Origin of the sequence: Kibdelosporangium banguiense (assembly GCF_017876405.1) — a bacterium.
Classification (GTDB): Bacteria; Actinomycetota; Actinomycetes; order Mycobacteriales; family Pseudonocardiaceae; genus Kibdelosporangium; species Kibdelosporangium banguiense.
Genome location: NZ_JAGINW010000001.1, coordinates 12,056,602 through 12,113,904, shown reverse-complemented (window position 1 = coordinate 12,113,904; position 57,303 = coordinate 12,056,602). Strand labels below are relative to the sequence as shown.

Below are 57,303 nucleotides of genomic sequence, written 5' to 3'. Positions count from 1 at the left end.
ACGCCTCGTCGACTTGCCGGGTGGTCGGGCGTTCCGGGACAGGGTCCAGGTGGTTGTTGCCGGACAGGATGAACCCTGTGCCCGGGTCGTAGCCGGGCTGCTGTAGCAGCGTGCCGTCCGGGCGCAGGACGGGCGTGGAGATGATCCGGAGCAGGGTGGGCAGGTTGGGCCAGGACTGCCGAGCCAGCACTGCGGCCAGGACGCTGCCAGACGGCAGAAACTCCTCATCGCGTGTCTCGCCTTTCTCGTCCACCCGGGTGCGGACCACTTCGGCGTGTTCGGCCAGTAGGCTGGCCAGCAGCGGCGGGCGCAGTGTCGAGATCTTCAGTGGCAACGGCGCGTCCTTGTCCCCTGCTGTCACGTCCCCTGTTCCGGATACGGCTTCCACCACGACCGGCGCACCGTCGTTGACGTAGGTCTCCGGGATGATCCGGCTGTCCACTGCGCGGGTCAGCGCCCGGATCGTCTCGGGACTGCCGCCACCGCGCACCACCGGTCGTCCACTATTTCCGATCGGCCACAGGTGGCCGCTGTCCTGCCGGTGGTGCGCTGTGGTCATGGCTCGCTACCTGCCTTTCGGCGTGTTGTCAGCGGACAGTGAGGCCTGGCGGCAACGTGACCTATTCGTCGTCCCATGCGGCCAAGTCCCTCTCAAGGCGCGCTTTGCCGTCCCAGGCCCTGCCGTCGATCGGCAGACTCTCGGGGCTGTGGAGCAACATGCGGACGGCAATCACGAGGCATTCCGGCGAAGGAATGAACTCACGAACCAGCTCTGCGGGCTGTTCGTTGAAACCGTTGCTCCTCAACGCCGCGTACTGCCACCCGTCAACCTGTGACCAGCAGGCGATGACGCCATACGGCCACTCACTCGTGTTCAGCGACGGCTGGTCATGGGGCTTCCAGGACATCACGGCGTCCAGGCGGACCCCGTCCGAATTCTCGGTGAAGCCGTCGGAAGCGCCCAGTCCGCTCGCGGTCAGGGCAGTGTCCACAGCGTCGAAGTACTCATCGTGGGGCAAGGTGTACGACATGGAGTGGCCTCCGTGTTGTGGTCAGTGAAAGGGGGTGATCGGAATCCTCCGGTCATGCTGCGTTCGAGTCGGTCGGCTGGCAGACCGTCACGTCCCCGGTGAGTTGTGGCAGCAGCCATTGCAGTGCCGCGACGCCCTGCCGGGGTACGACTCCGTTGCCGAGTAGCCGGAGCATGTCGTTACGCGACAAGCCCGGGATGTCGGTGACGTGCCCGGGTGCCAGGCCCATCATCCATTCGACGAATCGGGGGTTGAGCTGTCGTCCGCCGCGTCGTCCGGCCACAGTGGGTGTTGGCGCGGCCCGTCCGAGGATGGTCTCCCATCGCCGGACGGCTGGCTCGTACCGGTTCCAGTCGACGGCGTGGGTGCCACCGTCGCCATCACTGCCGACGGCAGCGCCAGGTCGCCCTTGCTGCCCCGCATGTTCGGCCCGCCTTTGGTCCCATCGCTGGCTTTCCGGGTCGGCAGCAGGTGCACGGTCACTTCGTCCAACTCGCCGGTCCGTTTCGGGTTCAGGGCTTTCCGCCGGCGCGGGTCTGCTGTCCCTCTGGTGTCGCTCAGCCTGGCGGTCGGTGTGGGCAGCAGATTCTGCACCGTTGTGCGCAGGTCCCGTCCTCCGTCGCCGTGTGGTCCCGGCCCGAACCGGTCCGATGTGGTCGGGGTCGGCAGCAGGGCGCCGTGCAGGCAGGTGTCGTCCGCGCGTTGGTTCGGTCCTTTGTGGTCGCGGGCTGTGGGTGTCGGCAGCAGCGATGAAGATTCGGAATCGGGCGTGCGGGGCTCCCACGTCGGAAGCACGTAGGCCACACCATGCCGCGTCATACCCGAGGTCGGCCAGGTCCGCGAGAACGGTTCCCAGTGCCCGCACACAGTCCTCTGCGCGGTTTCCCACACACCACGGGCAGGGTTCCACGTTGCCATCGGCGTTGGCGGAGAGAAGGTTTCGGACATTTTCGATCACCACAATCGGGGGTTGGAGAGCGGAGATGGCGCGGGCCATGTGGAACCACAGGCCTGATCGGGTGTCGTGCCGGAGTCCGGCTTGACGGCCGGCCGATGAGATGTCGGTGCAGGGGAATCCGCCGGTGAGGATGCTCACGGGCGGCACCCGGGTCCAGTCGACCGTGGTAATGTCCCCGAGGTTGGGCACGTCCGGGTGGTGGTGTGCCAGCACGGCCGTCGCGGCGGGGTCGTTTTCGCAGTGCCAGGCCACCGATCTTCCAGTGACCTCGGTGACCGCGTGATCCAGGCCGCCGTGTCCGGAGAACAGCGACCCGATGGGAATGGGTTCAGTCGGCATGTCACGTCCCTCACGTGCTGTCCAAAGGGGCCGGACTGCGTCACGTCCGACGTGGCCGGACGGACTGTCACGTCCCCTTCGCTGGCAGGGGTATTGGTGCGGCACGGTGTGCGCGGCGCGGTGCCGCACCAACAGGTTTGTTGCGTGGTGGCGGTGTGGTCAGACGTGCCATTGGTGTCCGCAGTCCAGGCACGTCGCGATGCCGGCCAGGACGTAGAAAAACGAGTGGGCGCAAGCCATGGCCCCAACCTCCTTGGGGATCAGGCGGCGTTCGTCCCGGGTTGGTCCGGCGGGCGCAGGGGCATGACCAGTTGCACGTGCCTGTGGGCGGCGGCCTGCCCGGTGGTTGGTGCGGTGGGGGTGTCGTGTCGTTCGCGCACGACCATTGCCTTGTGCGGCTCAGTGAGTTCGATGTGGGCGATGGGTGTGGAGATGGCGGTGAGCGCTCCGAGGGCGCGGTGGGCCATGAGGGTGATGGCCAGTGGGGTGCCGGTGAGTTTGATCGGCACGGATTCCCGGCCGCCGCCGTGGGCGGTGTCGCCGGTGCGGATGTCGAGGTGCCCGGTGTCGGTGAACTCGAACTGGACGGCGTCGCGTTCCCGGTCGGCGAGCACGGACACGCGCTTGACCGCCTCGATCAGCGGCGTGACCGCGACGTCCACGGTCCCGTTCGCGGTGTCGGGGATCAGCTTGCGACAGTCGGGGAACTGGCCGTCGATCAGGCGGGTAGTGGCCTGCCGGATCCCGGTGTTCAGGCCGAACACGGTGCCGTCCGCAGTGGCGCCAATTCGGATGGTGTCGCTGCCGGTCATGCCCTTGACCAGTTCCTGCAGGGCCCGGCCAGGTACCAGCAGCCGCACCGCATCCCCGCCGGTCGCCGTGGTGATGGCCGGTTGCCAGGGCAGTTCGCGCATCGCCAGGCGGTAGCGGTCGCTGGCAATCAGCCGTAGCGGGCCGTCGGTGATCTCGACACAGATACCGGTGAACACCGGCAGTGCGTCGTCGGTGCCCGCCGCACCGGCGACGTGTGACAGCCCGGTGACGAGTTCGTGGGTGGGCAGTTCGCCGATTAGTTCGGGCATGTCGGGCAGTGCGGGGAAGATGTCGGCGTCCATCAGGGGCAGGCTGGATTGGCTGCTGCCACACCGGATGTGCAGCATGCTGCCGTCGGTGGTGAGCTCGACCGGCTTGTCGGGCAGCATTTTCGCGACCGCTGCCAGTAGTGTGCCGGAGACCATCGCCCGGCCGGATTGGTTGAGGGTGGCGGGGATGTCGGCGCGGGTGCTGGTGTCGGGGGTGAATCCGGACGCGCGCAACACGTCCTGTTCCCCGGTGTGGGTGGCGTCCAGGCAGATGGCGCCCGCGACCGGGTGGGTCGGCCGGGTTTCCAGGTTGCGTGCGATCCATCCTGACGCGTCGGCGAATTCGTCACGGGACACGGTGATGTGCATGCGGTTTCCTCTTTCTGACAAGGGATCGAGTTGGTGCCGCTGAGGTCGCGGCGTGCATGAAGGCCGATGGCGGGGGCCACCTGGCAGGGTCAGGTCAGTTTCGGCAGCAGCGTGGGCTGGGCGAGTTTGGCGTGCGCGGCCACGAAGACGCTCGTGATGCCCACCAGAATGGTTTCCAGGATCGACACCACCCACAGCGCGGGCGGACATACCGTCGTCGCCCACACGGTGACCAACGCGGCAAGGGGTGCGACGCAGAACACCAAGAGATCCGCGGTGATCTGCATGGCCTTGCGGGCGCGTCGGCGGGTGTATCGGCCGTGCTGGATTTCCCAGACGAACACTGGCTGGTGGACGATCGCGGCCAGACGGGGCGCCAGGTTGGTCTTGATGTAGTTCCCGATCGCGGTGATCTTGTCGTCGTTGGCGGCGTACTTCCATCCCAGGACGATGGTCACCGGGGGCAGTAGCAGGCAGAGCTGGTTGTTGCGGGCCTGCAACACCGCGGCGACCACGGCGGCCATCGCGGCGAGTGTGGTGTAAGTGAGGCTGTCGCGGTACCGGATACGTTGCCGCTGCTCACTTTTGAGGTAGTCGCTCTCGGCCAGCAGGGCCTGGCCTGATGTGATCTGTTCAGCCATGGGCATATTCCTTTCCGGCGGGTGTCCAAATAAGAGCGATGATGGCCGGGGGTTCCCCGGCGCGCGGTGCCTCCAGTGCGGCAATGTCACGTCCCCTTGCTATGCGGGCGTTGCCGCTTTCGGGATGCGGGGACGCTGCATGCCGGCGCGCAGGCCGTTGGTGATGGTGCGGCGGATTTCGTAGTCGGTGCAGGTGCAGTCGGCGGTGAGCATGTGCAGGGCGGCGTGATACAGCTTGGTTTCAGCGTCGGTGTAGGGCAGTGCACCGCCGCCGACGTGCTGACCGAGGTTGCCCGCCGCGCTGTACAGGGTTTTGCTGTGGCTGCCGGACGGTGCGGTTTCGACCCGGCCGCATTCACCGCGCACGGCGGCGGCCGTGTACGCCCCGAGACGGGTGGAGGAGTGTGGCGGGGGTGCTGTGGTGTGCACGACAGGTTTGGGCGTCAGCCGCGTCGTCAACCACCCGCGAAGCGGTGTCTCCGGCAGGTCGTCGACAACCCGGTAGATCCCGTCGGGGGTGATCGAGCCAGGGGCAACGATGTAGCCACCCCACGCGCGGGTGTCGATTTTCCAGCCCAGCCCGTTGCCTTTGTCGCCTTCGGTACTGGGCAGCCGGACATTGTCCGGGGCACGGAAATACAGATGCCAGCCGCCCCGTGCGGTGCGCGCGGTGAGCGTGTCGCCGGGGAACGGCTGGCCGTATTCGGCGCAGATCAGAGCGAAGTGGTCCAGCCCGTCACGGACCCCTTGTGCACGCAGGTGATCCGGCGGGCCGTCGTCGTCGGATTTGGGGATGTCGAGGTCCACCAACACGACCCGGCTAGGACCGGCCGCGATGCCGATGTTGCAGCTGCGGTACCGGTCGCTGGTCCAGTACCAGCGGACTTGGTCCGGGTCGTTCATCGCGCGTTGTTCCCACCCTTGGTGGCCGTGGCGGCAGATCCCGGTTGCGGGACAATGCGTCCGGCCGTGCAGTGCGGGTGGTTTCTTGAGACCGGGCCGGATCGGGAAGACGTGCCAACCGCGTGTGACGGCAGCCAGCGCGGCATCCAGCAATTGCTGATCGGTGTTGTTGGTATCCATGGGCGGCGGTTCTCCTCATGGCGCGGGGTATGAGGTCAGAGCCGCTTGCCCGCTTTGCGTGCCGCTTGACACTGGGGGCAGGAAGCCCGCGACGCCAGCCACAACCGGGTGGCGCTGTCTGCCGGAATCGTCAGCCCGCAGAGCGTGTCCCACGTACCGCTCCAGAAGCGACGCGTGGCCTCGTGAGTGATCTCACTCATCAAAATGTCCTTTCTGGATTCGTGTCATCGCTGGCGGGTCGGGGTTGTCCTCGTCGCCCGTGTGGGGACGTGACCTGTTGTGGCATTCACGCGCAGGCCTCAGTGCCGAATAGGTCGGGTGTGGACATCTGGTGGTCCAGGGCCTGGAGGTTGGCGACCGCGGTCTGCCAGTAGGACTCTTTGAGTTCGCATCCGATTGCTCGGCGGCCGTGCTTGACCGCGACGAACAGTTCGGAGCCGATGCCGGCGAACGGTGTCAGGACGGTTTCGCCGGGGTTGGACCACAGCCGGACACAGCGTTCGATCAGGTCGAGCTGCAGCGGGCAGATGTGCCGTTCGTCGGCGTCTTTCTTGGCTACCTTGGTGTTGAGGGTGTTGGTCTCGCGGATGCTGTACCAGGCCACGGTGGGATACAGCAGCCCGAGGTCGACGGCCGCGGCGGCGGCCTCGTCGTCGGGCAGCCCAGGCCAGATCGGGCGGGCCCACGCGATCCACTCGTCGTTGGTCACATCGGTCTTGACCGGTACGGCGTTCTCGCCGGGCGCGCGAAATACCAGGAGATAGTCCGCGAGCGCGGGCCGCAACTGTGACGAGTCGCGATCTTTGGTGACGAACAGCAGGCTTTGTGATTTCGTGCGGATGGCTTGGGCCTGCGGGTCTTTATCGACGGTGACCTCGCCGTGGAAGATCCACCCGGCGGCCTGGTGAGCGGCGATGACTTCACCGCGGAAGTCCGACAGGCCAATGACGCCGTGCAGCACTTTCTGCATTGTGATCTGCTGGACATGCACCACCGACAACCGGCCGGGACGGGTGAGCCGAAGTTGCTCGCGGATGATGAAGGCGTAGTGCTCGAAGAACTCGGTGCGGCTGCGGGAGTTGGACAGGTCCCGGACACTGGGCGAGTAGTTGTACAGCTGGGCGAACGGTGGTGAGCACACCGACAGGTCGATGCTCGCGGCCGCTAGCTCGGCGAGCCGTTCGCACGAATCGCCCAGCATGAGCCGCCAGGCTGGTCCGGTGGCGTCGTCGGTGCGGTAGTCGGTGCTCACGCGGCGGCTCCGATCGGGTTGTGGGTGCGCATCGCGGTGACGAGCGCGGCCGTGGTGGCGGCTGCGTCGTGTTGCTTGCGCCGGAGGTTGGTGGCGATCTGGCTTTCCAGCGCGGACAGCACGATGTGCGCGTGCACGACGCGGGTTTGTCCGTAGCGGTAGCAACGCCGGATCGCCTGGTAGTACTGCTCATAGGAGTCCGACAGGCCGACGAAGGCCATGCGGGCGCAGTGCTGCCAGTTCAGGCCCCACGCGCCGATGCCGGGTTTGGTGACCAGGCGCGGGATGTCTCCGTCGGCGAACGCGAGCAGCAGTTCGGCCTTCCGTTCGGGCGCCATGCTGCCGTGCACGTTGACCGCGCCGGTGAGTTTCGCGAGCTGCTCGGCCTCGTCGTTGAGGCCGGCCCACAGCAGCCACGGCTCGTCGGGTTCCGCCTCAACCAGTTCAGCGGCGCGATGGCATCGGGCGGTCAGGGTTTCCCGGCGCACCTTTGCGCGACCACCGACACCGCCCAGGTCGGTCGCGAACAGTTGACCGTCGACCTGGATGTCGACGTCGACCAGCTCGGGAATGATCTGCAAGCCGGGCAGGGCGTAGCCGTCGTCCGGGTAGCCGAGATCCGAGGGGCGGCGCAGGGCAAGCGCCCAGCCGGCCATCCACTCGAACAGGGGAGTCCGCGCGTGGCCTTTCACGCGCCACCCGGCCGCGTCGTGCACGAAGTAGGTGGCCAGCATCTCGCGGCGGCTTGCCACGCCAAGGAATTCGGCGTGGTTGGCCAGCTCGGTGACATCGTTGGGTGCCGGTGTGGCGGTGCACGCCAGACGGCGGGAGACGCCCGCGAACAGGATGATCATTCGATCGCGGGTCTTGGTGGTGACGTCCTTGATGACGCTGGACTCGTCCAGCACGACCGCGCCAAACGCGTCGGGGTTGAATCGGTCGGCCATTTCGTAGTTGGTGATCCATACGCCCGGACCGGTCACCTCCTTCTGACTGCGGACGTACTTCGCCTCGATGCCGAGCTTTCCGGCCTCTCTGACCGTCTGCCGGCACACGGCCAGCGGCGCGCATACCAGGGACTGGTCAGCCGATAGCCGCGCCCACTCCAACTGCTGCACGGTTTTCCCGAGGCCTGTGTCCTCCCATAGCGCGCACCGTCCTACTTTGACCGCCCAGCGGACGATCTCGGCCTGCCACGGGTGCAGCATCGGGTGCACGTCCGATGGAGACACTTCGTGACCAACGGCAGGTGTCATGACGAGTTTGGAAGCAAGGAACTCCTGATAGTTCCTGCGTCCCTGCGGGCGGGTCGGTGTGGTCATGGGGTGTCACGTCCCCTTTCGCTCGGGGTTTGAGTGCGGGCAGGTTGCCGTCCACGCGGTCCAGGTCACTAGCGGTTGCGGCCACGTCGACGGGAGCGCCGCCAGGTCTCGTAGGCGCGGCGGCCGGCGCGGAGTTCGCGGCCGTCGCCGTCGCATCGGCCGCACAGGCGGATGGCGCGCAGGAAACTGGAGACGTGGTGTCCCCGGCCGCGGCAGGTGCGGCAGGCGCGGTAGGGGTAGAGCACGCAGGATCCGGCGTAGGCAAGGGCAAGGCCCAGCGCGGCGAGAACGACTGTGGTCACAATGGTGTGCCTCCACAACAAGGGGGACGTGGCAGATAGGTGCGGTGTGGGTTCCGGTGTGGCACGGGCGCGCAGGTCTCCGTGCCACACCGGGGTGCTTGTGGTGTGGGATGGAGCGGGGGGTTAGCAGTGGCACAGGTCGGGGTTCGGGTTCGCGGTGTGTTCGGTGCTGCAGGTGGGGCATGTCCAGTGCTGCAGGCTGTGGCGGGTCCAGTTGACCGAGCGGGCGTAGCGGGCGGCCTCGCCGCGGTCGGGTTCGCGGATCTCGAACGACTCGCCGTCGTCGTTCTCGAAGCTGAGGACGGCGGGCTGCCCGGTTGTGTCGGCGTGGTGGTGACACAACGGCGCGGCGCACACCAGCCGCCAGGTCGCGAACGGATGTCGGCAGATGGCGCCGACTCGGTACCGGGGGTCGTTGTGGTGGGTGTCGAGCCAGGCGACCAACTCGGGCCAGCTGTCGAGCCGGTAGTCCGGGGCGGTCCATTCCGCCGATCGCACGATCCACGCCGGCCGGGTGTGCTGCCAGCTGTGGCGGGCGAACCAGGTCGGCTGCCCGTCCTCCCAGGCCTGGTGTACGCGGGCGCGGATCTCCCAGACCGCAGAGGCAAGGCCCCGGCCGGGGCGGCGTAGTTGTGTGGCGGTTTCGGTCCAGTCCGCGTCCAGCTGGGACAGAAGCTCGGCAGCTTCCCGGGCGTAGGGCAACGGGACCGATGCGATACCGAGGTGCCAGCCGGATTCGGTGTGCAGGATGGACCATCCGCCGGTGTACCTGCAGTCAGCAGCGTTGACCGCAGGGATGATCACCAGCCCGGCAGCGGGCGTGGTTTCGCCGGGGAAGGTCAGCCGCATGTGATCGCGGATCGCGGTGGCCGGCTGCCATGCGCGGTCGGCCGGGGTGAGGGCGGGAGTGGTCATCAGAACCAACTTCCTGACAAGGGGGGTGGTCAAGGGCAGGGTGAACACTCACGCGGGGGTATACGGCCGCGTGAGCGGGTCGCTTGGGGAAGGAGGGCGGCGGCGCCGCACCGTTGCTCTCAGATGGACGGTCGCCGCCAGCCCTGCGCGCGAGAGCCCCGTGTGACCTGTGATGCCACACCTGGGGGTTCGCTGTCTGGTGAGTACGTGGTCAGTCGACAGGGCGGCCGTTGATGTGGACAGACCCGAAGTGTTGGCCGACTTGGATCTGCACGTTCCCGATGGTGATGTTGCGCGTGGCCCCGGCCTGTGTGCCACCAGTGTCGTGGTCGGCGTGGGTGGCGGCTTGTTCCGCGCGTTCGCTGGCGCGTCGTGCGCGCTCAGCGGCTCGTTGCGCGCGTTGCTGGGCCCGGTCGGGGTTTATGGGCTGGATGGTGATGCCCGCAGGGGTGATGGCGACGGTGGCGTTGAGGACGTCGTGCTGGGAGCCGACGCGGGCGTTGCCGGTCACGACGTTGGTGTTGTTGCCGACGGCGAAGCCGAGGTTTGGTTGCGGCTGCCGGGCCTGCTGGTCTGCTTGGTCTGCTATGCGTGCCCATTCATCGGCGTGTGCCTGTGCGACACGGCGTTCGTGTTCGGTCGTCGCGTTTCGGGCCGTTTCCGCCCAGACCCCAGCGCGCTGTGTGTACGGCGCCGATGCTGGCTTCTCGGGTGAGGCAGTTCGATCGGTGTCCGGTGTTGCGGAGTTCTGCGGGGCGACCGCGTTCTCGGCTTGGCGCCGGGCGCGGTCTCGTGTGTCGTTCCGCTGGGCTTGCTGCGTCAACTGTTGCCAGCGTTGCTGGAACTCCGGTACCGCCGGTTGCTGTCCCGGTGTGGGGTTGTCTGGCTCCATGGGTCGTGTCACGTCCCCGGGGTGTGGCGCGCTGTCCGGGCGCAACGGTTCAGGAGTGCTGGAGTTGGTCATCGTGATCACGCGGCGGCCGTTGACGATGCGGTCGGATGTCATGTGGAAGGGTTGGTGCGGGCCGAGTATGAGTTCGTTCTCGTCTCGTTTGGCGGCAACGCCGCTGGCGTTGACGTCCAGTGCTTTCGTGCCGGGCGCTAGCTCGTAGTGGACGGTCACGTCCCCGAATCCCTCCAGCGGGGTCGTGCCTTTGGTGGTGCTTGTGCACCGGGCTTCGGTCACGGTCTGGCCGACCATGGATCCGACCGGGCCGTAGACCTGATCGGCGGTCTCGGCATGGATGGCCCGGGTGGCAGTGGTGGGCGTGTCCACCGTGGACCGATTGATCGCACGCTCTAGGGCCCGCGCGGTCTGGCGCATCTCGCGCGTGTACTCCTTGTCGTCGGCCCCGTAACCGTCGACCTGGTAGCCGTTTTGGATGTAGCGGTTGATCGACGCGGACAGCCCTCCGGTGTATCCGGACACTGCTTGGCGTTCCGCGCGGTAGAGCCCGGCTTGGTTGGGCGTGTCGGGTGTGTCGGCGCCGGCGATGATGCGTTCCGCCGTCACGGTGTCCTGGGCGTCCTCGACTCGTTCGCGGGCGCGGTCGATCGCGGCCTGGTCGTTGCTGGCTTCGGCTCGGGCAAGGGCTTTGCGCGCACGGCACAACTGTTGCCGCGCGGCCTGGGCTTTGCGGCTGGCGCTGTGCCCGCCTGGGCAGCGGCGCCCACCGGGGCGGCACATCAGCGGTCACGTCCCCTCAAAGTCGGTCACATTCGGTGATCGTGGATGGGTGTGATTCACCGCGCGTGATCCCCAGGGAGGGAGACGCGCGGGCATGCGAAAACCGCGTCCAGCGGTCGTCAGGCCGGACCTGGTGAGAGGGCTCCCTGCGTCCCCGGCAGCCAGGTTTGTGCTGTTCGCGCGAGGGAGGCGGGGTGTGGGGAGACGGTTGGGGAGAACTCCCCGCCTCCCCAGGCGGCCGGGCTAGATTTCCGGGCCCTCGCCCGGGTCGGCGAGAGCCGCGAGCTCGTCACGACGCGTGATCGCAGCGTGGACGTCGTCGGCGCGGACGTGCATGTGGCCGCCGGTTTTGTACGGCGTCGCGTCGTGTTCCGCGAGGAACGCGGTCAGCCGTTCGAACGTCCAACCGCGGTAGCCGGCCGGGTCACGTTCGGCCAGTTTCTGCAGCACTTCCTGGGTCCGCATCCGCCGCTGGTCGCCCAGCACGGCGGCCAGGTCGTCCAGCGGGTCGCGTCGGTTTCCGGCGGTGATCTCGCGGGGCGGGGTGTGGATGATCCGGGCGTGCTCGCGCAGCTGCAGCGCGCGCTGGGTGACACGGTGCGCGTCGGCCTGGGGCACATAAAAGCTGCGCAGCAGACCGGGTTTGGCCATGAATCCCCGGCACATGCAGGTACCGACATCCCCGTTGCTCTCATCGGTCTTGGGTTCCAGGCCGACCGCGGAGATCCCGGCCTTGTAGGAGCCGGACCCCAGCACGGAGTCGTTGCCCTGGTGATCACCGATGGCGAAACAGGCCTTGTTGGTCGCCACCGTGATCAGCTTGCGCGGCAAGGCATCCTTCGACGGCTCCGGTGTCAGGAACACCAGGGTGATGGCGTACTTGCGTGCTGTGGACATGACTTTCACGGCCACTTCCAGCGCGGGTTTGCCGTGCTCACCCATGAACAGGTTCTGGCATTCGTCGATCACCATCACCCGTGGCCGCAACCGCTCGTCACGTTCGGCCAGTTCACGGGTGACGGCACGCGCGTCATGCTCGCGCAATGCCTGCCCTCGGACCGTCAGTTCGTCGTAGAGCTCATGCAGCCTGCCCAGGCAGGCCTCCACCGTGTCGTCTCCCGCGCCGGTGACTAGCGACCGCAGCCGCGGTTTCATCGCCTCGTAGTCGGCGTTCTCGGCCATCACGACCACGTCGACATCCACCAACGGGTCCAGGATCGCACCGAGAAGCAGCGTGATGATCAGGGTGGACTTGCCGGACCCCATCATGCCGCCGACGACATAGTTGGCCTCGAACAACCGGCCGCGCACCACGTCGCCCTTGATCGTGACCCCGACCGGGACGCCGGTGAAGTAGTCGCAGCTGGCGTTGTCCAGGTCGGCCAGCAGCGGCCACGGATCGACCGGGCCGGACAGGGCACCGGATTTGGCCACCCACAGATCCAGCACGCCGGCCTGTGGCTCGGTCGGCCACACCTCGGTCGGGAACCGCAGCAAGTTGTGTGCCAGCAACGGTTTCCGCTTGACGATCTCTTCGACCGGGCAGGCCGGCGGGAGGTCGATCTGGGCCCGCCAGCCTTTGCCGTCGATGGTCGGCGGCATCCGGAACCGGATCTGCCAGCCCTCCTTGACCGCCTGGGTGAAGCCTGGAATCCGCAGGTGCTTCAACGCTTTGAGGATGGTGCCCTCATCGGGCAGGGCGTCCATCACGTCCCCCGCCTGATCAGGCATGGCCATCCACTTCGGCTCCCAGGCGGAGTGGGTGCGGCCCAGGTGCCACAGGTAGGCCAGCACACCGCCGGTGGCGCCCAGGATCATCAGCAGCCCGTAGGCGGTGGCGAACCACACCGACCAGCGAATCGCCTGCATCACACCCACAATCGGGTCGATCACGCGCCTGAAGTCGTCGTCGGCGACCGCGAGGATGATGCCCAGGACCAGCAGCAACGCGATCAGCGACACCACCGCGGCACCCATGGCCTTGACCAGCTTCCACGGCGCGGTCACCCAGTCCATCACCCGATCATGGCGGCGTTGTTTCTCGGCCACGTCCTGTTCTTGCCAGTAGCGCAGGCCTTCCTGATCCCCGGCCGCCTCTGCCGCGCGCATCAGCCGCTCGTAGCGGCTGCCGCTGTGGCCGTCACGCCACCGTTTGAGCACGATCCCGGCCCCGGCAACGGGATACCACGCGTTGCGGGCCACGGCTTTGCTCGTGGTCTTGGTGCGGGGATGGGTTACCGCGGTCCGCGCGACCCGCACCGCGAGGGTGATGTCGTTGCGGTAGCCCTGATACCGGGCCAGCGCCTGGGCCTTTTGGCTGGTCAGGCGCTGGTACTCCTCTTCGCTGATCAGTTCACCTTCCAACGGTTCCCCGGCCGACTCGGCCGGGGACACCTCGGGGGTGTGCAGGTAGTGCACGTCGGCCAGGTCATCCGACCGGGGCGTGTTGTCCGTCATGTTTCCGCGTCCTTTCCGGTCGAATCAGGGGCGTTGGTGCTGGTCAGCGACTTTCGGGCGTGCGCGGTGCCGGGGCGTAGGGCGCGGTGTCGGCGGGCAAGCTGGATCTCGTGCCCGGTCCAGCCCGCGCCGGCCGCGAGGGCCAGCACGGCGAACCAGCCGTCCACAGTGACCGCCAACCCGAGCGGAACCCCGACACCGGCCAGTTCCAGCACGTGCCAGCCCAGCCAGGCCACGATCCGTCGGCCCTGCCGGTCGGGCACCACGGCCGCAGGTGTGGGCAGGGCGAGGGGGTGTGGGTCGGGCTGCCACGGCTCCCGCTCAGGCCGTGTCGCGTTGTCGGTCACTGTGGACTCACCTCCAATCGTTGTGCCGCAACGGTTCCCGCTCCGGCCTGGCCGTGTAGCCGCCGGACACCCCGGCGGTCACCAACCGGTCCACCCGGCTCATCCCGAACTCCAGCACCCACGCCAGCCACACCAGCGGCAACCGCACCAGGTGCAGCGCCACGAACACCAACAGTGCCACCACGAACCGCAACAACGCCCACGTGCCATACCGCTGCAGCACCTCAGTCGCCGACATCACGCCACCCGCCGATCCGGCGCGATACCGCTGGCGTCACTCATCGGCGCGGGCGTTGCCGTCCGGTCGGTGCCGGCGGCGTCGTGCGTGGTGGTGTGGCCTGCGCGCAGGGCGTCGCGGACCCGTTGGGCGGTGGGGGTACCGAACCCCTCGAACCGGCGGGTGATGGCCTTCACTGCGGGGTACTGCGGCAACTCCCCGGCAGCGATGGCCGCACGGACCAAGGTCAGCAACTCGGCCGGACGCCCGACCAGTTCGCCCTGTTCACGCCCGGTGTACCCCCCGTACCCAGCGGGGGCAGTACCCTCGCGCAACGCGGCCGGGCCGAACACCATCCCCGCGGCGGTCAGCGCGTCCTGCGCGCCCTGCACGATGCTTTCCGCGTGCGCCACGGCCTCATCCGCCCGCGCGATCGCGGCAGCGCGTTCCGCGTCGACGTAGGCCTGTACCTCGGTGCTGAACCCCCGCTGAACCCGCCCGTCGATGATCGTGATCTCACCCGCACGCGCGGCCTTCCGGTCCCGCGCGGACTCCCGGCGGACGATCACGCGCGCCAGCCGGCGGTCCCGGCGAGTGGAGTCCGGGCCGACACCGAAGCGGTCTTCCCACGCCAGCCGCCACGCGGTGTCCGGCTCGATCTCCCGCGCGGCACGGATACCGGCAGCGGCCAGCGACAGCAACGGGTAGCGCAGCCGACGCCACACCTGCCCCGCCCGGCCGGACACGATCTCTCGATCGAGGCCCTGGCGGATCGAGTGCAGCAACACGCCCAGCAGCGACAGCACACCGAACGCCAGCCCGGCGACCACACCACCGTCACGCAGACCGTGCGCGGCGTTGATCGCGGCGGCGATGCCCGCGAGCATCCACATCCACCGCGGCAGACTGCCCGCACTGCGCCGGCGCTTGATCCGGCGGTGCGCCTCGAACGCACACAACCACGCCCCGGTCTCGATCGCGGCCGGGAACCCGTGGTTCAACGGCGCCGGGAAACCCAAGGTCTCCAGCGCGAACTGGGCCTGCGCCGCCCAGGCCAGCGCGATCGGCAACACGATCATGGTCGCCCACAACGCGGCCATCCCCAGCTCCGGCCACCGTTCCCGCCGGGCAGCCCGGCGGGCAGCGCGTCGCGCGTCGCGTTCGGCCCGGCCGGCGGCGGCGACCTGGGCGGCGGCAGCCCGGTCTCGCCGCGCCTGTTCGGCCCGTGCCGCCGCGTCCTGGCGGCGCTGGTCGGCGGCCAGTGCCCTGTCCTGTCGCGCGAGAGCCGCATGGGCGGCCTCGTCAGCACGGCGGTCCTCACGCCAGTTCATGACAGATCATCTCCCGAGCAGTCAGGGGCGAGAACGGCCAGCAACTGCGCCGGTGGCACGCCGTACTTCTCATGGATCTGTTCGGCCACGGTCGCCGGAAGCAGCGACTTGGCCACCGCGGCCAGCTGTACGAACGCGTTCGCCAGCACGATCCGATTGGCGAACGCCTGCTGCGGCACATAGGTGTGGTCGTCGTTCTCGGCAACGGCTTTCCGAAGCACCATTGCCGCCTCCTCCAAGTAATCCGACATCACAGTCCTTTCCGGACCTTCTCAGGCGACGCGGCCGATGCGGGCGCGCGGTGCCGATGAACAAGGGACGGGACACTGAGCGCGGTAGGTACCGCAATGCACCCGGATCGGGCGGCCGTCACCGAAGATGGCCAAGACGGTCATCACCCCGCAGCCGTACCGGCAGTTGCAGCACGTGCCGTCCGGGTCGGGAATCCTCATGACCGCCGACCGGCCGCACGCAACGCCTGCAAGATCTCCACTTCCGGCCCAGCGGTGACCTTGTGGCCCTGCTCGTTGATCGCCCCGGTGTAGCCGGACTCCCGCAAGTCGAAGAACCTGGTGTCAGACTCGGATTCCGGGCGACCGCCCGGGTTGCGCGAAGCACTCATGATGTGTCCTTTCTGGCCATTTCAGGCCACGAACGCAGCCGTGGAAGGGAATGTGGTGATCGCGCCAGGCAGTGCGACACAGGACGTCTGGTCGGTCAGCGCGGTGAACTCGTCGTCGATCCGGGCGCGTTCGGCCGGCTCGCTGGCGTGCCACCACTGGTCGGTCAACTCCCGCAACCGGTAAGCCGTACCCCACCCCGGGTTCACGGGCGGGGTGCGATCGGGGCGGGGCTGAATGCCGCACAACGGGCACCGGCGCGACGCGCCACCCATGCTCTTGATCTGCCGCTCCCGGGCACGGGTACCTTGCCAGGTACGCGCCAGCGTCCAGCTGATGCCCGCGGCCCGGACCACCTGCAGCAGCCGGGCACCATGCCCGGCGGCGTGCTGAGCCAGCCGCGCGTTGACCCGTCGGGCCCAGCCGACATAGTGGCGGGCATGCCGATACGGCTTGTCGAAGTGCAGCAGATACACCGTGCCCACACACCGCTCCGGCACCCCGGCGGCGGCCGGGCCACCAGCGGGCCGCTCAGCCATCCAACACCGCCGACACCACAGGATTGAGCACCGTGCAGATGGCCGCGACCGCGGCTTTCGCCGTCACTGTCACCGGGATCGTGTCCCGGAACTCCGGCAGCGGCAGGTCCCCCGCCAGGATCGGAACCCGGATGGTGACCAGACACAACGCGGTCAACACCGCGCAATCCTGCGGGTCGTACCAGCCACCGGAGATCCGGTCATGCGCCCAGCCCCGCGCCCGGCGCAGCAGCTGCGCGCCCATCAGGACGTCGTCCCGGGCCACCGCGACCGCGATGGCCAGGCGGTGTTCGTCGTCCCACGTGGCGTCTGCGGACTGGATACGCGGGTGCACCGTCACGTAGCCGGGGCTCATGATCGGCGACTGCGCGATCTCCCAGGCCGCGGCGGAGAACTCCAACGCGTCCTCGGTCGGCTGGTCGTTGTCGAGGTCGCGGAACATGCCGCGCTTCTGCGCCAGATACGCCCCATACCGGGACAGGCCGTCACTGGCCTGGTCGCGGTCGTAATGCTCGTTCGGCCGGAAAGCGATGTGGGTGACCATGACCGTGGTTCCCTTTCTTCATCGGGTTCGGTTGATGACACGGCCGCTCATTGACCGGGCTTCGCTGCTGACGACCACACCGGGATCGGAGCTGATACGCACGTCACCGGACATGGTGTGCGCCTGGACTGCGGTGTCCTGGATCGCATGAACAGTCAGATCACCGGACATCGAACGCAGGCGTGCCGGGCCGGTCAGGGCACCGACGCGGATATCGCCGGACATGCTGTGCGCGATCACATGGTGTCCGACCTGTATCCGGATGTCCCCTGACGCGGTGCGCGCCTCGATCTCCCGCGCGGAATCGACCGTGAGATCACCAGACTCGGTACGAAGCTCCACAGTGTCCAGCGACCCGTGAGTGATCACCGTCGCCGGGGAGTCGCTCGACACCACCAGAGATGACCCCACAGGCAACCGGGCCGTCACCCGGACACCGCCGCCGGAGCCGACCACGGTCGCGCCCCCGGTGATGACCTGACCGTTAACGACAACAAGGCCCCCGCCGGCCACGGTCACACCGGACATCGATCCGACCACGATGCTGCCGCTGGCCCGTGTAAAGCTGACGCCGCCGTGCACAGTGCCGCCAACGATCACCGCACCGCCGGACACCACCGTGCCCACAGGCGCCGGAACAGCCACCTCAAGCTGGCGCGCTGTGTGCCGGACCGTGGCCGAACGGATCAGATCCGCCGCAATGCTGTCAACCGATACCGCCGGCGCCAAGGTGATCTCGGCATACTCCCGGTCTTCGGCGACCACCTCGACAACAGCCACGCCGATCGACAGATCGAGCACAGCCACGCCAGGCTCAGTATGAGTGATGGTGCGCATATCGCTGCCTCCCAACAGGTTCAACGGGGTCAAAGCAAGGCGATGCAGAGCGCGGTCAACGCGGGCAACATCACCGCGAACGTCCACGCAGCGGCGTTCAGGCGGCCTCGCCATCGGTCGTGACCGACGACTCGGTGTGCAACACCCGGACGGCGTTACCCATCGCTCGCCGGGCGACCCGACGATCACGGCGCGCACGGGCGGAACCGTCCAGCAGTGCAGTGGTCGGTTCTGGGCGCGGCTGGCGCAGCGCGGCCAGCTCTGCCGACAGGGTCGGATCGCTGATCAGGTGGTGAAATTCAGGGTCCAGCGAGGTGAGCATCAGATCATCGGTATCGAGGTCCACGGTCAGGTCGGCCTCATCAGTGAGCGCTTCGTCGGCGTACATCAGCGGAAACTCCCTTACGTCGTCAACAGCGAAATCGTTGGGGCCGTTGGTTCCCTAACCCTCGCGGTGGGCACAGTGGAGTTACGGCGCGAGGGAAAGGCACCCAACGGGATGCGATGTGGGACCGGTGTTGTGCACGCGCTTGTCAGCTGCCGGTCTGTCGGCTGACAAGCGCAGCGTCTCGTTCGACTCACGACTACGGCACCTCTCAAACGAGGCGGTTAAGGGCAATGCCGCTGTCCCCTGGCGCATCACGTCAAAACCCGGACATGTCAACGGATCGTGAAGAACAAGGGGGATACGCATCCCAGCGGAGGATGTTTGGCCGTCTTCTCCGTAACCGACTCCCAACTGGTTCACACCGAGGGGAGGATCACGCGCCGTCAGACGACCCTAATGGCGTCAATCCACTGTGGAGTTATCTCACGTGGCGATTGCGCATGCTGCAAGATTTACCCGTCAGCTCCCCGGAACCGGGCTACCTCAAGAACTTGGTGCGCAATGGTCCTAGCACTAAGGACGACCGCCTGACGCCGCGTGAGCGACGCAGTCAACAGGCAAGGGGCGCGCGAGAGGTCAGTCGCGCAATGAACGGAAGAACTCCACTAGGCCGCCAATGACGGTCGTAACGAAACGCGCAGCACCCGCTGGATCGTTGATGATCAGCAACAGGGCTCCAATCGCCGCTAGGAAAGCAACGAACTTCCGTCCACCGCCTCCGCCGTGAGTGAAGCGCGGGATCTGGATTGCTCCGCGAGTCCTGGACATCGCCATCAGCTCCAACCTGTTTGTGGGTTTGCCCTCAAACCCGCAAACTTGAAGCTACACGGGGCGTGTGACCCCCGCAAGAGGTTTGCCCACAAACCCTCAAACGTGCAGTACGGTGTGCCGTATGGAGCCCCAACGGACTGCCGCGCGACAGGCGATCGCCCTTCGCATCGCTGATGACCTGCGCATTCGGATCGAGACAGGCGCCTTGCGGTCTGGCGAGTCGCTACCGACGCTGCATGACATCGCCCGTGACTACGACTGTGGGATCAACTCGGCGCGTACTGCAATCGACTTGCTGAAGCAACAAGGACTGGTGGTTACAGGCAGGGGCAAGCCGCCGACGGTCCGAGCCCGACCTAAGCGTGTCGAGCGCAGCTCGGAACGTCATCAGATGGAGAAGAACCTGGTGATGCAGCCGGAAGACGTTCGCCGAAATCACGGCCTTGCTGAAGACGACATGGCTGCAAGCCTTGATGATTTTGAGTTCGAGGCGAAGTATTCACTGGTTGCTGCCGATCGAGATTTGGCGGACGCGTTCCGAATGCCGGAAGGGGCAGCCTTGTTGCGGCGTGAGTATACGCACCGCGATAAGCGAACAGGCGTGCTTGCAGCCTGGTCCGTGTCATGGCTACCGAATGACTTGGTTCAGTTAAATCCCGAAATAGCCGATCCCGTCAAGGCGGCCTGGCCAGGTGGCACTATGCATCAGCTTTACACAGTTGATGTCGAGGTGGACCGCGTCATTGATCAAGTGACCGCCGCGATGCCTACGACTGTGGAGGCGCAAGCTTGGGACTTGCTCGCCGGTACGCCACTACTATGGGTTCGCCGGATATCAGTTGACACAGCCGATCGGGTCGTGGAAGTAACTGACGCGCAGTTCCCGGCAGACCGCACAATGCTTACATTCCACACATCGCTTACCCGATGGGACACCTCCAAATGACCCGGAAGCTATCCATCATCACCGCCGCGTATTCACCCCTGGCGGACTACTTTTCGGCCACAATTGAAAGCGTTCAAAATCAAGAGTTGCCGTCCGACTGGGAGTTGGAATGGCTTGTTCAAGAGGATGGTGAAACGCCGACGCTCGGCAGCGTCTTGTCGGGTGTGCCCTACGTCGTATACTCGGCCAATAAGGCGCACACTGGGATTGCGGCAACCCGGAACCTTGCGCTAACACGCGCCACGGGTTCCATTGTTCACATCCTGGATCACGATGACGTCATGCTTCCTGGCGCATTGTCACGCCTATTGCCATTGTTTGAAGGCCCTGAGATTCATTGGACTGTTGGACAGGCCGACGATCTACTGCCCGATGGTTCGCGACGGGCCTATGAATCAGCCCTGCCATTCGGGCCAATCCCGGCAGGGACGGTCAACGACTGGGCTATCGCACATGACGGGAACTGGCCTATTCACTGCGCTGGTCTATACCTGCGCACCGAACTAGTTCGCGCGTTCGGAGGCTGGGGAGGAACTCCCGTTGATGACGACATCATTATGTTTAGCGCACTGTCGGAGTGTGTCGGCGGATACAACTCGCCCGAAACTACATGGCTGTATCGTGTGCACGACCGGCAGACACACAGGAGCGCGCAGTGGCGAGAACGTAGCAGTGACGGTCGTCGTATCGCTCTCCAGCGGATAGAAGCGATGCGATCCGTAGGCTTGCAGGTAACAGGAGACCCAGCAAAGTTTGACTCCGCAAAATCGGTGAATGTTGGCCCTGCCGCGAAGGACACCGCCGAAGGACGGCCGTGGTGGAAAGAGAGTCACTGACGACCTCCCCCCTCCGTATTACGTTCATTCTGAACTGTTTCGTCCGCGCTCCGAGTGGCGGCTTTCGAGTTGTCTATGAGTACGCCAGCCGACTGGCCGAAATGGGACACCAGGTCACGGTAGTGCACGAACAATGGCGTGAGGGGGCGCGCAGGCCGTTTAAGCACGTATACGAGGTAGTTCGAGATCAATGGCACCGTGGCCGACCCGGCGGCTTGTCGAAGTCTTTGCGTTGGATGTCGATCAGTCCCAAGGTTCGCATGACGATGGCGCGGCGACTGAGCGTATCGCGATTGCCTGACGGCGACTTGGTCGTAGCTACCTACTGGACAACCGCACGACTCCTCACAGAGCTTGCCCCACGGCATGGTAAGCCGGTACACCTTGTCCAGCTTTACGAAATCTGGGGTGTGGAAGATCCTTCCGAGGTCGACAATGTCCTTCTGCAGGACGTTCCGAAGGTGGCCGTATCAAACCACCTCGCCGGAACGCTACGAAAGCTCGGTGTTCCCGACACTCAAATTGCCGTTGTTCCTAATGGTCTCGATCATCAAGTATTTCACGTAACCGATCGAGTTACACCCCGTGAAGTATTGGTTAGCGTCTTACTTAGTGACAGTGCGCAGAAAGGCTCGAAGACTGCAATTGATGCGCTAATTGCTGCAAGGGAAACAGTCTCAAACCTTACCGTGGTTGGATTCGGGACAATGTCAAGACCACGAGATTGGCCTAGATGGGCACACTATCTGCGCGCGGCCAGCGGGCGTGAACTTGCCGACCTCTATCGGTCGAGTCAGGTGTATCTCTGTAGTTCAGCAAGTGAAGGCTGGGGATTTCCCGTGGCCGAAGCAATGGCTTGTGGCGCGGCTGTGGTGACTACCTCGAATGGTGGCGTAGAGGACTTCTGTAGTAATGAACGAAACGCGCTGATCGTACCAGTAGGTGACGCGACCGCTATGGCTGCCGCAGTAGTCCGTCTTATTCAAGACGAGCAGCTACGCGCAAGACTTGTACAGGCAGGACGTGAAACAGCGTCCGAGATGGACTGGTCACGCTCCACATATATGTTTCTTGCTGCGTTGCGGTCAGCTGCGTCAGTAGGTGGCTGACGCCACGTGGCCCATCGGGCATCCGACACAGCGAAATCTGTAAATCGCACGCTGATCAGCGTCGGTAGGTAAGCATCAGGAAGTCGCCGTCTCGAACTACTGCGGACAGCTGGAAGCGTCGCAGGTCAGGCAGGACCGGTCCGTTCGCGATCCGGCCGCCGTCGCCTGCGGCAGCCTGCGGAGAAACTGTCAGACACAGCTCGTCTACCAAGTCCGCCGCAATGAGGTTGCCAAAAAGCCGTGGGCCACCTTCGCAGTTGATTCGCCTCAGACCGCGCTTGTCCAGTTCGGCTAGTGCGGCAGCAAGGTCTACTTGGTCTTGCCCCACGATCACGACGTCAGCCCCAGCAGCGGTCAGCGCCTCGCGTCTCGATGCCAGCGAATCTGCGCACGTGAGCACGATGGGCGGCACAACAGTGTCAGTCAGCAGCGGTGAGTCCGGCGTGACCGAGCATCTCCCCGACACCACGGCGATCGGTGGCAACGGCGACAACTGAAGCCTGGCACGGCGTTCATCGCGAGCCTCGTTCGGCTTCAGCCCGGGATAGCGCTCTACCCGGGCGGTAGTGGCGCCGACCAGCAGAACATCAGCCAAGTCACGATGAATATTGAGCACCCGCTGATCCCCAGGCCCCGTCAGCGGCGAGGACATCCCACCAACCGTCACAGCCCCATCAAGGCTGCTCACGAAGTTCGCCTGCAGCCATGGCCGGTCAAGCCCGTCCGGATACGCATAGACCTGCTCCAGCGCCAGGTCACTAAGTTCTTCACTGCTCGAATTCGGCCACAGGCTATGCACGAGACCATGAGACCACGTTCTCTTCGACTCACCTGGTTTGGCCTCGACACGGCACTATGACGCGGACGCGCTGTCCGACAACCGATCCCGCCAGCGAGCGAGGTTGCCGCGGGTGACCAGGGTGTCGGGGTGGTCAGCACCCAACCAACCACATTGGCTCATTGTGCGACGGCTGACGGGCCGGCGGTGACCGCGACTGGTGTGTCTGTACCGGCACCTGCGCGGGTCACCGACGGTTTCAGGGTCACGCTTACAGGCTTGAGCGAATGCCGTATCCGTACAGCCCTGTGTATGACCCCACGAACGGCCCAGCCAAGGTCGGTACTCCCCACCATCGATCGATCACTCACGCAGCTGGTAAGCCGCGCGGCCCGATCGGCAGTCAGGACAGATCTTGGTCCGGTCGTTGCGCGGTTGGATGCCCGATGGCCCCGCCAACGCCGCGAAAGTCGGGCGGACTCGCCGACCGTCTGATTAACGCTCAGTGCGTTGTGCAGCCAGCTTGCGAATCAGATCCTGATACGGCCCGTCGTCCAGCTCAGCGCGGTCCGGCAAGGGCGGCGTGGTCCGCAATGCCCAATAGTTGTCCCAGCGCGGCGGCGTACTACCAACGCACGCTGTGCAGACAATCTGCAGGTGAGTGGCGGTCTGATTCGCCTTGTACCCCACAGCATCCAGAGAATGCTCCCCCCGCAGGCATGTCGCGGGGAGGATGCCAACCCGCGCCCCAAGGCGGTCGATGCGGTACACCACATCGCCATGAGGCTGCCACTTCGAACCCACGGGGTCACCAGACAAGACCATGCACGGGATCGTAGCCGGGTTCGAACATAGGTTCGAGGATGGCTACCCCTGTGGGTGTCTGTCGGCAGTCTCAGTCGTAGTCTCGTTCATCTACGTTCAGCGGCGTTCGTCAACGGACCTGCTGCAGCCCTGACCAGGCGATAGTCCAAACGCGACCTTGTATGAACGGGGAGGCGCAGACCTCGAAAGCGTGCGAGGAATCCACGCTCCATACGACAGCTAGGTAAAGCGTGCTCACCAATTGAACACTCCCAACCTACTGACTTAGGCTCGAACCATCCTCTTCAGTCCAGCCCGGTATCAGGGTCGCGATCCGGGTCAATAATCGGCAACAACTCTTTAAAGGTAGCTTCCCATAGTTCGAGCACGCGTCTAGGTTGCCGTGGCGCTAACTTTAATTCATCTACGATAAAACCTCGTAGATTCGATCTCCAAAGATTGGCTTTTCGCTTGCGGTCCAATAGCTCAAGCAGAGACGGCCCTCCACCTTCTTGAATACCCTCAACCATCTCCAACTCGACCACGTCGACAACTTCAAGGGGCATGACATCGTCCCCGATCAGGAGCCCACATTCTTCTACCTTCTCTCGAAGGAGTGTCAAAGATATGGGATTTACAGGGAACCCTTCGGTCAACACGAGTAACGGAAAGAACCTTGTACTAACGGAACAGGGAGTACCTGTTAGCTTTTCTTGCCCTACTCGGAGAGACGTAATCGTTGAATCGATCTGCTCTACTTCGCCAACAAGTTTATCGAGATCCCCCACTACGTCAGCATCCGAGATTCCGGCAACAGACTCCCTACGCAATTGACTTGTAGTCACCTCGATAACGATCCAGGCATCGCCGTAGTCCACCACTGTATCAGCAACACGAACTCCAACAGACGAAAAAGCTCCCCGTAGATCACGGTCGTGAAATACTCTTCGCGCCACAGTTGTGCTTGCTCCAAGACTATCCAACACTTCAGAAGTGTATATTTCCGCTAGACGCCTAAGGCATTGCTCCGCTTGCGCCGCACGCTTCCGATCACGCGCGCCATCAGTAGACGGAAATTTGATGTCATATATTGGAAGCCACCCGAAAACTCTCTTCAAAAGCAATGCCGGATCGATAACAGCCAGATGCCCGTTGTAAAGAGTCACAGCAGGATACCTACCAAATGCACTGAATTCCCAATCGGTACTCTTCAGCTCTTTGAGCACTTCAGCCCTAAACGTAGGTACATCTGCACAAAAAACCGATACGGCTGCCCGGATTCGTTCTGGGGTCCACTTTAAGACGGCAAAGTACTCTTCAAAAGGGCCGGCGCCCTCCTTTGCAGTGGTGGCAGCCCACAAGACCAAGGCAACCGCCATAACGTCGCGCAGGGGAACACCGACTGCGTCTTGGTATACCTTCTCAAGATCAACTATTTCCGACATGCCAACTAGTTCCTGCGGGAGCTGTAGCCAAGTTCGGATGAACCGAGCGAAGAGATTCATCTCAACCGGATCGGCGTTAAACACCTGATTTGAAATCAACTCCCTGCCGAGCGCGCCAGGTACCTTCGTTATAACGTTCTCACTATTCTCAACCTCACGCTCCGGGTTGAGGTAGTCGGTAATAGCCACCATTGCAAGCACAACGTTGCCTATTTCAACGCCAGGAACCAACGAATCGCCGCTGTACAACATTGCATACTTGATCAGGGCCAAGATAGCCTGAGGGACAACTAGACCTCGCGAAGGGTCTCGCAACAGGTTCAACACTCGGGTCTGTGTTGGGCCTATGAACCACTCTTTGGCAAAACGCTCATCCACCTCGCGTCTAGATGCGCTAGGCGCACGAAAGATGCTAAGAACCCTTGCCGCGAAGGAAATAACGGCGTCTAGCGGAATGCGCGACAGCTGACTAATAACAACTGACGACGCAAGTTTAGTTCCAAGTATATCTTTGGCCGTAAGGTATACGACGACTTGATCGATAGGGCTAGGAGGCGTAGCGACATGCTTCGGCAGAATCAAGCCGACACTACTCATCACCCACTCAGACTTAATTGCCTGAACGGCCGTCCCCTGGATGTACGTGTCTCCGTACGACAGCGCCGAAAAGAAAGACGAAGCTACTTGCCCCGGTTCACGACCAGTGAACGATCGGTAGATCTTTTCCAGATTGTCCTCAGGGCTGTCCATCGTTGCCAACCTCGCTCCTAGTCGTACGACTATTAGACTCCCTTCGCCATGACCGCATTGAGGGACACGCCCGGAACAACTTCCTGTCCATGAGCTGGTAGCTATGCACCCTTCCGCTGCGGGGACACCTGGCATGGGCTGGCGTGCCGGCGCCGTCACACGTCCTGCCTCGGACCTACTCCGCCGATGGTGCCTCAGCCGCCGACGCCGGACTGATCATCATTGTGTTTTAGGGTTGCAAAGGGGTGAACCACTTGTCCGCCATGAACGCTGTGTGACCGTAATCGGAGCGATTGACGTGAGCGTTCCGTCTAACGAGTGACCTCGCGTAGTACATACTCCAACTCAGAAGACAAGCTGTATGTGAATATCGTCCGTTAGGCTGGCTCGATGCGGAGCGGATCAGACACCTGTCGAGTATTCCTACCGACGTAACACCATGAGTAACGTGGTGGATTACGACATCACCGGTCGGGGGAGGCTCAGATGAGCGATCTTCTATGGAAGCTGGAGCCTGCGACTGCCGCGAAGCATCAGCTATACAAGCGTTACCTTGACGCATGGTGGCCAATCATGCTTCAGCGGACCCCTGGCGGCCATCTCCGACCGCGAGTTACTTATGTAGACGCTTTCGCTGGACCAGGCCGGTATGAAGACGGTGAGGAAGGATCACCCGTCTTCGTTCTTGATCGTTTGTTGAACCACGCGGCATCAGCCCGAATGCTGCTCGCCCGAGATCGAGTCCGGCTCGTCTTCATCGAGAAGCAACGGAACCGGTTTGAGTATCTACAGCAGCAACTGGCGGAGAGGTTTGGCGATCTTAATCGGTTGCCTGTGCACGTCGAGGTTCGGCACGGCGAAGCCGGTGTCGAAACCGATAGGTCACTAAATGATCTGCGTGCGTGGGGCCACCCCATCCTCGCGGTATTCGACAGCTGGGGAAACGTCAACATTCCGCTGTCACTCATACACAAGCTCGCATGCAACGCGAGCAGTGAGGTGGTCGTAACCTTCGGGCCGAACTGGTTCAGTCGTCGCGAAGAACTCAACGCTGATCAGCTTGACCTGGTGTTCGGCGGACGCGACTACTGGACGTTAGCCGATCGGGAGAGTCGACCGGACGAGCGATGGCGGGCCTGGCTGTCTACGTACCGAGCAGCGCTCGGGCGGGCAGGGTTCGACTATCGACTTCAGTTCGAGGTCGTTCCCAAAACAGGTCAACCCCTCAACCTGGTCTATGGAACAACGCATGTCAAAGGGGTCGAAGTCATGAAGGACGCCATGTGGAAGGTGGACGGTGATGGCGGCATGGCCTTTCGTGACCCCCGTACCCGGGACGCCCAAATACCCGGCCAACTCGACATCTTCGGGACCGGGACGTCTCAAGACCCCGAGTTACTCGAACTCGTCATGCAGCGGCTGGCCGAAGGGCCAGCCACAGTCGATGAGCTGCGGACCTGGTTGCTGTGCGAAACGGCCCGATGGCGTCCCACTCACGCACAGGCCGCGGTGACAGAACTCCGCAACCGGCGACAGGTTGTCGTGGAACCACCGGGCCGGATTGCCAAATCGAGCCGCGTCAGGCTGCCGTAGAGCCGCTACCGGCGGGCATTTCATCCCAGGTTCGTCCGTCCAGCTCACGACCGCCCGCCTTTGGGGTACGGCCGCCCCACTGCTTGAAGAAAAATGGAACCTCGCTGCGAAGGCAGTTGTCCCGGATGTCGAGAATCCATGACGTTTCGACTGGCCGTGCGTGAGCGCCGGACTCGCCTCCGGCGATTACCCAACCAATCCTGGTGAGGTCGAGGTTCGACAGAGGCCCGATTAGCGGCTCACACGACAAGAACCGTACTGCCGCTGGGACTTCCCGGAGATCGTCGACTCGGTCGAGAGCATCACTGTTCTCAACCGAGACCCCCATCCACACGTTGGAGGGCCAATCCAGCTTTGGTGCGAGCCGCCCGAGACGTCGAGCACGCTTGGTCAACACCTGATACGTGTGCTGCGGTGTAGCTGCCATGACGGCGAACACGCGGCGGATGAAGTCGACCGGCACCTTGGCATGAAACAGGTCGGACATGGAATTCACAAACACGATACGCGGTGTCCGCCAGTGGAACGGCTGCCCGAGCGAGACAGCATGGGTGGTCACACCGAATCCTGGTCCGCTCGTGCGCGGATCACCGTCGTTCTGGTACTTGGCTGAGCCCATTGCCTTCAGCCGTTTCGACAGCGTCAACGCGTAACAATGGTCGCAGCCAGCGGAAATCCGATCGCACCCTGTGGTCGGGTTCCAAGTGGTCTCAGTCCATTCAATGCTCGACCGGGCGCTCATCGATACACCCCTTCCTTGATCAGAGCCACACTAGAACATGGGTTCGACCCGTGGTCAAAGTGGAGCCATTCGGCGGCCACGATTCATCCGATCGAATGCGGTTGACCGGGGTTCACGGTGGTTTCGGTTCACTCGATATCAGTCGTGCTGCTCATCGGGAACCGCCGGCTTCGGCTGGGCCCCTTGGATGTGAGGCGCAGTAGGACGTCTGCGTGGCGGCCGGTGTGGCCCGACTCTTAGCCCGCAAGACCGGGTAGCAGCACGGGGAATACACGGGTGCGGCGCTTCAATACGCACCAAGCTCAGGGAGTACCTGCAGGTCAAGGCTGCAGTCGATCACGATAGACGGAACCACTCAAAATTCGTTTGGCGGCGCCGGTTCTACTGGCCACCGCAAGGCTCCTCCGTCATCGTTTGACCCGGGCGCGGACCGCAAGTACGGCTAAAGCGAGGAACAGCGGGCCTAGAAAGCGGCCAGTCATGACTGTCCACGTGCCAGCAGGAGTGAGTTTCTGACCGGCATCGCGGAAGGCCACGGAGCCAAGCGCAAGTTGGAGCGCTTTGCCTGCCCTGGTCCAGGTCCAGCATTGTCCGGGTGGCGGTAGAGTCGCCGGCGCGTCGCGGATCTGCAGTGCAACGGTCTGCTGTGTGGTCGGTGATGACGCTGGAAGCGTGCCGGTGACCAACTGTCCAGGACTGTCTCCCGGAAGCCCCCAACCCACTAGCAGGACAGTGAGAACGATGACGAGCACCGCGAGGCCAACGACGGCACGCAGCGCGCGCTGGCCGTAGCCGGAGACCAGCCAATAGGCGGAGAGCACGACCCGATCACGTAGAGGGCCGGCATGCCTGCGGGCTTCCATCTCCCCGTAGTAGAAGTCACCTGCGCCAGCCTCGTCCTTGCCATCCTCCAACGCCTTGCGCAGCGACCGGTACAGGACTGCCAGCCGCTCTGCCCCAACCTCAACTGCTGCATCTCCACTACCAAGCTGCTGCCAGCCTGCGGCCTTGCTTGTCCGGCCCTGACGACGCCACGCGTGCTCCTCAGCAAGGACTTGGCGACTGGTCCACCGCCACACTGGCAGCCATGTCCACCCGGCGCGCCAGCCAGAAGGTGGCCGGTGAAACGGGCTTCGCCCCTCGATTCGCAGCTTGTCCAGATGATGGGCGCCCGCAAACCTGCACCAACGCAAGTCGACGTCCGTGAGCACCAATTCACTGACGTCCGTGCCTTGCAGCGCCACCAGTCCGGGCACCCACTCGTCGGTCCGGGTGCCGATCCTCTCGCCTTCGATCTGGGCGCGATGTTGGGCAGCTCGGGTTGGCCACCCATGGACCTGGTCTTCAGAAGCCGACACGACAGTCTGGTTATCGGACGTCCGGAAATGCTGTGATCGGCCTTCCAGAGATGACGGGCCGCCAAAGGACACCTGCTGGAGGCTGACGTTCGCGTGCCGTACCCGTAACGTCACCCCCGCCTGAAAGCGCGCACGATCGCATGAAACCCAGCCAGCCTCGAGCTCCACCACCACCAACTGAGAGAAGACCGCGCTAGATAGCCGCACCTTCACTGCTATCAACGGCCCCAGCGTCGCCGCGGAATCAAACCTGGCGAAATCGAACCGCGCCTCGTCACTAAACTTGGCACCCTTAAAACCTGCGGCGGCCTCGAACGTCGTCTCGTCGAACCACGCGGCGGCCTCGAACGTCGTCTCGTCGAACCACGCGGCGGCCTCGAACGTCGTCTTGCCGAATCGCGCGTCGCCCTTGAACGTCGTCTCGTCGAACCACGCGGTGTCCTTGAACGTCGCCCCGGTGAACTGCGTGTCGCCTTTGAACGTCGCCTTGTCGAATCGCGCGTCGCCCTTGAACGTCGCCCCGTCGAACCACGTGTCGCCTTTGAACGTCGCCTTGTCGAATCGCGCGGCGCCCTCGAACGTGGTGCCCTCGTCGAACCACGCGGTGTCCTTGAACGTCGCCCCGGTGAACTGCGCGGCGCCTTTGAACGTCGCCCCGGTGAACTGCGCGGCGCCCTCGAACGTGGTGCCCTCGTCGAACCACGCGGTGTCCTTGAACGTCGCCCCGTCGAACCACGTGTCGCCTTTGAACGTCGCCTTGTCGAATCGCGCGGCGCCCTCGAACGTGGTGCCCTCGTCGAACCACGCGGTGTCCTTGAACGTCGCCCCGGTGAACTGCGCGGCGCCTTTGAACGTCGCCCCGGTGAACTGCGCGGCGCCTTTGAACGTCGCCCCGGTGAACTGCGCGGCGCCCTCGAACGTGGTGCCCTCGTCGAACCACGCGTCGCCCTCGAACTGAGCATGGTCAAATCGGAGAATTCCGAACCGGGCGACCATCCGTTCCCCATCTGCTGCTGAGAGCGCCTTACGGACACTCGACAGCAAGCCAGGGGCGAAGGTGGTGCCACGTGCATCTAAGTCATCACCAGGGTTGATGTCTTGGACAGCCCGCTCCAAGTCCTCTGGATCAAGGTGAGCTAGGCAGCGGGGAAAACCCCTGGCTTGGACGCCGAAACAGCCTGGCTCAATCTCTGCTAGGCAGGTGGGCCAGTCTGGTGTGAAGTCCTTGACGGCTTCGTCAGGTGATGCTGACACTGCGACTTTTCGGAAATCGGGCGCCCGCCGTTACTCGTCAGCATCAGTGAGTGAGTCTGTGGCAACCGCGTGGTCGACTGTTCTCCTTGGCTAGACCAATCCGTCTCTGAGCCGAGCTGCCCCCAACTGATCCGTTCCCGCCGGACCTCGCCACAAACCTGAACAACCTCTCATCCGCCTGGGAGAAATCTGGGAGAAGAGGCCCCGGCAGACTGGCCCGGACGCCTTCTCAAACCAACGCGTACCAACGCCTCTCAGCTGGTCTTTTGCCTATCGGTCGAGGTCAAGGATGGCAGTAGACCTGGTTGTGGTCCAGGAAGTCGCGGGTTCACGTTCGTCACTCGAGCCGGAGTGAGTTGGTGTTGGCGGCCATGCGAATTTACCCGTGGACGGTCATCGGCGCCTGCCCGGTGGCGGCCACAACATTACCGACGGTAGCCGCTTCGGCCGGTAGAGATCGCTGAGGTTCGGACCCCGGGCGCCCGGATCTGCCGGCGGCCGCCGCCGGCCACGACGATCACCTGGGCGATCCGACGGCGCAGCCCGGAACGGTGCACCCGACGTTTCGCTGGTGCACCAACACGTTGCTCTACCACGTCGGTACAGCCCAGGGCAGGCAGCCGCAGCGCTCCGGCCATCATGGACGCGTCAACCACATTGGCTCATTGTGCGACGGCTGGCGGGCCGGCGGTGAGCGCGACTGGCCAGTCTCAGTCGCAGTCTCACTCATAGCCGTCCAGGGCGGTTCACGGCCGGCCGTGCAACCGGGTCTACCTGGCTGAGTGGCCAGGCCGAACTCAGGTGAACACCAATACTCAGACCTCGAAAGCGGGAACAACTTGACTTCTGCCACTAGGTTCGACTTCAAACACGGCCCTTGCTTTATGGCGATGCGAGTCGGTTACTCCGATAGGGCGATGGTGCTCCACCTGTGTACCGCGCTGACCAGGTGTCCCGATACTGGGTGATCGAGTGCGAGAAGGGATTGCCTGATGATCGAGTCGGTGGACTTTGTGATGGCTGCGTTAGCGGCGGGTGCGACTGCCGGGTTGACCGACACGGCATCCCAAGCGGTGAAGGACTCCTATGCGGCGTTGAAGGCGCGGGTGACCGGCGCGCTCGGTGGTGGTGACAGTGCAGTGGTGGACGAGCTGGTGGGCAGGCCGGTGGAGCGTCAGCAGGAGCTCCGGGAAGCACTTGTGGCTGCCGGGGCTGACGCCGATCCCGAGTTGGTCGCTGCAGCGCGCACGGTGTTGGAGACTGCCGATCCTCAAGGGGCTCAGGCGGGAAAGTATGTCGTCGATCTGCGTGACAGCAGGGGTGTGCAGGTCGGTGACCACAACACCATGACGCTGAACTTCAACGAATAGCGTCCCAGATGGGGACTCCAGGCCCGGCGACTGACGGCACGCGAGCAACGTCCGATGTGGACGCGCGGGGCAGCAAGGGCGTACAGATCGGCAACAACAACACGATGTCGCTGTTCCCGCGCCCGGATGTGTCGTGGCCCGTACGTGTCGGGGTGGTGCCTCAGGCGGCCGATTGCTACCAAGATCGCGACGCGCAGCGGCACGTACAGCAGGCGTTAGCTGACGACCGCGCAGCAGTGGTGCCGGCCGCGACGGCGGTGCTGTTCGGGCTGGGAGGGGTGGGAAAGACCCAGATGGCCGCACGTCACGCGCGGGGTGTGTGGACCGACTCGTCTGTGGATGTGGCGGTATGGGTGGCGGCGACCTCGCGTGACGCGGTGATCACCGGTTACGCCCACGCGGCGACTCATCTGCTGGTCGGCGCTGAAGGTGCCACGCCCGAGCAGGCCGCGGCATCGCTGTTGGCGTGGCTTGCGGGGACGGATCGGCGGTGGCTGATTGTGCTCGACGACGTGCAGGCGCCTGCCGACCTTCGCGGCTTGTGGCCGCCATCCGATCGCACCGGGCAGGTGATCGTCACTACCCGGCGGCAGGATACCGCCCTTGCCCGTGCCGACCGGCATCTCATTGAGGTCGGGGTGTTCACGGCCCCCGAATCGAAGGCGTATCTAGCCACGAAACTTCCGGCCGCCGCGAGTACGGCTGATGGGGTCACCCAACTGGAGGGATTAGCCGATGACCTCGGACACCTTCCGCTGGCTCTCGCTCAAGCCGCGGCCTTCATCGCCGACAAACCTTTACTCACGCCAGCCACCTACCGCAGGCGTCTGGCGGACCGCCGCAAAGGCCTGGCCGAGGTGCTGCCTGACGATCAGAGCCTGCCCGACGACCACCAGCAGACCGTCGCCGCTACCTGGTCGCTGTCGATCGAACTCGCCAATCTGCTGACTCCTGTCGGTTTGGCACGCCCATTGCTGGAGATCGCATCTGTTCTGGATCCTGTCGGCATCCCCACCGGCGTGGTCATCAGCCGCGCCGTCTGCGAGTACCTCACCCGTCGCGCTGGACGGGATGTTGACCTAGAGACAGCCGGTGACACGCTGGGCTGCCTGCATCGCCTGAGCCTGATCACATTCGACACCGCCCAGCCAATCCGTGCGGTGCGGGTGCATGCGTTGGTCCAGCGGGCCACCCGTGACGCGGTATCGGCCGATCGGCTGGGCGAGGTGGCAATGGTTGCCGCCGATGCGCTGCTGGAGATCTGGCCGGAGGTCGAGCGGGACGCTGACCTGGTTGCAGTGTTACGTGCCAACACCGCTGCCCTGCACGCCGCCGCCGAATCTCACCTGTGGAACCCCGATCTCGACATCGGCGGCCACCCAGTGCTGTTCCGCGCCGGGAATAGCCTCGGCACGGCCGGACAACTCAGTCAGGCCGTCACTTACTACGAACACCTGCACACCACCGCCACCCAACACCTCGCCGTCGACCATCCCGACACCCTCACCATCCGCCACAACATCGCCCGCCAGCGGGGCGAGGCCGGTGACGCCACCGGGGCCATTGAAGCATTGGAACACGTGCTAACCGAGGAGTTGCGGGTGTTGGGTGCCGATCACCCCAGCACCCTCACCACCCGCGGCAACATCGCCTACTGGCGGGGGGCAAGTGGGGACATCGCCGGGGCCGTCGAAGCATTCGAACTGTTACTGACCGACCGACTGCGAGTGTTAGGACCCGACCACCCCAGCACCCTCACCACCCGCGGCAACATCGCCTACTGGCGGGGCGAGGCCGGCGACGCCACCGGGGCCATTGAAGCATTGGAACACCTGCTGACCGACCGACTGCGAGTGTTAGGACCCGACCACCCCAGCACCCTCACCACCCGCCACAACATCGCCCGCTGGCGGGGCGAGGCCGGCGACATCGCCGGGGCCATTGAAGCATTCGAACACCTGCTGACCGACCGACTGCGAGTGTTAGGACCCGACCACCCCAGCACCCTCACCACCCGCCACAACATCGCCTACTGGCGGGGCGAGGCCGGCGACGCCACCGGGGCCATTGAAGCATTCGAACACCTGCTGACCGACCGACTGCGAGTGTTAGGACCCGACCACCCCAGCACCCTCACCACCCGCCACAACATCGCCCGCTGGCGGGGCGAGGCCGGCGACATCGCCGGGGCCATTGAAGCATTCGAACACCTGCTGACCGACCGACTGCGAGTGTTAGGACCCGACCACCCCAGCACCCTCACCACCCGCCACAACATCGCCCACTGGCAAGACCGCAGGAAACTTCCCTAGTTACCATGATTGAGCACCTAGCTGAGCGGATTCGGCGTCCGTACAGCTGGCGCCGCCAGAGGCGAAGCCAGCTTCAGGTGGCACTCTGCACCCCAGCAAGCGGTGACCACCTCGGGCGGGACTTCACTGGCCCCGACGGCAGGCTGAACGGATCGAGCCTCCGTCCAGATCACGTCGACCCGCGTGTGTCCATAGTGGTCTTTCTCTTAGCGACGGAGAACGAGCGCAGCTGTGGGGCATACACGGGCGCGTTGCCTCATCGGTGGCTGACCTTGGCAGATAGCCGCAGGTCAGAGCCGGTATTGATCAAGAGCGACGGGCCCACTCAAAATCCGTCCAGTGTGCGTTCGAGTCGCCCGGGTTGGTCGGACACAGTCTCAACCGGCTGGCCACCTTGGCGGCCACGGCCGGTCCGGCGCGCGACTCGTGTCACCTCCCCGACGAAGCGGACCGGTACGACCGTGGGGATCCTTCGTGGGAGAAATCTGGGAGACGAGCTACCGATCGACGTGCCCGGACACCTCCGCAGACCAACGCACACCAACAGCTCTCACCTGGGCTTTTGTCTAACAGTGGAGGTCGGGAGCGGTGGTGGCCCTGGTTGTGGTCCAGGAAGTCGCGGGTTCGAGTCCTTTGACTCACCTCAGGCCAGATGTCCTTCTCTTCAGTCAGTAAAAGGACATCTCGTTCGTGCAGACCCAACACCCAAAGATCATTCTGTTTCAGGTGGATACACATGCTCAGACTTCGAAAGCGTGCGATTCAGTCGTCCGACTGTGTGTCGGCAAATAGCTGTTTCCGCCAGCGGGCGATCTGGCTGCGGGTGTTCAGGGTATTGGGATGGTCGGCACCAAGGACCCGCAGGCTGTCGGTGAGCAACTCCTCAAACGCGGCCAAGGCACCCGCCGCGTCCCCGGTCTGCCCGCGCCAGTAGGCGACGTTGCTACGCGTGATCAGGGTCTCAGGATGGTCGACACCAAAGACCCGCAGGTCATCGGTGAGCAACTCCTCAAACGCGGCCAAGGCACCCGCCGCGTCCCCGGCATCCCCACGCCAGCGGGCGATCTGGCTGCGGGTGTTCAGGGTGTTGGGATGGTCGGCACCAAGGACCCGCAGGCTGTCGGTGAGCAACTCCTCAAACGCGGCCAAGGCACCCGCCGCGTCCCCGGTCTGCCCGCGCCAGTAGGCGACGTTGCTACGCGTGATCAGGGTCTCAGGATGGTCGACACCAAAGACCCGCAGGTCATCGGTGAGCAACTCCTCAAACGCGGCCAAGGCACCCGCCGCGTCCCCGGTCTGCCCGCGCCAGTAGGCGACGTTGCTACGCGTGATCAGGGTGTTGGGATGGTCGACACCAAAGACCCGCAGGCTGTCGGTGAGCAACTCCTCAAACGCGGCCAAGGCACCCGCCGCGTCCCCGGCATCCCCGCGCCAGCGGGCGATATGACCGCGGGTGGTCAGGGTGTAGGGGTCATCGGCACCAAAGACCCGCAGCCGGTCGGTGAGCAACTCCTCAAACGCGGCCAAGGCACCCGCCGCGTCCCCGGTCTGCCCGCGCCAGTAGGCGACGTTGCTACGCGTGATCAGGGTCTCAGGATGATCGGCACCATAGACCCGCAGCCGGTCGGTGAGCAATTCATTGTAGGCGGCCAAGGCACCCGCCGCGTCCCCGGTCTGCCCGCGCCAGTAGGCGACGTTGCTACGCGTGATCAGGGTGTTGGGATGGTCGACACCAAAGACCCGCAGGTCATCGGTGAGCAACTCCTCAAACGCGGCCAAGGCACCCGCCGCGTCCCCGGCATCCCCGCGCCAGCGGGCGATATGACCGCGAGAGGACAAGATGTCGGGGTGATCGGCACTCAGATAACGGACAGCGGTGTCCCGTAAACGCTGAAAGTATTCGGTAGCGGCGGCGGCCAGTCCTCCCTCCCCGAGGCTGCGTCCCGCGCGGAACAACACTGCGTGGCCCTCTGGGTCCCAGAGGTACTCACTGCCGGCCGCGTTCAGTGCGTCAGTGTTGACGCGCAGCACTTGGCCCAGAGCCGTGTCGCGTTCAACCTGAGGCCACACCTGGATCAATGCGGTAGCAGCTGTGCGCGTCACAGTGCGTAGACGAGCCGGGGACAGGCCTTCACGTGTCGCGCGCTGCACCAAGGCGTGCACACGGACCGCTCGAGACGCGATGCTGGGCTCCCACGTGATCAGGCTCAGTCGACGTAGACAGCCCAGCCCGTCTCGGCCGTCCTGTTCATTGATGTCGCGTCCCGCCTCCGCGGTGAGCAACTCCCGGACGGCAGGTGCTGTGAACACGTTTGTGGGGATTCCGTTGGCGTCTAACAGGCTTGCTATCTCTAGCAAGACCCCTGCCACCCCTACCGGTTCCAGACTGTTGGCCTGTTCGATCGACAATGACCACGTCGCGGCGATCGTTGCCTTGTGCTCGTCAGGCAGTTCTTCGGTATTGGGCATCAACGAAGCCAGGCCTTGCCGCCGATCGGCCAGCCGCGCCCGGTAGTCGGAACAACTCAACTCCCGATCACGCATGTAGGCGCTGGCCTGCGCGAGCGCGAGCGGGAGGTTTCCCAGATCTCGTGCCAACTCAACGGCATCATCGGCAACGACCTGCGGACGGTCAGCGAACGCGGCGTGTAAGTAGGTGAGGGCTTCGGCAGGGGTGAAGACGCCTACCTCAATCAGGCGACGGTGATGACCACGTAGTGCCGAGTCCTGACGTCGCGTGGTCACCACTGCCCGCCCGCGCATGCCATGTGGGGGCCAAAGCCCTCGTATGTCGTCCGGGCTCTGTAGGTCGTCGAGCACCACCAACCACCGCGCTGACGTGCCGGCCAACCACTCCAGACAGCGCCGCGCACCGTGCTCGGAATCGGGATCGTCGATTCCGGTCACGTCCGCGGCCACACGGGCGTAGCTCGACACGATCGCATCCCGAGAACTGGCTGTGATCCAAACCAGCAGATCCACTTCGCCCGTAGCCCAGACCTGTTCGGCGTACTCGACCGCCAACTGGGTCTTGCCCACCCCGCCTAAACCCAACACCACGTCGGTTCCGGCACCCACATGGGACGCCAGAACAGCGGTACCGACCTCGCCTACCGCCAGCGATACGAGTTGCGCTGCTGCGCGGTGTTGGAACGACGCTGCCCGTGGCGGCACGATCCCGGCTCGATGCGGCATACGGACAAGCGGGCGGACGGCTTTGTGGTTGTGGAGATGTTGGTGCACGTCGCCGGTGATCGAACCTGCCTGGACTACGGGCCCTGATACCTCGCCCTCAATGGCGTTCTGGATTTCGCGATCGGGATGCCGATCGTGGTGAGGGTCCATCTGTGCGGTACTTCCTTGACGTCGCAGCAACCGACTAGACCAATCTGCACACCACTGAGTTAGCGAGTTGGGCAGAGCGGTATCCAACGTAGTAGCCAGGACAGGTCAGAACACTACCCCGATAGAAGGAACTAGTGAGACGAGCTACGAAATAACTGCAGGTCAGTACGTACCTGTTGAGACCGCCCATGACTTGTGAGACTCACACGGCGCCGTTCACACCGGAGAGGTCACTGGTTCGATCCCAGTATCGCCCACAGGCTCAGGCGGTCTGTGTTCGCGGAAAGCGCGAACCGGGTCGCCTGTCGTCATGTTGGGGGGCCGAGCCCCCCAAACCCCCACGTTGCCTTTGGCTGCTTTCCAGCTGGGCTGGGTTGAAATAGGTCTTGTGAGGTGGCCCCTGACCGAGCGGGTCAGGGGCCATAAAGCTGGGGTTATAGGCCGGGGACTTTGTCGTTGCGGAAGAGGTCGACGAAGATTTGGTGGTCCTGGCGGGTTCGGTGGCCGTAGGTGTGGGCGAAGTCGACGAGGTGGGTGACGAAGCCGCGTTCGTCTTTGTCGACTGCCGCGACGATTTCTTCCTCGGTGGCGAAGTTGACCAGGTCGTGGCCGGATTCGTCGTCGGCGACCGAGTGCATTCGGGCTACGGCGCGGCCTAGGTCGCCGATGACGCCGGAGAGGTCTTCGGGTTCGTTGACGTCGGCCCAGTCGAGGTCGGACGCGTAGGGGGACACCTCGGCGACGACCTGGCCTATTGCGTTCAGCTCTGTGTAGCCGAGCCACTGGTCGGCGTGGGCCTGCAGGGCCCGCTGGGATTCGACTGTGCGGTGGCCTTGGTGTTTGAAGTAGTCGCGGACGTTCTCGTCGTCTATGTGGCGGGCCACCGCGGGTACCTGGGCCTGTTTCATGTAGATGATCACGTCGTTCTCGAGGGCTTCGGTGTGCCCTTCCAGCAGGAGGTTGTAGGAGGGCAGGCCGGCCGAGCCGATGCCGACTCCCTTGCGTAGCACCACGTCTTTGACCTGGGCGGCCACTGTCTGCAGTTGGGGCAGGGTGTCCAGGTAGGCCTCGAACGCGTCGAGGACCGATTGCCTGGTCGCGTCGTCGACCTGGAAAACGCCGTCTCCGTCGGCGAACCGGCGGTCGTAGTTGTCCAGCGTGGTGTCCTGTTCCAGCAGGGCGACCCGGGTGTTGAGGCGGGCCTGCTGGAGCACTTTGAGCAGGACGCCGTTGGCGTTGTCCAGGGTGATCGAGCCGATCGCGTCGTCGCCGCCGGAGACGATGGCGCGCAGCTCGGTCAGGTAGGCCGTGGCGAACCGGGTGACCAGATCGCTGATCACCTGATCGGACAACGCCTTCGCGTAGCCGATGAGCGCGACGCTGGCCACGAACCGCTTGAGATCCCAGGTGAACGGGCCGACGTAGGCCTCGTCGAAGTCGTTGACGTTGAACACCAGGCGCCCGGAACCGTTCATGTAGGTCCCGAAGTTCTCCGCGTGCAGGTCACCGTGGATCCACACCCGGCTGGTGCGCGCGTGCAGAAAATCGCTGGCAGCGAACCCGCCGGTCATGTCGGCGTAGAACAGGCAGGCGCTGCCGCGGTAGAACGCGAACGGCGATGCGGCCATCTTGCGGAACTTCCGGCGGAACGAAGCGCGGTCCTGCGCGATCATCGCGCCGAACTCGGCCGACAGGACGTCGACTATGTAAGCCGCACGCTCTTCTGAATTCATGGGCAGAGGCTATCCAGCGGGATCAGGGATCTGCGCCGGTGCCTGTAGTCGTGCGGCGTGCACCCATATGTGGCGCGGAACAGGCGGCTGAAGTGTGTCCGGGAGACGAATCCCCACTTCGCTGCGATCACGTAGGCCAGCCGGTGGTCGAGCAGCGGGTTGTCCAGGTCGCTGCGGCAATGTTCCAGGCGCCGCGTGCGGATCCAGTCGGTGACCGAGATGCCGTGTGCGTGGAAGAGGCGCTGGAGACTGCGCACTGACAGGTGATGGGCCGCCGCGAGTGTCGCGGGGGAGAGGTCCGGGTCGGCGAGGTGCTGGTCGATGTACGAACGAATGCCGTACGCCAGGGTTTGCTGATCACAGGTGCTGATCCAGTCGTTGCCGGTGTGTTCGTGGAGGACGGCGGCCAGCAGGTCTGCCACGACGCCACCGTAGGTCAGCCGCGAGACCTGGACGGGCCCGAGCGGCGTCACCAGCACTGTGGCCCGGAAGTCGCCTTCGTGGTCACTGCGAACGCTGGTGGGCACGTGAGTGCTGTTGGCGTACTCCTGCCACGCGGCAAAACGATCCCGCGCCGGTAAGTCGTCATTCCCCCATGCGATCTTCATCGCCCCTCCTGGCACACGCGGCTGTAAGCACACATCTCCGCCCGTCGGGGGATGTCCAGCAAGGCCTGCCGCAGGTGGACAAACAAAGCGTGGCGCGGATGGGCACCTTGATGGCGCGCACGGTGGCGAGATGATCCACGAGCCCGGCGGGAAGAGAACCAAGATCCGCAACGGCAAGAGCAAGGTCGTGAGCACCGGCAAGCGCCCCAACCGCCGTCCTGCGCCACCCTCGGAGAGCTGCACTCAGTCGACGCCCGAGTACTGTCACACCCCCGGATCGCAGGATCTCGGACCACACATGACGATCGCTCTGTGGTTCGCCACGGTGACAGGTAACCCAGGTTTGGATGGGGCGTGCGTACCTTATTCAGGTCTGGCCGAGTGCGTGGTGCCCATGAACCTTCGCAGTGGCGACAGGCTGACCGAGCAGTTGAAGCAGTGGAAGGCCTTCACCGGTATCGCCGAGGAGGTCGGCCGTTTGGTCGCCAAGGGACAGACGTTCGGGAGCAACGACTACCACTACAGCAAGATGGGCATCGCCAAGGCGGGCTGGAACCTCGTCAAGGACTTGGCGAACGTGGCAGGCGCGGTGCCCCAGATGCTGATCGGCAACGACCCGATCTCCCTGCTGACCGGCTCGTTCGATCTGGACTGGCAGGTCGTCGGCTACGAGAACGACAGACTTGATCCAGTCCTATCGCTTCAGATTGCCTGCCTGAAACCCGGCCGGTCCGGTGTGGACGCGATGCCCACACCGGACCGGAATGGTCTCAGGAAACCGCGTACTTGGCGCGCAGCGCCTTCTTGTCGGGCTTGCCGAGTGCCGTGACCGGCAGTGAGTCCGCGACGATGATGTTCTTGGGAACGTGCACCGATCCCTTTCGGTCGCGCACTGACGACTTGATTTCCTCAGTGAGTCCTTCGATGGATTCGGGGGTCTCGCGCAGCACGACGATCGCAGTCACCGCCTCGCCCCACTTCTCGTCGGGGGTACCGATCACGCCGACCTGGGCGACGGCCGGATGCTCGGCCACGACGTCCTCCACTTCGCGGGGGAAGACGTTGAATCCGCCGGTGACGATCATGTCTTTGATCCGGTCGACGATGAACCAGAATCCGTCCTCGTCCTCTCGGGCGACGTCGCCGGTGTGCAGCCAGCCGTCGCGGAACGTCTCGGCGGTGATATCGGGCAGGTTCCAGTATCCGGCGGCGAGCAGGGGACCGGCGACGCAGATCTCCCCGGGCTCACCGGGTTTCACCGGATTGCCGTCCGGGTCGAGCAATGCCGTGCGCAGGAAGGCCGAGGGGCGCCCGCAGGAGGACAGCCGTTTGTCGTCGTGGTCGCCTTTGGCGAGGTAGCTGATCGCCATGGGTGCTTCGGACTGGCCGTAGAACTGCGCGAAGATCGGCCCGAACCGGTCGATCGCCTCACGCAACCGGACCGGGTTGATGGCCGCTGCTCCATAGTAGACCGTCTGCAACGACGACAGGTCACGGGTTTGCGAGTCGGGGTGGTCCATCAGCGCGTACAGCATGGTCGGCACCAGCATGGTCGCGGTGATCCGCTGTTCCTCGATGACGCGCAACACCTCGGCCGGGTCGAACCTCGGCAGTACGACCAGGGAGCCGCCCTTGATCAGGGTGGGGCCGAAGAACGCGGCCCCGGCGTGGGAAAGCGGTGTGCAGATCAGGAACTTCGGGGATTCCGGCCACTCCCATTCGGCGAGCTGGATCTGGGTCATGGTCGCCATTGTCCGGGCGGTTCCCATGACACCCTTGGGTTTGCCGGTCGTCCCGCCGGTGTAGGTGATCGAGACGACCTGGTCCGGTGGCAATTCGGCGGGCACCAGTGGTTGTGGGTCGAAACTGGCCGCCGTCGCGACGAGATCCTTGCCCGCGTGGGCCAGTTTCTCCGGCACCGGCCCGATGGTGAGGACCTGGGTCAGGCCCGGGACCTTGTCGAGCAGGCCGAGCGCACGATCGACGAACGCCGGGACCGGGTCGATGATCAGGGTCGTGATGCCCGCGTCGTTGAGGACGTAGGCGTGGTCGTCGAGCGAACCCAACGGATGCAACGCCGAGCGCCGGGCTCCTTGCATCTGGCCGGCGCCGATGATCAGCAGAACCTCGGGACGGTTGAGCGACAGCAGCGCCACCGCTGCGCCCGTACCGGCCCCGAGCGCCTCGAAAGCCTGGGCGTACTGGCTGATCTGCTCGGCTGTCTGGCCGCCGGTCATGGTGGTCTCGCCCAGCACCAGCACCGGCTTGTCCCGGTGGCGTTTCAGGGCGGCGACGGTGAGATGACCGAGGTGGTTGCCAGACCGCATCGTCTGCTCGTTCATTGCATTCCTTTCCCATACAGCGTGACCACGCACGCGCCGCCCAGTCCGAGATTGTGGGCCAGGCCCAGCCGTGCGCCCGGCACCTGCCGGTCGCCGGCCTGCCCGCGCAGCTGCCAGGTGAGTTCGGCGCACTGGGCGAGCCCGGTGGCGCCCAGCGGATGTCCTTTGGAGATCAGCCCGCCCGACGGGTTGACCACCCATTGGCCGCCGTAGGTCGTCGCCCCCGACTCGGCCAGGTGACCGCCCTTGCCCTCGGCGCACAGGCCCAGTGCCTCATAGGTGATGATCTCGTTGATCGAGAAGCAGTCGTGCAGCTCGATCACGTCCACATCGGACACGGTTACGCCTGCGCTGCCGAAGACCTCCTGGGCGGCCTGCCGAGTCATCGGGGCGCCGACCACATCGATCATCGACCCGGAATCGAAGGCGGACGAAGTGTCGGTGACCAGGCTTTGCGCGAGAATCTCGACGGCATTCTCCTGGGCGAACCGTTCGCTGACGAGAACCGCCGCGGCCGCGCCGTCCGACATGGGGGAGCACTGCGATCGCGTGAGCGGGCCGTGCACGGGCTTGTCCGCCAGCACTTCGGCGAGCGTGTACGGCCGTTGGAACTGTGCGAGCGGGTTTCGGGTGGAGTGCTCGTGATTTTTCACGGCCACGCTTGCGAGTTGTTCGACCGTGGTTGCGTGGCGCTGCATGTGTTCGTTGGCCGCGTGACCGAAGAACTGTGCAGTCATCGGCGCCTGCGCCCAGCCGTACTTCGGCACCATGATGCCGATATGATTGTCTATTGTGGTCACACCGGACGCGGTGCCACTCATTGAATCCTTGGTCATCTGCTCGAACCCGACCGCCAGCACGATGTCGGCAAGTCCGGTTTGGACCCATTCGCGGGCGAGTAGCAAGGCCGTGGACCCGGTGGCGCAGTTGTTGTTGACGTTGACCACAGGAATACCGGTCATCCCCACTTCGTACAACGCGCGCTGGCCTGCGGCTGAGGGCTGGAACACGTAACCGACTGCGGCCCGTTGCACCTGGTCGTAGGTGATTCCCGCGTCAGCCAGCGCATTCCCGACCGCTTCGGCCACCATTTGCGGGTAGGTCAACCCGTTGGTGCCGATCTTGTCGAACTTGGTCATGCCGACGCCCGCGACGAAAACTTTCACCGTGTGCTCCCTGGTTTGGCGCTGCCGACCACCCACAGCGCGTGGAACTGGGAGGCGCCGCCCATGGCGTGCCCGATGGCCAGGCGTGCCCCGTCGACCTGGTGCGCACCGGCCGTTCCCCGGACCTGGAGGGCGGCTTCGGCGAACCGGAGCAGGCCGGTCGCGCCGGTCGGATTGCCCGACAGCACGCCACCCGACGGGTTGACCGGGATGTCACCGTCGAACGCGGTGCGGTCCTTCTCCACGAGCCGCCAGCCGCCGTGCAGCTCCGCCAGTCCGATGTTCTCCAGCCAGATCGGCTCGTACCAGCTGTACGGGATGTAGAGTTCGGCGACGTGGATCTGGCCCAGCGGATCGTCGATACCTGCCTGACGGTAGGCATCGGCCGCGCATTCCTGGCCTGCCTTGGGGTTCACCTCGTCGCGGCCGGCGAAATGCCCGGTCTCGGTTCGCCAGGCCATGCCGTGAATCCAGGCGGGCGGACGGGTCGCACTGATGTGTTCTTCACTGGTCACCACGATGGCGCAGGCGCCGTCGGAGGACGGGCATGACTCCAGGTAACGGATGGGATCCCAGAGCATGGGGGAGTCGCGTACCTGCTCGATGGTGATGTCGGGCCGCTGCACGTGCGCGTAGGGGTTTCGGGTGGCGTTGAGCCGATGGTTGACGGCCACTTTCCAGCCGATGTGCTCAGGTGCCTCCGCGCGCCGGATGTACTCACGGATGACAGGCGCGAAATGCCCGCCCGCACCGGCACCGAGTTGGGCGCTGAACGGCAGCCCACGCGACAGTGCCCAGGTGAAGTTGCCTTCGGATTCCTTGGCATAGGCCACAACGAGCACACGCTTGGCCAGCCCGGCTTCGACCAGGTGCGCGCCGTAGATCGCGGCGTGGCCGCCGACACTGCCGCCGGTGAAGACCCGCGTGACCGGCAGTCCGACCGCGCCCATCGCGTCGGCCAGATACAGCTCGGGATTCATCACGCCGTCGAACAGGTCAGGGGTCTTGCTCAGCACAACCGCGTCGATGTCGGCGAAAGTGAGTTCCGCGTCGGCCATCGCCTCGGTCACGGCCTCACGGACCATCGCGCCGATCGTGACCTCACGGCGTTTGGCCTGTTTGCTCTGGCCGATGCCGACCACGGCGAGTGCGCTGCTCATCCGGCCTCCATGAGACAGACGAGATTCTGTTGCAGCGCAGGGCCGTTCGTGGCGTGCGCGAGGGCACAGCCGGCCTCACCTGCCAGGAGCCGGTGAGCCGCTTCGCCGATCCGGATCAGCCCGGTCGCGGTCGCGGGATGGCCGGCCAGCGGTCCGCCGGAGGGATTGATCTGCGCGCCATTCAGCCCGAGCGCGGCGGTCAGCAGCGGCTCCTGATGGCTGTACTCGGTGTGCAGCTCGGCCACTTCCACGTCCTGAGCGGTGAACCCGGCCAGCTCAGCCGCCCGTTTCATGGCGATTCGCGTGGAGTCCGATGTGGTCAGATCCCGCATGCCCGGGTAGTGGGTGTCCATCCGGTGATCGACGCCACGCACCCAGGCCGGGCGCTCGGCGAGTTCGGCCGCCTTGCCGCCTGCGGCCAGCACAATGACCGCCGCAGCGTCTCCTGTCGGGGAGACGTCGTGCGCGCGCAGCGGCGAGCAAACGTATGGCGCTGCCAGCAATTCGTCGACCGTGACGTGCCCGGACGTCTGCGCCCACGGGTTCTCGACCGCCGAGTCAAGGCTGCGGACCACGATCTCGGCGAGGTGCCGTTCGCTGGTCAGTCCGGCCTGGACCATCGCGCACGCCTGGATGCCCGCGATGGCATCGGGATGCGGCCGCAGCGGAGCCAGGAAGTACGGATCGAGCTGTGCGGGCATGACCTGCCCGAGGTCCTGGGCAAGGGACCCGCGGCCGACGCCGTACACCAGCGCGATGTCTCCCTGCCCGAGCTGCAGCCACGCCCACGCCTCGGCGAACGCCCAGGCAGCGTCCATCTCGACGTGCGATTCCGAGATCGGCGGCCAGGCTCCCACCGCGTCCAGCGACTCGATGTACGCGAACGTGCGGCCCTCGAAGAAGTCGTGACTGCCGGAGGCGATGAAGTCGATGTCGTCGCGTTCGATTCCCGCCGCCGTCATCGCCTCGCGGATCACCGGGAGCAGGATCTCGGCCATGTCGTCCTGCCGGTTCGCGGCCAGGCACGGCGACTGGGCGAAGGACACGATGGCCACGTCACGCATCGGGCACCGGCCGGAAATGCAGGATGCTCGTCATCGACGTGGTGAGCTGATCGTCGGGTGCCCACACCGGCTCGACTTCCATCCCGATGTGCACCTCGTCGGGCGGGACTTCGCGCACGAGGTGCATCAGTCGCGTGGCGGCGCCGTGCACCTGGATGTGCGCCACCACGTACGGCGGCTCGATGGTCTGGCCGGGGAAAGGGAAGTTCACGACACAGAACGTCGAAACGACGCCCCGGCCGTCCAATTCGAACGGTTCCGCCAACCGGCTCAGGCAACGCGAACAGAACTCGGGCGAGGGCAGGTACACCTGCTCGCAGACCGGGCACCGGCGCGCCAGCAGGCGACGTTCGGCCAGGCCGCGCAGGAAAACCGAGCGACCGGCGCCCGCGACATAGGTGTAGTCCATCCGGAACGGGCTCGGCATGGTGGTCACCGGTTCGGTCATGCAACCGCCTCGAAGCACTCGATGTCCCGGATGTGACCAACGCGCTCGTCGCGCCACCGTGCCCGCACGCGCAGCCCGGCCCTCATCTCGGAAAAGGTCCCGTCGACAGCATGGAACAGACAACCGACCGTTCCGTCGATCGTGATGAGCGCCCAGGCGAAGTCATGCGGCAACGGGTCACCGGGCCGGGCAGGCACCCAGGTCCACGACGTCACGGTGCCGGTTGCCTCCAGCGGCACGAGCTCCCCGGTCTCCGCACCCGTCTCGGGATCGAACTCCAGTGGCGGGCACAGGACGCCCCGCGCGGACCGGACACCGTAAAGCCGACAGTCCCGCAGGCCACCGAGGAAGGTGCCGATCTTCGGCCCGACCGTGCGCTCGAACGGGAACTCGATCGTGTAAGGAGCACTCAGGCCGGTCATCACACTCCTTGTATTAGAACCTGTTACCTACGCCTGTAGGGGACGTTCGCTGGGAGTAGACGCTATCAATCCACGCTCAACTGAAACAAGTTTCAATATTGCTGCCGGGCCCCGGCGCGGCGGCCGGGACAGCCGGTGGGATTGTGTGACCAGCAACCACAGGAGACTGGGAGTTCTCATGGGCAAGGTCACCGCCGTGGCGGAGCGCACGATCGACGCCCCGGCCGAGAAGGTCCGGGCACTGGTCGCCGACTACGCCGACAGCCGGCCGAAGATCCTCACCGAGCAGTACTTCGACTATCTTCTTGTCGAGGGCGGCACCGGCGCGGGCACGAAGGCGAGCTGGAAGCTGCAGGCCACGTCGAAGCGGGTGCGGGACGTCGCGGCCACGGTGAGCGAGCCGGAGCCGGGCACCCTGGTCGAGAAGGACGCCAACTCCACCATGGTCACCACGTGGACAGTGCGTGAGGCGGACGGCAAGAGCCTCGTGCGGATCGAGACCAGCTGGGAAGGCGTGGGCGGCATCGGCGGCTTCTTCGAGAAGACCTTCGCGCCGGGCGGCCTCAAGCGGATCTACGACGGCGTGCTGGTCAAACTCGCCGAGCTAGCTGCTTGAGGACGAGGTCGATCACCGGCGAGGTCTGTGCTCCTTGCGGCACTGCGGCGAAGATGTGGCGCCGGGGTGCCGGGTCGGTGATCGGCCGGATGACCAGACCATCTGGAAGGGCGCGTTGTGCCAGGCGTGGGATCAACGCCACGCCGTGACCGTGGGCGACAAGTTGGGCCACGGCCTGCCAGTCGTTGGTCTGGTGCGCGACGTCAGGAACGAATCCGGCGGCTGCGCACGCGGTCGTGGTGATCGCGCCACAGCAGCCCTGACCGTCGCCGGATATCCAGGATTCCGCCGCCAGTGCGATGAGGTCGATCCTGTCTTCGGAGGCCAGCGGGTGATCGCTGGGCAATGCCGCGTCCAGTTCGTCCGGGCCCAGGTCAACGCGGTGATACCGAGGATCCGTGGTAGCCGGGGAGCCGGCGAAGCTCACCGCGAGCGCGACCGTGAGATGCCCGGCGTCGAGCTGATCGAACAGTTCGGGTGGTTCGGCTTCGCACAACCGGATCTTGAGCGCCGGCGCTTGGGCGCGGACGTTGTTGAGGAACTCCGGCAGCAGTCCGGTGATCGCGGTGGGGAACGCGCCGATCGTGACCGTGCCGTGGGTGATGTCGTCCCAGGAGTCGAGGTCATGCCGGGCGCGCTCGATATGGGCGAAGACTGCGTCGGCGTGGGCCAGCAACGTCCGTGCGCGAGGCGTCAGCACGACTCGACGGCCTTCGGGCTGCGTCACCGGGAATCCGAGGTGCCGCGAGAGCCCGGCGAGCTGCTGGGATACCGCCGAGGCAGTCAGATGCAACGCCGTGGCCGTGGCGGTGATGCTGCCTCTTTCCCGGAATTCGCGGAGTACCCGCAGGCGGCGGAGATCATCCATGAAGTCCGTGCTTAACGGTTTCATTAATACATCGTAGCTATACCTTACGCGTCGTGAGGTTCAGGCTGAGTACATGGACAAGATCAGGCTGGGCGTCGTCGGGCTCGGCGCCATCGGTGCCGAGATGCTCGACGCGGCCGCGAAACACCCGGATTTCAGCGTGCTGCGTGCCGCCGACCTCGATCAGGGCGTGCTCGACCGCCTTGGGCACGTTCATCCAGGCGTCTTGTTCGGCACGGATGCCTCGGCAGTGGTCCGTGCTGCCGACCTGGATGCCGTGTATCTCGCTACTCCACCGGCGCTCCACGCTCCGCTGGCTAATCAGGCGCTGGACTCCGGCAAGGCAGTGTTCAGCGAGAAACCTTTGGCGATCAGTCTCGCCGACGGGCAACGAATGCGGGACGCGGCCGCGCGAACCGGCCTGGCCAACGCGGTGAACTTCGCATTGTCCGACCGGCACGCCGTCCTCGAGATCGAACGCGGGCTTCGTGGACCGGTTCGCGGCGTGGACATCCGGTTGCAGTTTCCGGGCTGGCCACGGGACTTCCAGTCCACCGCGACCTGGGTCGCCGGCCGGGAGCAGGGTGGTTTCGTCCGCGAAGTGCTGTCCCACTTCGTGTACCTGACCGACAGGTTGCTTGGTCCACTGCGGACGGAGTACGTGAGCGTCGACTTTCCGGGCAGTGGCAGCGAGATCGCTGCGCGCGGCCTGCTTCGGGCGGGTGACGTACCCGTGCACGTATCGGCTGTGGCGGGCCTTGCTGGGCCTGAGGCGTATGAGTGGATTCTTTGGGGTGCCGAGCGTTCCTACCTGCTGCGGGACTGGGGTGAGCTGTTCGTTTCGGACGGCGGCTCCTGGGAACCCGTTACCCTGCAAGGTGAGCGGGGTTCGGAGTTCACGCGGCTCACGCTGTTCGCCGAGGCGATCCGTGGCGGCGCCCCGGCGGATCTGGCTGATTTCGACGCCGCTTTGCGCGTCCAGCACATCATTGAGGCGTTCCACCAATGAGACCGGACAACCGGAAAACTCCTGCTCCTGCCGTGATCATGGGCCTGGGCGGGTGTTGTGGACTTCGGCGAGGTCGTCGGCTGTGACGAGGCGGTATTCGGCGATTCGTTTGCCGACGGCGAAGCGGGGGTTCTGGATGCGGCCCTGTCTTGCCTCGGAGTAGGGGTCGGCGAGTTCGCCGAAGGCGACGCGGGAGATGGCGCGGATTGCGTCGTCGACGCGTTGGGGGCGTTCGAGGTTCCAGGCGTTGCCGGAGCGCCAGTCCCGGACGCGTTCGTAGATTCGGCGGTTGGTGGGCGGGAAGGGGGAGTCGTCGTCGCCGGCGAGCCAGGGTTCGGCCAGGGCGAGGGCGACGTACCACTCCTTGGAGTATCTGGCCAGCTGTCCCTTGCGGATGTGCGGCTTGTGTTCGGTGTCGCGGCGACTGGGGGTGATCGATTCGTCACCGGTTGGCTGGCGGGCGGTGATGGCGAAGGTCAGCAACAGATCTGTGTACAACTCGTGGCCGACCTGTCTGCCGGCGAGTACGACGAGTTCGTTCTTGCCCAGGTCGAGCATGGCTGACATGCCACGCACGAGCGTCACCCGGCGGGCTCCGCCTGGTGCGTCCAGCAGACTCGACAGGCGGCCTTCACCTGCGCCCAGCCATCGCAGTATCGCGGCTTCCTGGCCGACGACCAGTTCGGCGAGTACGCCGGAGACGTGTGGGGCGCAGCCTGGCAGCCGCAGGGCGACGCGGCCGGGCCGCGGCGGACTGCTGTGTGGGTCGCGGCCGAAGACCAGGCGCTCCCCCGACTCGAATCGCACCGGATGCAGATCGCTTCCGCGCACCATGGCCTGCAGCATGCCGCCGATTCTCCATCGAGAACACGGCGTGTGTCAGCGGCAGCCGGTGTTACCCAGGTTGTCCGGAGCCGAGTCGATGAGGTTCACGCACACCTGGCGGGCTGCGTCGTCCGGGTCGAGGTGCCATACGGCGACGTCTGTGTCCGTGCCGCCGCTGGCCAGGCGGGTGCCGTCCGGCGAGAACGTGAGCTCGTTGAGTGACGACCGGTGGGCGTTGAGGTTGGCAAGCAGGCCATGGCCGGGGTCGGCGAGGTTCCACAGCCGGACTGTGGAGTCCTCGGCAGTCACCGACGCGACGGTACGGCCGTCCGGGGAGATCGCGATCCGGCGGATGGTGGACGGGTGCGGGCCGAATTCTTCACGCAGTTTTCCGGTGACGGCGTCACGGATCTGCAGGAGGCCGGTGGTGCCCGCGGTGATCACGGATCCGCCGTCGGGTGTGTAGGCGACGGTGTTGAGTGTGTCGGAACCGAGCGGGATCCGTTTCTCGTCGGTGAAGCCGGGAGCACGCCAGGTCACCATGCTCGCCGCTGTGTCGCCGTCCGGGTCCGTGCCGGCGACCCCGAGGCCGGACGTGCTGGTGAGGGCGAGCAACCGGTCGCTAGTGGGCGAGAAGGTCAGGTCCAGCGGCCAGTGGCGGTCCATGTCGATCACCGTGCGTTCGGTGAGCGTCTCGGTGTCCCAGACAGTGATTTTGAAGTCCTGGCCGGTGAGTTTCGGGTCCGCCGGCTGGTGCACGGCCGCGAGCCACCGGCCATCCGGCGACACCGCCATGGCGCCGCGACCGAGGAACGTCCGTCCGGGAAGCGTGACCGTACGAGGTTTTGCGCCAGGCGGGGTGGCGGTGAAGGTGGCATTGCCCGTGCCGGTGATCCGTGTGCTGTCGGGCAGGTAGGCGACGGCAAGAACTCCGCCGCTCTGCTCGGTTGCCCGGCTGGTCTCGGTACCCGACTTAGTGTCCCATGTGTACAGTCCGCTGTCGGCGTCACCGGCCGTGATCTCCTTGCCGTCCGGGCGGAATGCAAGGCTCATCACGGACGCGCGAGGCTCGGTGTACCAGCTCCTGTTGGTGTGCCAGCGTTGAATCGTGCCGTCGCTGTGTGCGGCGACCGGGGTGCGGCCGTCGCGGGAGACCGCGAGCGCGTTGACCGTCGAGCCGGCCGTGGTGCCCGCATGTGGGCCTTGTGTCAGGTCGCCCAGGAAGGTCCCGTTGCCCGGGTCCCATTCGGTGATCGAGTTGAGGGCACTGTTGGTGTAGAGGGTTCTGCCGTCGGGGCTGAACGCCAATGCTGTCGGTCCTTGCGCCTGGTTTGTCCCTGCCTGGCGCGTGACGTCCGGGAACGCCAGGACCGGCGCGCCGGTGTGCGGATCCCACAGCCGGATCATGTTGTCGGCCAGGCTGGAACTGGCCAGCAGCCGGCCCGAGAAGGTCACCTGGACCGGCACGATGCCGTTGGGCCCGCGGAAAGTCGTGGTGTCGGCGTGTTCGGTACGCCTGCTGACCTGGGTCGCCGTGGCGGTGTCCCACAACTCGACGCTGCCGTCACCGCGGCCGACAGCCAGCCGGTCGCCAGTCGTGCTGTACGCAACGCTCAACGAGTCGCCGATGCCCTTGGCGATCGTCCTGATCAGCTTGCCCGTCCGGGGGTCCCACTCGGCGACGCCGCGTGTGTCGTCCTCCTGTACCGACAAGGCCGCCACGGCTTTCCCGTCGGGTCGCCATGAGAGTTGCGCGATCGCGGGCAGCTTGTCTTCCAGCCGGGACACGAGCTTGCCTGTGGTGACATCCCAGATCCGTATCCCGCTGTTGCTGACCTCGCCGCCGAGTTGCGACGTGGCCAGCAGCTTTCCGTCGGGCGAGAACCGTACCGTGGAGATGAGCCCAGCCCCGGTGATGTCAGTGGGCAACGGCTTGCCGGCCTCGGTGTCCCAGACCATGATCTTGCCCTCGCCGGCGCCGATCGCGATCAGCCTGCCGTCCGGGCTGACGTCGACTGCGGACACATTGGACAGTCCGGATGAGAACGTGGCCGGGTAGGTGATCAGCGGCGCGGACAACAACGCGCCCCGGGCCTCGGTCGTCTGGCTGATCCGCCAGCCCTCGACGGATTTGCGCATGGCCCCGACCGGGTCCACCTCCGCTTCGGCCCGCGCCTCGGCGGCCAGCTGTCGCGATTGTGCATCCTGTCGTTGTTGTTCGGCCTCACTACGTGCGACCACTGCGATCACGCCTGCGACGAGTGCGCCGGCTAGAAGTGTGGCGAGCACGGCCACGAGACCTTGCAGGCGCCTGGTTCGGCGCCGTCGTTCCCGGTCGCTGGCGCGCAGGAACGTGCGCTCGTCCGGCGTGAGGTCGGTCCGTCCACCTGCCCAGTCCTGTGCTGCGGCAAGCCGTGCGCCCCGGTAGAGGTCCGCACGGTCCCGGCCGCTTGTCTGCCACCCGACGGAGGCCGCGCCGAGTTGCTGGCGGACGAGCAGGCCCTGCCGGTCCTCGGCCACCCATCCCCGTAGTCGGGGCCACGCGGTCAGCAACGCGTCGTGGGACAACTGGACATGGTCGCGGTCGATCGTGACGAGCCGAGCGGCGACAAGGCTTTCCATGACACGGTTGGGCACTTCCGCGCGGTTTGCCCAGCGTCGCGCGATGCCACCGCCGTCGAGCAGCGTGACCATCCGCAGCAACGCGGCCCGCAGCGCGTGCCGGTCATATTCCTGAAGGCGGGCGTACATGCTGTCGGCGGTCAACGCCACCGCCCGGTCCACCCCGCCGGTCTGCTGGTATCCCGCCAGCGTCAACCGGTTGCCCATCCTGTTGCGCCACGTCTCCCGCAGCGCGTGGGCGAGCCGGGGCAGGGCACCGAGATCGTTGCCCACGCCGACATCCGTGATGAGCCGGTCAACGAGACCAGGCTCAAGTTCAAGACCTGCGGCTTCGGCAGGGCTCGTGATCACCCGTGCCAGTTCCCGGGAGGTCATCGGTCCCAGCACGTATGGCGTGTCCAGCGACGGCTTCAAGGGCGCGAGAGTGATGAACTGCTCGACGAAGTCCGCACGCGTGGCGAGCACGACACGCGCAGGCCACGCATGCGCGAGCGCGGTCGCAAACGCTTCACGCTCTCGAGGATCAGCGCACTGCGTGAACAACTCCTCGGCTTGGTCGACCACGATCAGCATCGGCGCGTCCACCCCGGCGACGGCCGCCTGGCACATCGCGCCGAACGTCTCGGGCCGCTCGTACAGTTGCCACGCCAGGTAACGCGGGTCGGCGCGAAGGAAAGGCGCCATACGCGCGGCCAGCGTCCCGATCGGGCGCTCGCCGGGCGTCATCGCCAACTGTGGCGCCGTTTTGACGACACGGGCGTGCGCGGCTAGCAGCCCGGCTTGCAGCAACGACGACTTGCCCGCGCCCGAGGCACCGACCACGACCAGCGGCCCGGAGTCCGCCCGCAGCCGGGACAGCCGCGCGAGCAGATCACGTACGGCCTGCTCCCGGCCGAAAAACCACTGGCTGTCCCCGGCACCGAAACTCTGCAGACCCGGGTACGGGCAGTGGTCGCGGATCACGTCGGTGGTGTCGCCTGGTGGCGGCGCTGTGTGCTGCCCATCGCCGACCGTGGCCAGCAGCCGGACGAAGTAGGACTGGCCGTGATCGTCGGTGCTTGGCACGTCGAGGGGCGCGTTTGCCGACGGCTCGGTGAGGACCGCTGTCGCTGCCGCCATGAGCTCGCCCGCGCTCGGGTAGCGGCGGCGGGGATCCTTGTTCATGCCGGTCTGGATGATGAGATCGATCGAGGGCGGGATGCCCCGGCTGAACAGCGAGGCCGCCGGGGGCGGATCGTTGAGTTGCGCGGTCAGCTTGCCGACCGAATCCGTGGCGGGGAAAGGAACCCGTCCGGTGAGGCACTGGAACAGCACGCACGCCAACGAGTACACGTCCGAAGCGGGCCCGGCCTCGCCCTGAGTCAGGCGTTCCGGTGCCATGTAGTCCAGCGTGCCGACGGCGTCGCCGGTTTCGGTCAGCCGGGTGACATCCGGCTCGAACAGCCGGGCGATGCCGAAGTCGGCCAGGTAGGCGGCGCCGTCGGCGTCCAGCAGGACGTTGGCGGGTTTGACATCCCGGTGCAGCACAGAGCGGGCGTGGGCTGCGTCGAGCGCGGCCGCCACCTGGGTGAGGATCTCGACTGCCCGCTCCGGCGCGAGCGGCCCGTCGCCCAGCAGCCGCTTGAGATCGGGTCCGTCGATCAGCTGCATGTCCAGGTACAGACGGCCGTTGATCTCGCCGTGCGCGTGGACCGGCACCACGTGCGGTGCACGGATCTGCTCGGCGATCCTGGCCTCGCGCCGGAAGCGGTTCTCGAACTCCTGGGCCGCCAGAAGCGGCAGACGCTTGAGCGCCACGTACCGCTCGTGCACGGTGTCGAAGGCGCGGTGCACCTCGCCCATGCCACCTCGGCCGAGCAGTTCCTCGATCCGGTACGGTCCGAACAACTCGGGTGCCGCGTTCACTGAGACCGTGTCGGTCATGCTCGACCCTCCCAGTCGTTGCGCGGCAAGCCTATTGCCAAGGGACACCAACCGGAACGCCTACTGGCATTTGGTGAACACCTCACGTACGGCGGCCGTCCGTGCGGCGTCGGCCAAGCCGTCCCACAGGTAGTGCCGCATCGCTTCCACACAGCCGGTCATGTCCGCGTTGTCCGACTTCAACGCCTTGTTGCGCTCCTCGGCCCGCTGGCGCTCGGCTTCGGCGGTCGCCACCTGGTCGTTCACGCTGGTGAGTTCGTTCTGCCGCTCGTCGAACCGCGCCACCGCGCTCTCGTGATCGTTTCCAGCCACCAGGAACAGTGTCACGAAAACTCCTGCCGACAACAGGAACAACGATGCGAGAACCACCAGTGCGGCCACTCCGGTACGTGCCGGAGACGGTGGAGGCAGTGGAGGCGGAGGCGGCGGTATCGGGGCTGCATAGACTGGGAAGGGGCGGTATCCGTTAAGGCCTGTTTCATATCTGGCGGTGTGCATGTCGGTCACCTCCGGCACTTGCTGAAGACTTTGTTTATTGCCGCGTCGAACGCTGCCTTGTCCGCGGTCCGCGCGGCGGCGATAGAGTCCCTGGCGGCGTCGTGGCACGCGCGCAGATCGGTGTTCACGGTGCTCAGCCGGGTCCGCTCGATATCGAGTCTGCCTATTGTGGACTTGATGTCGGCCAGTCGTGCGTTCTCGCCGGCAATGGAGTTCCCGGTCGTGCCGATCCGTTCCTCCACCTGGCGGATGTCGTCCTGTTTCTGTGCGTACAGCACAATGAATAACGCCGTTGCGGCGACCAGTACACCGACCGCGACCGCGAGTGAGATCACTGTTGCGCGCCGCGCGAACCGTTGCTCCATAACGTCCTCCCGTCCTGCGAAACCGGACGAGGGCATCATCGCGTTCAGTTGATACTGCCCAGAAGAGGAACGTTCCGCTGCGAATCGTGACATCGGTCCGTGAGAATCGCGGTATGACTGAGACGGCCCCGGAGGATGCCACCACCGTACCCGTCGATGACGGTCGGCCGCACGCACCGGGCGTGGCCGGGTTCGTCGCTGTGGCGGCGGCGCTCGCCGGCACCGCGGCTTTGGTGCTGTACGGATGGTCCTTGGCTGAAGGCTGGCAACTGTTGATCGCCCTCGCCATGATCGTCACCGGGGTGGTCGTGGCCCGGCCTGCCGCCGACCCGGACGTGCGACGGACCTGGGTGCTCGGCCGATGGGTGCTGACGGGGATCGGCGTGGCCGGCGTGGTCCTGGGGACGTACCGGGCCGGGATCGCCCTGGTCGCGCTGTCCATTCCGGACAGGACTTCCTTGTTCGGCGCACAGCCGGCGATGCCGCCGCCGGTGGTTATTCTCTTACTGCTGTATGGGGTTCCACTGATCGCACTGATCATCCTCGCGGTGCGGGGGCAGGCAACGGGCTTGGTAGGTGCCGGGCTGATCGTGCCGGTGCTGGCCGTGTCGATCCTCGCTGTGGCGGGCGCCGATGTGTCGGTGATCGCGATCGTGTCGCTGGTGGTGGTGGTCGCGTGTGTTCCGGTCGCGGTGCTGTCGGCGTCAGCCTGGGGCAGCTTCGCGATCCTCATCGGTTTGATGGCGGCGTCGTTCGCGGTCGGGGCCGGGGTGTCTCCGTTCGGCACATTGACGACAAGTACGTCTCGTCCTGCGACGAGGGCGACTGAGGCAGAGGAAGCTGCCGGAACGCTCCCGGACGGCTTGGTGCCAGTGGTGCTCGTCGTCGCGCTCGGGGCAGCGGCCGTACTGCTGGCTCTCGCGGTAGCACGCCGGGATGTCGCCGGCGGGCTCGTCGGGGGCGCGCTGTTCTCTGTGCCTCCGGCCCAACTCCTGATCTCCACGCTGATGACAGGGGAGGCTCTGCACACCAGCAGGTCCCTTGCGCTCGCGGCGATTCCGCTCGTTGCGCTGGTGCTCGGGCTGGCCGGGTGGCGGGCTTCAGCCCTGCGGGACGCGATCGCACGGATCTTGCGGCTGCCTGCCGCGCACCCGGCCGGGTTCGCCGCAGCGGCCGGGATCGCCGCAGTGGTGCTGATGGTGCACAGCCTCGCCGCCTTCGGCTTGCCCAGCAGGGTTGCCGGCGTGATCACGCTGGTGGTGCTGGCCGCCGCGATACTGCTGGCAGTGCGGTTGCCGGGGACGCCAGGTGCGGTGCTGGCCGGAGTGTCACTGGTCGGTCTGCAGCTCGGCTCGCCGTGGCTGCGTGTGTTCAACGGCGACCAAGGCGTGAGCAACGGCTTCCTGGGGTGGAAGATTGCCGCGATTGTGGGACTGATCGCCGCCATGGCCGTCGCGGTTGTGCTGATCATCCGCCATCGGCAGGCCGGAGTCTGGGCGGCGGCTGCCTACCTGCTCGCCGGATCTATCGCCGAGGTGCTGTGGACGCTGTTGGGTGCCGAACGGGTGATGTTCGGCGGTGCGGGTGAGATCGAGGCGTTGCTGGTGCTCGTGCTGCCGTTGCTGCTGCTCGGCGTGCCCGCGGCCGTCGCGGCGCTACGTGGCAGCGCCGCCGGTCAGGCAGCCGGAGCTGTGCTGTTGGCGGTGGGTGCGTTCATCCCGTTACAAGCCTTGACCAATGAGCTCCCCACCAAAGGCAACCCTGGCGCCGAGGTCGCGATGCGGATGTCGCTGGCCCCGTTCGTCCCGACCAACGCCCAGGACGTGTCACGGCTGCTGGAAGCCGGCACACCGGCACTGCTCGCCATCCTCGCGATGATGTTGCTTTCCTTGGCACTATTGGTATCCACGGTCAGGCGGCCGTCCGGATCCCTTACCGCCGCCGTCGTACTGGCCCTCGT

At 65.3% G+C, this 57,303-nt stretch carries 50 protein-coding genes and 1 pseudogene (2 of these 51 cut by a window edge); 10 read left to right on the top strand and 41 right to left on the bottom strand.

Features of this window, described 5'->3' with window-relative positions; genetic code table 11:
- The 23 genes and pseudogenes from JOF56_RS54210 to JOF56_RS54105 form a co-directional block, all read right to left on the bottom strand.
- On the bottom strand, positions 1-559 hold the beginning of the coding sequence (locus tag JOF56_RS54210; RefSeq protein WP_209647251.1) for a hypothetical protein. It extends 1,043 nt beyond the left edge of the window; only the first 559 of its 1,602 coding nucleotides appear in the window; it begins with the start codon at positions 557-559; its stop codon lies off the left edge, out of view.
- 61 nt (positions 560-620) lie between these two features.
- Positions 621-1,031, bottom strand: a complete 411-nt coding sequence (locus tag JOF56_RS54205) for a hypothetical protein (RefSeq protein ID WP_209647250.1) — start codon at positions 1,029-1,031, stop codon at positions 621-623.
- Between the two features lie 52 nt (positions 1,032-1,083).
- Positions 1,084-1,263 (bottom strand): hypothetical protein, encoded by a 180-nt coding sequence (locus JOF56_RS59270; RefSeq protein WP_245378797.1) that lies wholly within the window; start codon positions 1,261-1,263, stop codon positions 1,084-1,086.
- Positions 1,264-1,779: 516 nt separating this feature from the next.
- Positions 1,780-2,328 (bottom strand): annotated as a pseudogene (locus JOF56_RS61070) (DNA cytosine methyltransferase); the annotation flags it as partial.
- A gap of 260 nt (positions 2,329-2,588) precedes the next feature.
- On the bottom strand, positions 2,589-3,779 hold the full coding sequence (dnaN, locus tag JOF56_RS54195) for a DNA polymerase III subunit beta (protein WP_209647248.1): 1,191 nt from the start codon (positions 3,777-3,779) through the stop codon (positions 2,589-2,591).
- Positions 3,780-3,868: 89 nt separating this feature from the next.
- On the bottom strand, positions 3,869-4,420 hold the full coding sequence (locus JOF56_RS54190; protein WP_209647247.1) for a hypothetical protein: 552 nt from the start codon (positions 4,418-4,420) through the stop codon (positions 3,869-3,871).
- Positions 4,421-4,519: 99 nt separating this feature from the next.
- Entirely contained in the window at positions 4,520-5,503 is a 984-nt protein-coding gene (locus JOF56_RS54185) for a bifunctional DNA primase/polymerase (protein WP_209647245.1), read from the bottom strand.
- Positions 5,504-5,538: 35 nt separating this feature from the next.
- Entirely contained in the window at positions 5,539-5,703 is a 165-nt protein-coding gene (locus JOF56_RS54180) for a hypothetical protein (protein ID WP_209647244.1), read from the bottom strand.
- Positions 5,704-5,789: 86 nt separating this feature from the next.
- A complete protein-coding gene (locus JOF56_RS54175; protein ID WP_209647242.1) occupies positions 5,790-6,755 on the bottom strand; it encodes a DNA-methyltransferase in 966 nt (321 codons plus the stop codon).
- Positions 6,752-8,077: a helicase-related protein gene (locus tag JOF56_RS54170; RefSeq protein ID WP_209647240.1), complete on the bottom strand. Its 1,326-nt coding sequence runs from the start codon at positions 8,075-8,077 to the stop codon at positions 6,752-6,754. Before JOF56_RS54170 ends, JOF56_RS54175 begins: the two co-directional genes overlap by 4 nt.
- 68 nt (positions 8,078-8,145) lie before the next feature.
- A complete protein-coding gene (locus JOF56_RS54165) occupies positions 8,146-8,379 on the bottom strand; it encodes a hypothetical protein (protein ID WP_307855701.1) in 234 nt (77 codons plus the stop codon).
- A gap of 123 nt (positions 8,380-8,502) precedes the next feature.
- On the bottom strand, positions 8,503-9,294 hold the full coding sequence (locus JOF56_RS54160) for a hypothetical protein (protein WP_209647238.1): 792 nt from the start codon (positions 9,292-9,294) through the stop codon (positions 8,503-8,505).
- A gap of 211 nt (positions 9,295-9,505) precedes the next feature.
- Positions 9,506-10,981 carry a hypothetical protein gene (locus JOF56_RS54155; RefSeq protein ID WP_209647236.1) on the bottom strand — a complete coding sequence of 492 codons (1,476 nt, stop codon included), beginning with the start codon at positions 10,979-10,981 and terminating at the stop codon, positions 9,506-9,508.
- A gap of 243 nt (positions 10,982-11,224) precedes the next feature.
- The gene (locus tag JOF56_RS54150) at positions 11,225-13,438 is read right to left on the bottom strand and encodes a zonular occludens toxin domain-containing protein (protein ID WP_209647235.1); all 2,214 of its coding nucleotides are present in this window, start codon (positions 13,436-13,438) and stop codon (positions 11,225-11,227) included.
- The gene (locus JOF56_RS54145; protein ID WP_209647228.1) at positions 13,435-13,785 is read right to left on the bottom strand and encodes a hypothetical protein; all 351 of its coding nucleotides are present in this window, start codon (positions 13,783-13,785) and stop codon (positions 13,435-13,437) included. The genes JOF56_RS54150 and JOF56_RS54145 overlap by 4 nt, the downstream gene beginning before the upstream one ends.
- Before the next feature lie 7 nt (positions 13,786-13,792).
- Positions 13,793-14,023, bottom strand: coding sequence for a hypothetical protein (locus JOF56_RS54140; protein ID WP_209647227.1), 231 nt, complete (start codon positions 14,021-14,023; stop codon positions 13,793-13,795).
- On the bottom strand, positions 14,023-15,333 hold the full coding sequence (locus JOF56_RS54135; protein WP_209647226.1) for a DUF2637 domain-containing protein: 1,311 nt from the start codon (positions 15,331-15,333) through the stop codon (positions 14,023-14,025). The genes JOF56_RS54140 and JOF56_RS54135 overlap by 1 nt, the downstream gene beginning before the upstream one ends.
- Positions 15,330-15,557 (bottom strand): hypothetical protein, encoded by a 228-nt coding sequence (locus JOF56_RS54130; RefSeq protein WP_209647224.1) that lies wholly within the window; start codon positions 15,555-15,557, stop codon positions 15,330-15,332. The genes JOF56_RS54135 and JOF56_RS54130 overlap by 4 nt, the downstream gene beginning before the upstream one ends.
- A 224-nt stretch (positions 15,558-15,781) precedes the next feature.
- Entirely contained in the window at positions 15,782-15,955 is a 174-nt protein-coding gene (locus JOF56_RS54125; RefSeq protein WP_209647223.1) for a hypothetical protein, read from the bottom strand.
- A gap of 21 nt (positions 15,956-15,976) precedes the next feature.
- A complete protein-coding gene (locus JOF56_RS54120) occupies positions 15,977-16,492 on the bottom strand; it encodes a GIY-YIG nuclease family protein (protein WP_209647222.1) in 516 nt (171 codons plus the stop codon).
- Positions 16,485-17,036, bottom strand: coding sequence for a hypothetical protein (locus tag JOF56_RS54115; RefSeq protein WP_209647221.1), 552 nt, complete (start codon positions 17,034-17,036; stop codon positions 16,485-16,487). Before JOF56_RS54115 ends, JOF56_RS54120 begins: the two co-directional genes overlap by 8 nt.
- Positions 17,037-17,054: 18 nt before the next feature.
- Positions 17,055-17,873 carry a DUF4097 family beta strand repeat-containing protein gene (locus JOF56_RS54110; protein WP_209647220.1) on the bottom strand — a complete coding sequence of 273 codons (819 nt, stop codon included), beginning with the start codon at positions 17,871-17,873 and terminating at the stop codon, positions 17,055-17,057.
- 97 nt (positions 17,874-17,970) lie between these two features.
- Entirely contained in the window at positions 17,971-18,261 is a 291-nt protein-coding gene (locus tag JOF56_RS54105) for a hypothetical protein (RefSeq protein ID WP_209647218.1), read from the bottom strand.
- An 892-nt stretch (positions 18,262-19,153) separates the two neighbouring features.
- On the opposite strand from JOF56_RS54105, the gene JOF56_RS54100 reads away from it, so the two are divergent.
- The 3 genes from JOF56_RS54100 (at position 19,154) to JOF56_RS54090 (ending at position 21,923) form a co-directional block, all read left to right on the top strand.
- Positions 19,154-19,978, top strand: coding sequence for a GntR family transcriptional regulator (locus JOF56_RS54100; protein ID WP_209647217.1), 825 nt, complete (start codon positions 19,154-19,156; stop codon positions 19,976-19,978).
- Positions 19,975-20,814: a glycosyltransferase family 2 protein gene (locus tag JOF56_RS54095; RefSeq protein ID WP_209647216.1), complete on the top strand. Its 840-nt coding sequence runs from the start codon at positions 19,975-19,977 to the stop codon at positions 20,812-20,814. Before JOF56_RS54100 ends, JOF56_RS54095 begins: the two co-directional genes overlap by 4 nt.
- 293 nt (positions 20,815-21,107) lie before the next feature.
- Entirely contained in the window at positions 21,108-21,923 is an 816-nt protein-coding gene (locus JOF56_RS54090; RefSeq protein ID WP_372448342.1) for a glycosyltransferase family 4 protein, read from the top strand.
- Between the two features lie 55 nt (positions 21,924-21,978).
- Here the strand turns inward: JOF56_RS54090 and JOF56_RS54085 are convergent, their stop codons facing one another.
- Together JOF56_RS54085 and JOF56_RS54080 are read right to left on the bottom strand one after the other, a co-directional pair.
- On the bottom strand, positions 21,979-22,722 hold the full coding sequence (locus JOF56_RS54085) for a pyrimidine reductase family protein (protein ID WP_209647213.1): 744 nt from the start codon (positions 22,720-22,722) through the stop codon (positions 21,979-21,981).
- 1,088 nt (positions 22,723-23,810) lie between these two features.
- The gene (locus JOF56_RS54080; RefSeq protein ID WP_209647212.1) at positions 23,811-25,700 is read right to left on the bottom strand and encodes a hypothetical protein; all 1,890 of its coding nucleotides are present in this window, start codon (positions 25,698-25,700) and stop codon (positions 23,811-23,813) included.
- A gap of 486 nt (positions 25,701-26,186) precedes the next feature.
- Here JOF56_RS54080 and JOF56_RS54075 point away from each other — a divergent pair, with 486 nt between their 5' ends.
- Entirely contained in the window at positions 26,187-27,293 is a 1,107-nt protein-coding gene (locus JOF56_RS54075; protein WP_209647211.1) for a three-Cys-motif partner protein TcmP, read from the top strand.
- Here the strand turns inward: JOF56_RS54075 and JOF56_RS54070 are convergent.
- Entirely contained in the window at positions 27,280-28,035 is a 756-nt protein-coding gene (locus tag JOF56_RS54070; protein WP_209647210.1) for a DUF5131 family protein, read from the bottom strand. The two genes, JOF56_RS54075 and JOF56_RS54070, sit on opposite strands and share 14 nt — an antisense overlap.
- Positions 28,036-28,442: 407 nt before the next feature.
- Positions 28,443-30,389: a pentapeptide repeat-containing protein gene (locus tag JOF56_RS54065; RefSeq protein ID WP_245378795.1), complete on the bottom strand. Its 1,947-nt coding sequence runs from the start codon at positions 30,387-30,389 to the stop codon at positions 28,443-28,445.
- 1,250 nt (positions 30,390-31,639) lie between these two features.
- On the opposite strand from JOF56_RS54065, the gene JOF56_RS54060 reads away from it, so the two are divergent.
- Together JOF56_RS54060 and fxsT (JOF56_RS54055) are read left to right on the top strand one after the other, a co-directional pair.
- Positions 31,640-32,017 (top strand): Het-E N-terminal domain-containing protein, encoded by a 378-nt coding sequence (locus JOF56_RS54060; protein WP_209647209.1) that lies wholly within the window; start codon positions 31,640-31,642, stop codon positions 32,015-32,017.
- A gap of 8 nt (positions 32,018-32,025) precedes the next feature.
- Positions 32,026-34,329: an FxSxx-COOH system tetratricopeptide repeat protein gene (gene fxsT, locus JOF56_RS54055; RefSeq protein ID WP_209647208.1), complete on the top strand. Its 2,304-nt coding sequence runs from the start codon at positions 32,026-32,028 to the stop codon at positions 34,327-34,329.
- Positions 34,330-35,091: 762 nt separating this feature from the next.
- Here the strand turns inward: fxsT (JOF56_RS54055) and fxsT (JOF56_RS54050) are convergent.
- From fxsT (JOF56_RS54050) to JOF56_RS54040, 3 genes are all read right to left on the bottom strand, one after another.
- Positions 35,092-37,674, bottom strand: coding sequence for an FxSxx-COOH system tetratricopeptide repeat protein (gene fxsT, locus JOF56_RS54050; protein ID WP_209647207.1), 2,583 nt, complete (start codon positions 37,672-37,674; stop codon positions 35,092-35,094).
- A gap of 434 nt (positions 37,675-38,108) precedes the next feature.
- Complete coding sequence (locus JOF56_RS54045; protein ID WP_209647206.1) at positions 38,109-39,407, bottom strand: DUF2252 domain-containing protein; 1,299 nt, start codon at positions 39,405-39,407, stop codon at positions 38,109-38,111.
- Entirely contained in the window at positions 39,404-40,015 is a 612-nt protein-coding gene (locus tag JOF56_RS54040) for a helix-turn-helix domain-containing protein (RefSeq protein WP_209647204.1), read from the bottom strand. The genes JOF56_RS54045 and JOF56_RS54040 overlap by 4 nt, the downstream gene beginning before the upstream one ends.
- Before the next feature lie 130 nt (positions 40,016-40,145).
- Between JOF56_RS54040 and JOF56_RS54035 the strand changes: the two genes are divergently transcribed.
- Positions 40,146-40,844, top strand: a complete 699-nt coding sequence (locus JOF56_RS54035; RefSeq protein WP_209647202.1) for a hypothetical protein — start codon at positions 40,146-40,148, stop codon at positions 40,842-40,844.
- On the opposite strand, the gene fadD8 is transcribed toward JOF56_RS54035, so the two are convergent.
- From fadD8 to JOF56_RS54005, 6 genes are read right to left on the bottom strand one after another with little or no spacing between them, the layout of a single operon-like run.
- Positions 40,786-42,357 (bottom strand): fatty-acid--CoA ligase FadD8, encoded by a 1,572-nt coding sequence (fadD8, locus tag JOF56_RS54030; RefSeq protein ID WP_209647200.1) that lies wholly within the window; start codon positions 42,355-42,357, stop codon positions 40,786-40,788. The genes JOF56_RS54035 and fadD8 overlap by 59 nt on opposite strands.
- On the bottom strand, positions 42,354-43,523 hold the full coding sequence (locus JOF56_RS54025) for a thiolase C-terminal domain-containing protein (protein WP_209647198.1): 1,170 nt from the start codon (positions 43,521-43,523) through the stop codon (positions 42,354-42,356). The genes fadD8 and JOF56_RS54025 overlap by 4 nt, the downstream gene beginning before the upstream one ends.
- Positions 43,520-44,683 carry a thiolase family protein gene (locus tag JOF56_RS54020; protein WP_209647196.1) on the bottom strand — a complete coding sequence of 388 codons (1,164 nt, stop codon included), beginning with the start codon at positions 44,681-44,683 and terminating at the stop codon, positions 43,520-43,522. Before JOF56_RS54020 ends, JOF56_RS54025 begins: the two co-directional genes overlap by 4 nt.
- Positions 44,680-45,747 (bottom strand): thiolase family protein, encoded by a 1,068-nt coding sequence (locus JOF56_RS54015; protein WP_209647194.1) that lies wholly within the window; start codon positions 45,745-45,747, stop codon positions 44,680-44,682. Before JOF56_RS54015 ends, JOF56_RS54020 begins: the two co-directional genes overlap by 4 nt.
- Positions 45,740-46,195 (bottom strand): Zn-ribbon domain-containing OB-fold protein, encoded by a 456-nt coding sequence (locus JOF56_RS54010; protein ID WP_209647193.1) that lies wholly within the window; start codon positions 46,193-46,195, stop codon positions 45,740-45,742. Before JOF56_RS54010 ends, JOF56_RS54015 begins: the two co-directional genes overlap by 8 nt.
- On the bottom strand, positions 46,192-46,617 hold the full coding sequence (locus JOF56_RS54005) for a Zn-ribbon domain-containing OB-fold protein (RefSeq protein ID WP_209647191.1): 426 nt from the start codon (positions 46,615-46,617) through the stop codon (positions 46,192-46,194). The genes JOF56_RS54010 and JOF56_RS54005 overlap by 4 nt, the downstream gene beginning before the upstream one ends.
- Positions 46,618-46,795: 178 nt before the next feature.
- On the opposite strand from JOF56_RS54005, the gene JOF56_RS54000 reads away from it, so the two are divergent.
- On the top strand, positions 46,796-47,233 hold the full coding sequence (locus JOF56_RS54000) for an SRPBCC family protein (protein WP_209647190.1): 438 nt from the start codon (positions 46,796-46,798) through the stop codon (positions 47,231-47,233).
- Here JOF56_RS54000 and JOF56_RS53995 read toward each other — a convergent pair.
- Entirely contained in the window at positions 47,208-48,125 is a 918-nt protein-coding gene (locus JOF56_RS53995) for a LysR family transcriptional regulator (RefSeq protein WP_209647188.1), read from the bottom strand. The genes JOF56_RS54000 and JOF56_RS53995 overlap by 26 nt on opposite strands.
- Positions 48,126-48,174: 49 nt before the next feature.
- On the opposite strand from JOF56_RS53995, the gene JOF56_RS53990 reads away from it, so the two are divergent.
- The gene (locus JOF56_RS53990) at positions 48,175-49,110 is read left to right on the top strand and encodes a Gfo/Idh/MocA family protein (protein ID WP_209647187.1); all 936 of its coding nucleotides are present in this window, start codon (positions 48,175-48,177) and stop codon (positions 49,108-49,110) included.
- 36 nt (positions 49,111-49,146) lie between these two features.
- Here the strand turns inward: JOF56_RS53990 and JOF56_RS53985 are convergent, their stop codons facing one another.
- The 4 genes from JOF56_RS53985 to JOF56_RS53970 all read right to left on the bottom strand — a co-directional run bounded on the left by JOF56_RS53985 (position 49,147) and on the right by JOF56_RS53970 (position 55,343).
- Positions 49,147-49,956 carry a hypothetical protein gene (locus JOF56_RS53985; RefSeq protein WP_209647185.1) on the bottom strand — a complete coding sequence of 270 codons (810 nt, stop codon included), beginning with the start codon at positions 49,954-49,956 and terminating at the stop codon, positions 49,147-49,149.
- A 33-nt stretch (positions 49,957-49,989) separates the two neighbouring features.
- Complete coding sequence (locus JOF56_RS53980; RefSeq protein WP_209647183.1) at positions 49,990-54,480, bottom strand: nSTAND1 domain-containing NTPase; 4,491 nt, start codon at positions 54,478-54,480, stop codon at positions 49,990-49,992.
- A gap of 60 nt (positions 54,481-54,540) precedes the next feature.
- A complete protein-coding gene (locus JOF56_RS53975) occupies positions 54,541-54,807 on the bottom strand; it encodes a hypothetical protein (RefSeq protein ID WP_209647181.1) in 267 nt (88 codons plus the stop codon).
- Positions 54,808-54,983: 176 nt separating this feature from the next.
- Positions 54,984-55,343: a hypothetical protein gene (locus JOF56_RS53970; RefSeq protein ID WP_209647178.1), complete on the bottom strand. Its 360-nt coding sequence runs from the start codon at positions 55,341-55,343 to the stop codon at positions 54,984-54,986.
- A gap of 113 nt (positions 55,344-55,456) precedes the next feature.
- Here JOF56_RS53970 and JOF56_RS53965 point away from each other — a divergent pair, with 113 nt between their 5' ends.
- Positions 55,457-57,303, top strand: partial view of a hypothetical protein gene (locus JOF56_RS53965; RefSeq protein WP_209647176.1) — the 5' portion only. 193 nt of this gene lie beyond the right edge of the window; 1,847 of the gene's 2,040 nt are visible here — the first part of the coding sequence; the start codon lies at positions 55,457-55,459; the stop codon falls past the right edge of the window.

What these genes read in the sequence shown, in the direction of transcription:
- JOF56_RS54205 (WP_209647250.1), bottom strand. Translation starts at nt 1,031, where the DNA reads ATGTCGTACACCTTGCCCCACGATGAGTACTTCGACGCTGTGGACACT.
- JOF56_RS59270 (WP_245378797.1), bottom strand. Translation starts at nt 1,263, where the DNA reads ATGATGGGCCTGGCACCCGGGCACGTCACCGACATCCCGGGCTTGTCG.
- dnaN (WP_209647248.1), bottom strand. Translation starts at nt 3,779, where the DNA reads ATGCACATCACCGTGTCCCGTGACGAATTCGCCGACGCGTCAGGATGG.
- JOF56_RS54190 (WP_209647247.1), bottom strand. Translation starts at nt 4,420, where the DNA reads ATGGCTGAACAGATCACATCAGGCCAGGCCCTGCTGGCCGAGAGCGAC.
- JOF56_RS54185 (WP_209647245.1), bottom strand. Translation starts at nt 5,503, where the DNA reads ATGGATACCAACAACACCGATCAGCAATTGCTGGATGCCGCGCTGGCT.
- JOF56_RS54180 (WP_209647244.1), bottom strand. Translation starts at nt 5,703, where the DNA reads ATGAGTGAGATCACTCACGAGGCCACGCGTCGCTTCTGGAGCGGTACG.
- JOF56_RS54170 (WP_209647240.1), bottom strand. Translation starts at nt 8,077, where the DNA reads ATGACCACACCGACCCGCCCGCAGGGACGCAGGAACTATCAGGAGTTC.
- JOF56_RS54160 (WP_209647238.1), bottom strand. Translation starts at nt 9,294, where the DNA reads ATGACCACTCCCGCCCTCACCCCGGCCGACCGCGCATGGCAGCCGGCC.
- JOF56_RS54155 (WP_209647236.1), bottom strand. Translation starts at nt 10,981, where the DNA reads ATGTGCCGCCCCGGTGGGCGCCGCTGCCCAGGCGGGCACAGCGCCAGC.
- JOF56_RS54150 (WP_209647235.1), bottom strand. Translation starts at nt 13,438, where the DNA reads ATGACGGACAACACGCCCCGGTCGGATGACCTGGCCGACGTGCACTAC.
- JOF56_RS54140 (WP_209647227.1), bottom strand. Translation starts at nt 14,023, where the DNA reads ATGTCGGCGACTGAGGTGCTGCAGCGGTATGGCACGTGGGCGTTGTTG.
- JOF56_RS54135 (WP_209647226.1), bottom strand. Translation starts at nt 15,333, where the DNA reads ATGAACTGGCGTGAGGACCGCCGTGCTGACGAGGCCGCCCATGCGGCT.
- JOF56_RS54130 (WP_209647224.1), bottom strand. Translation starts at nt 15,557, where the DNA reads ATGGTGCTTCGGAAAGCCGTTGCCGAGAACGACGACCACACCTATGTG.
- JOF56_RS54125 (WP_209647223.1), bottom strand. Translation starts at nt 15,955, where the DNA reads ATGAGTGCTTCGCGCAACCCGGGCGGTCGCCCGGAATCCGAGTCTGAC.
- JOF56_RS54120 (WP_209647222.1), bottom strand. Translation starts at nt 16,492, where the DNA reads ATGGCTGAGCGGCCCGCTGGTGGCCCGGCCGCCGCCGGGGTGCCGGAG.
- JOF56_RS54115 (WP_209647221.1), bottom strand. Translation starts at nt 17,036, where the DNA reads ATGGTCACCCACATCGCTTTCCGGCCGAACGAGCATTACGACCGCGAC.
- JOF56_RS54110 (WP_209647220.1), bottom strand. Translation starts at nt 17,873, where the DNA reads ATGCGCACCATCACTCATACTGAGCCTGGCGTGGCTGTGCTCGATCTG.
- JOF56_RS54105 (WP_209647218.1), bottom strand. Translation starts at nt 18,261, where the DNA reads ATGTACGCCGACGAAGCGCTCACTGATGAGGCCGACCTGACCGTGGAC.
- JOF56_RS54100 (WP_209647217.1), top strand. Translation starts at nt 19,154, where the DNA reads ATGGAGCCCCAACGGACTGCCGCGCGACAGGCGATCGCCCTTCGCATC.
- JOF56_RS54095 (WP_209647216.1), top strand. Translation starts at nt 19,975, where the DNA reads ATGACCCGGAAGCTATCCATCATCACCGCCGCGTATTCACCCCTGGCG.
- JOF56_RS54080 (WP_209647212.1), bottom strand. Translation starts at nt 25,700, where the DNA reads ATGGACAGCCCTGAGGACAATCTGGAAAAGATCTACCGATCGTTCACT.
- JOF56_RS54075 (WP_209647211.1), top strand. Translation starts at nt 26,187, where the DNA reads ATGAGCGATCTTCTATGGAAGCTGGAGCCTGCGACTGCCGCGAAGCAT.
- JOF56_RS54070 (WP_209647210.1), bottom strand. Translation starts at nt 28,035, where the DNA reads ATGAGCGCCCGGTCGAGCATTGAATGGACTGAGACCACTTGGAACCCG.
- JOF56_RS54065 (WP_245378795.1), bottom strand. Translation starts at nt 30,389, where the DNA reads ATGGTCGCCCGGTTCGGAATTCTCCGATTTGACCATGCTCAGTTCGAG.
- JOF56_RS54060 (WP_209647209.1), top strand. Translation starts at nt 31,640, where the DNA reads ATGATCGAGTCGGTGGACTTTGTGATGGCTGCGTTAGCGGCGGGTGCG.
- fxsT (WP_209647208.1), top strand. Translation starts at nt 32,026, where the DNA reads ATGGGGACTCCAGGCCCGGCGACTGACGGCACGCGAGCAACGTCCGAT.
- fxsT (WP_209647207.1), bottom strand. Translation starts at nt 37,674, where the DNA reads ATGGACCCTCACCACGATCGGCATCCCGATCGCGAAATCCAGAACGCC.
- JOF56_RS54045 (WP_209647206.1), bottom strand. Translation starts at nt 39,407, where the DNA reads ATGAATTCAGAAGAGCGTGCGGCTTACATAGTCGACGTCCTGTCGGCC.
- JOF56_RS54040 (WP_209647204.1), bottom strand. Translation starts at nt 40,015, where the DNA reads ATGAAGATCGCATGGGGGAATGACGACTTACCGGCGCGGGATCGTTTT.
- JOF56_RS54035 (WP_209647202.1), top strand. Translation starts at nt 40,146, where the DNA reads ATGATCCACGAGCCCGGCGGGAAGAGAACCAAGATCCGCAACGGCAAG.
- fadD8 (WP_209647200.1), bottom strand. Translation starts at nt 42,357, where the DNA reads ATGAACGAGCAGACGATGCGGTCTGGCAACCACCTCGGTCATCTCACC.
- JOF56_RS54020 (WP_209647196.1), bottom strand. Translation starts at nt 44,683, where the DNA reads ATGAGCAGCGCACTCGCCGTGGTCGGCATCGGCCAGAGCAAACAGGCC.
- JOF56_RS54015 (WP_209647194.1), bottom strand. Translation starts at nt 45,747, where the DNA reads ATGCGTGACGTGGCCATCGTGTCCTTCGCCCAGTCGCCGTGCCTGGCC.
- JOF56_RS54010 (WP_209647193.1), bottom strand. Translation starts at nt 46,195, where the DNA reads ATGACCGAACCGGTGACCACCATGCCGAGCCCGTTCCGGATGGACTAC.
- JOF56_RS54005 (WP_209647191.1), bottom strand. Translation starts at nt 46,617, where the DNA reads ATGACCGGCCTGAGTGCTCCTTACACGATCGAGTTCCCGTTCGAGCGC.
- JOF56_RS54000 (WP_209647190.1), top strand. Translation starts at nt 46,796, where the DNA reads ATGGGCAAGGTCACCGCCGTGGCGGAGCGCACGATCGACGCCCCGGCC.
- JOF56_RS53995 (WP_209647188.1), bottom strand. Translation starts at nt 48,125, where the DNA reads ATGAAACCGTTAAGCACGGACTTCATGGATGATCTCCGCCGCCTGCGG.
- JOF56_RS53990 (WP_209647187.1), top strand. Translation starts at nt 48,175, where the DNA reads ATGGACAAGATCAGGCTGGGCGTCGTCGGGCTCGGCGCCATCGGTGCC.
- JOF56_RS53985 (WP_209647185.1), bottom strand. Translation starts at nt 49,956, where the DNA reads ATGCTGCAGGCCATGGTGCGCGGAAGCGATCTGCATCCGGTGCGATTC.
- JOF56_RS53980 (WP_209647183.1), bottom strand. Translation starts at nt 54,480, where the DNA reads ATGACCGACACGGTCTCAGTGAACGCGGCACCCGAGTTGTTCGGACCG.
- JOF56_RS53970 (WP_209647178.1), bottom strand. Translation starts at nt 55,343, where the DNA reads ATGGAGCAACGGTTCGCGCGGCGCGCAACAGTGATCTCACTCGCGGTC.